Raw genomic sequence first — 57,671 nt, forward strand, 5'->3', positions numbered from 1 at the left:
GTCTTATATTTTGTCCCTAAAAATCGTTTTTTTCTCTCATATATCATTACATATTGAATATAAAGAAAATAGCAAATGATGGTAATTATCCGGCAATGCAGAAAACAGCTTTTCAGCATTGTTTGACTCGCCCGGATGTCCTATCGTTCCCTCCGGCCCGGGCCATGTTCCTCACCTTCCTGCCAGACAGGCACCCTTTTCATGGCGGCGGAGCCTTTAACAACCACCAGGCCCATCGGCATCCCCATGCAGCCCCTCCTTCATCCCGCTCCGGAGACACCCCTCGTCAGCATCATCGTTCCCGTGTACAATCTGGAAACGTGCGTTTCCGCCTGTCTGGACAGCCTGCTGGCCCAGACCTGGCCATCGCTGGAAATCATTCCGGTCAATGACGGCTCCACGGACGGAACGGCGCGCATCCTGGCCGCCTACGCGGAACGGCGCCCCGGCGTCAGGGTCATCACCCAGGATAACGCGGGGGTGGACGCCGCCCGTTATGCCGGCATGGACGCGGCCACGGGGGAATACGTCATGTTTGTGGACGGGGACGACGCCATTTTTCCGGACAGCGTGGAGGCCATGGTTCAAATGGCCATCCGGGAACGGGCGGACATCGTCATTGGAGACTACGTGCGCCACCTGGACCGCTTCGGCCTTTTCCGCCGGAAGGACGGCCATATTCCGCACAGCCGGGTGGTGGAAAGGGAAGAATTCCTCTCCTCCTACTACTCCGGCTTCTTCGGCATGGACCGCCACGGCCTCTTCTATACGTACGGGAAAATGTGCATCAAGCTTTACAGGAGGGAATTCCTGCTGGACAACCGCCCCGCCCCCAGCGGACTGAGGTACGCGGAAGACCAGCTGTTCAACCTTCAGGTTTTTCCCGCCGCGGAACGGATAGCCGTGCTGGCAAGGGAGGTGTATATCTATAAATTCGGGGGAGTGACGGGCAACCTGTCCCTCTCCCTGTTTGACGACATGCTGCTCCTTCATTCCACCAAACTGTCCATGACGGACCGGGAAGACTGGAAGAAAAGCGAGCTGGGGGCCTTCCTGAACAACGTGCGCAGTTTTCTGGCTACTCTGGCGGTTTCCGGAAAGCTGACGGCCCGCAGCATGCCGGAGGCTCTTGAAAAACTGAACGGCAGCGCCATCTGGCGCCAGGCGCTGGAAGCCCACCCCTCCCTGAATGACCCGTTTTTCTCCGCCATGCGCCGGAATGACGCCGCGGCGGCCTACGGGGAGCTCAACCGCCATACCATCCTGAAAAAAATAGCCTACCGGCTGCGCAGGGCCATCCTGAAGCTGGTGCGCTGAATCCGTTTCCGCGCCGGGAACCTGCCCCGTGCCTTCGCCGCCCTTCCATGGAGGGAAGCGGCCCCCGGAAGAGACAATTTTTTATTGCGTTCCGGGCGGGTAAATCATATACCCCACCGGTTCAGCCGCTGCTGGTTCCCCCCCCTTTACACGCCATGCCTTTCCCTCCTTTCCTGAAATACCTTGGAGTCCTGCTGACGGGCTGGCTCCTCCTGTGCTCCGGCGCGGGAGCGGCGGAAAACGGTAAAATCCTGATGGTCACGGAAGCGACCTTCCCGCCCTATGAATTCTGGGAAGGGAACACCATCATGGGCATTGACCCGGAAATCATGCGGGAAGTGGCGCGGCGCACCGGCAGGGAGCTGGTCATTGAGGACATGAGCTTTGACTCCGTGATTACGGCGGTGGTTTCCGGAAAGGCGGACGTGGCGGCCTCCGGCATCACGGTCACTCCAGAACGCCGGGGAAAGGTGGACTTTTCCATCCCCTACATGGAAGCGGCGCAGGTCATCATTGTGCCCAAAGGCTCCCCCATCCGGAGCAGGGAGGACATCCGCGGCAAAAGAATAGGCGTGCAGCACGGAGCCACCGGAGACACCTACGTTACCCGGAACATCCAGCAGCCGGAACGCTTCCCCAACGGAGCGCTGGCCGTGGCGGCCGTAGCGGCCGGCAAGGTGGATGCGGCCGTGATTGACCAGGACCCGGCCAGCATGTATGCGGCCGGCAATGACCGGCTGGAAATCCTGCCCGACCCCCTCACCTCCGAGAGCTACGCCATTGCCGTGCGCAAAGGGAATCCGGAACTTCTCCGGGACATCAACAGCGCCATAGCGGACATGAAAGCCTCCGGCAGGCTGGAGGAGATACGGGCCAGGTACGCGGCCATGCAGGTGAAATCCTCCGCGGAGGCCGGAAAACACGCTGCAGGCGGAAACTGGCTGGAAAACGCTTGGCTGGACCTGAAAAGCTCCTTTGACGTCAATTTCATGCAGGAGGGGCGCTGGAAATACCTGGCCAACGGCTTCCTGGTCACGCTGGAAGTCTCCTTCTTCTCCGTCCTGCTGGGCATCCTGATGGGCTTTGTGGTGGCCGTCATCCGCGCCACGCATGACAAGACGGGCGGCCTGCGCTTCCTGAACGCCCTCTGCAAACTGTACCTGACGGTCATCCGCGGCACCCCGGTGGTGGTGCAGCTGCTGATCATCTACTTTGTGATCTTCGGCACGGTGGACGTCAGCAAGGTGCTGGTGGCCGTGGTGGCCTTCGGCTTCAACTCCGGGGCGTACGTGGCGGAGATCATCCGGGGCGGCATCATGTCCATTGACAAGGGGCAGTTTGAAGCCGGGCGCAGCCTGGGCCTGGGATACTCCCAGACCATGGTTTTCATCATCCTGCCCCAGGCCTTCAAGAACGTGCTTCCCGCGCTGGGGAACGAGTTCATTGTGCTGCTGAAGGAAACCAGCGTCTCCGGCTACATTGCCCTTCAGGACCTGACCAAGGGCGGGGACATTATCCGCAGCCAGACTTACACCGCCTTCATGCCCCTGACGGCGGTAGCCCTGATTTACCTCTCCGTGGTCATGCTGTTCAGCTGGCTGCTCGGCAAACTGGAAAGGAGACTGAAAAACAATGAATGAACAGCCCGGGAACGCGCCCATGTTCCAGATCAGCCATCTGGTGAAGGAATTCAATGCCGTGCATGCGGTGAATGACGTCACCACGCAGATTCACCAGGGGGAAGTGGTCTTCATCGTGGGCCCCTCCGGCTCCGGAAAAAGCACCTTCCTGCGCTGCCTGAACCTGCTGGAGGAGCCTACCTCCGGGGAAATCCGCTTCAAGGGGGAACTGATTACCGCACCCCATGCGGACGTCAACAAATTCCGCCAGCACGTGGGCATGGTTTTCCAGCACTTCAACCTGTTTCCGCATCTGACCATTCTGGAAAACATTACCATAGCCCCCGTTAAAACGGGCCGCTCCACCAGGAAGGAAGCCGTGGAACAGGCGGAAGCCCTGCTCCGGCGCATCGGCCTGTACGACAAGCGGAACTCCTATCCCCTCCAGCTTTCCGGGGGGCAGAAGCAGCGCATCGCCATCGTGCGCGCGCTGGTCATGAATCCGGACGTGATCCTGTTTGACGAGCCCACATCCGCCCTGGATCCGGAAATGGTGGGGGAAGTTCTTTCCCTGATGAAGGACCTGGCGCAGGGCGGGCTGACCATGGTGGTGGTCACCCATGAAATAGGCTTCGCGCGCGAGGTGGCTTCCCGCATCCTGTTCATGGACCAGGGAAAAATCGTGGAGGAGGGGCCTCCGGCCCGGCTCATTGACCATCCCTCCAATCCCAGGCTGAAGGAATTCTTCTCCAAGGTGCTCTGATGCCCTTTTACTCCCGTACTGTTCCGTCCAGCCCCATCTTCATGTCCACCGGGAGGGGGACCGTCCCCAGGTCTTCCTTGCGGTATAGCCTGATTTTCAGCTTGCCCAGGTCCGTCCCGGCATCCACCGTCATGGACTGCCCGGTTCCGGAACGGCCGGAATCGCGGGAGACGATACCGCTGACGAAGTCCGCCTTCAATGGTTTTCCATCCCCGTCCATCAGCTCCCAGGAAGTAATCCGGTAACCCTTGTCATTCCAGAGCATGGCTTCCAGCAGCCATTTCTCCCCCATGCGGCGGGAAACCTTCACGGACAGTTCCTCCGTTCCCGCATCTCCCGCCACCGCCAGGTCTCCGGCGCATTCCTGCGGTTCTTCCTCCGGTCCGGCAAGAGTCACAGGGAATGAAACTGCCCCTTCACTGAGGGAAAAATCATAAACCGGGCTGGGCACCTCACGCGTTACGGGGAGGCGGAAGGTGCCATGCAGCCGAATCCATTCAGCCTCCGGAGAAGGAAGCTCCGGGCATTCCCCCTTGAGCATGGTTACTCTTATCTTCCCCCTTTTCCTGGTGTGCAAATTCCACACGTCAAAGGTTACAGCGCCCAGTTTCCTTCCCGTGGAGTCCTCCGCCTCCAGGCTCTGCCCGCCCGCCTGGCCATTCCCGTTCAGATCAAACGGCTCAGCCACCCCAAAGTTCAGCGCAAAAGACAATTTAACGGCCCGGGGCGCCTGCTCCTCCGCCTCCCCGGCTTCCCCGCAGCTGATTTCCATGCTCCTGAGCCCTGTTTCCACAGGAATCTTTGGGGCGCCGCCGTCACCGGCCAGGGCGCCGAGGGCGCAACACATCATCCAGCAGGCTAATCCAGCAGTTTTCATTTTTTCCCCTCCTTTTTCTCCCCACCCTTCCGGACGGGTTCCACGATGCCGCCCATGCCCGCCTTGAAGGACACGGGCACCATCACCTCCTGCAAGCCGGAGGCATATTTTACGGCCATCTTGAACCGGTCCTTGCTCTCCGTGCCCATCCAAATGTTCTGCAGCCAGTAATACTGCCCGTAACTGCCATGGAATGCCTCGTAGGATTTGGAAACGTCATCCGGACGGCCGTCCTCCGTAAAAAATTCCAGCTCCTTGATTCCGCAGGGTACGGGGGTCTTCACCCGGATAACGGCCGCAACTCCCTCCCTGCCCTTCCAGCGGTTCGGGCGGCACCATTCCACCGTGACGGAAGCACGCACGTCGCTCTCCTTCCCCAGGGCGGCGCCTTTCAATACGATGGACGTTTTTTCTCCATCTTTCAGGGAGAGCGTTACTTTTTCCGACAGTTTTTCCGTACAGGACACGGCTACAGGGATGCGGCCCCGCACGGACATCCACACGGAACGGGGGGCCGGCCTCCATTTCTCCCCCCGGATATGGAGGTTTGCCCGGAAAGCGGCAGACTTGTCACGGTTCTCCGCCGTGCAGAAAGACAGCAGAGGATTCGGCATGCGGGTGCCGCGGGAATCCGCCACTTCCGGCTTTTCCCCGTCCTGGCGCACATACGCCACCCGCCAGGGAGGGTTACACTGAAGCCTTAGATTCCACTGGACGCAGAGCCCGGGAGAAAACCCGGACTCGCCCAACTCCCCATACTGGAACTGAAGACTGTCAAACCGCGCCTGCACCCGGGGGCGGGAAAGGATTTCCGCGTGCAGCACTCCCGTCATGCAGGCTGCCGGCAGCAGCATCATTAATAAACGCAACATCGCAAAAAGGCAGAGGTTGATTCAATATAAGCCGCTTAACCGCCAATACAATCAAATAGAACAACAAACAGGCGCAGGAGCGGAATCCCCATTACTTTTTCTTGTCCCTGATCTCTCCCCTCATCCCCAGCCTGACGTCCACAGGCACGGCGACGGGTTCCAGCGGAACGTTGTAAATCATCCGGAACCGGAGCTTTTGGAGATTCTCCGGAGCTTCAAACTGAAAACGTTTTGTCCATGACCTGGAATTGGAACTCATGCTGGAGCTTCCCCCCCTCTCATCGGTCTCCAGAACTTCATCCTTCTCATTGAGAATTTCAAATTGGTCCAGGTCAAAAGAGCTTTCCACCGCCAGCCCCAGCTCCACTTCCACCATCTTCTTCCCGCCCCTCTCAAACGAACGGCATGCCTCAATGAAAAACCTTCCTGTGGGCACGCTTTCAGGGATGACGATGTCTCCCCCCGCTTCTTGCTCCCGGTCATCATTACCCGGCAGCGGGGAATGCATTTCAACCCCTTGTTGCAGAGGCAGCTCATGAACCGTACTCTTCATGGAACGGGAGACGGGCACGCGGAAGACGCCCTTCAGCCGGACCCAGGAGGCGGAGGGAGAAGGAAATTCTCCCGCGACTCCATTGACGGATGTCTTCACCACCCCCTTTTCACTCCGGGGATACATACTGCTCATCTCAAACTCCACCGGAGCCAGTTTCCTGCCTGTGGAATCCGTCGCCTCCAGATACTGGAGGCGGTCATTATACTGGCTTAAAAAGCCCAATGGCTCCCTGACGCTGAAGTTCACGGTGAATTTCAGCTTCAGCCCGGATTCCTGCGGCTGGCCATTGATCCACACTTTGTCTCTTTCCACCCCGACGGAAGTAAAAACAGCCTCCACCGGATTTTTCCCTTCCGGCTTTCCTCCGCCCCAGGCGGCCACTCCTGAAACCATGGCGGCGCACAGCAGCGCCCGGGTACACATCATGTTCCAACTCTCCATGCTAGTCCTCCCTGTTCCGGTTATCCGGTTGTTCCACTTCTCCAAACATCCCGCACCGGACATGGACGGGAACCGTGATTTTTTTTAATCCGGACGCATATTTAACGGAGACCTTCAGTTCTTCCATCTTATCCTCCTGCATCCGGAAATACCGTTCCCATTCATAATGCTTAAGGAAACTTCCGTAGCTGGAACCGTAATTCTCCGCCAGCAGCGGAGCGCCATCCATCGAGTATAGTTCAAAGTCCAGAAAGCCGAGCGGTGCAGAAGAAGTCATGCTTATCCTTAGCGTACGGGCTTCCCCTCCGGCTTCACCCTCCTCATAATAGCCTTTCAATTCCACCTTCACGTCCTTTCCGTCCACTCCGGCATTCCTGAGAACCAGCGGAACGGAAAAATCCTTTACCGCCACCTTGAGCGCAACACTTTCCGAGACGGCGGAATCACTGGACATGATGAAGGGAATCTCCCCCCTGGCTTCCACCCATCCGGCGCCTTCCGCAGGGAGCCAGGAATCCGTTTGCAGGGAAACCGTTCCGGCCCTGCGGGCCTGTTCCGATGAATGGGATGCGCTGTAGCTGAAACGGCGGATGGCGCAGGAACTTCCTTCCGAATCCGCCAGAGTCAGCCTGGCGCCGGACTCTTCACCATCAACCACTTTCCATGAAGGAGACGTTTCCGCTATCTTCAATTTCATGGAAAACGACCAGGACGGAGTTAAAGACGGCCGCTCGTTCCGCAGATTCGTTTCCCATCCGTCCAGGGAAACGGAGACGGCAGGTTCTTCAGGACTTTCCTTTCCGGCGGCGCCGGAAAAAGCCGCCAGGCAGAGAAGAGCCAGGGTAGTCAGGCAATAATGACACATAGGCAGGGGGTTGGGACTTTCCCACCATAGCAGGTTTCCCGGACAGGACAAGTTGAAAACGGCCCGCCATCAAAGAACCGTCCCCAATTCCAACAAAACGCTACGTGGCTTTCTTTTCCGCTTCCGCCCGTATTTCCCCTCCCACTCCAAACCTGGCGTCCACGGGAACGGTAACATACTCCGGTGCTGTCTTGTAAATCAGCCGGACTCTGCATTTGCCCTGATCCATCTTTTCCGGGGGAGAAAACGTAAAATCAGCGTACCAGCATTGTGACTGTTCATCAATGTCGGACCTGTTGGGACTCGTGTACTCCATCACCTCCCCCTTCCCGTCGAGAAGCTCTATTTTTTCCAGCCTAAACCGATGATTGGCGTCCAGGCAAATGCGCAGGGCGAGATGCTTTTCTCCATCGCCCCTCTTCCACTCACACTTCCCCACATAAAGCTCTCCCATGGGCAGCTCATTTGACTTTACCACATCATCCGCATTCCTGGCATAACCCTCCTCACTGCCCGGCAGCGGAATAAGGGAAGAAGCCTCCGCCTTTAAGGGGAGTTCATAGACGGGACTTTCCAGCATGCGCACCACCGGAACCCTCAGGCGCCCCTTCATCCGGACCTGCGTACAGCCGGCAGGCGGCAGGCAGACAGCCGCGCCCTGAATTTCCGCATAACTCACCCCTTTCTCCTCCCGTCCGTTCAGCCAGCCCGTATGAAACTCCACAGGAGACAACTCCCTGCCGTCCATATCCCACATCTTCACGGATTGCCTTTCCGCAACGGAGCGGGTTTCAAAGTCCCAGGGTTCAGGAATAAAAAGCACCGCCTGGCACTTCCACTGCAAATCTCCTGTTCTTTCCCCATTTTCCGAACTCCGCTCCAGGCCCGCCTTCGTAAAGGCTATTTCCACCTTTTTCTCCTCCTTTTCACTGCCGGCGCCCCGGCATGGCTGCCAAGCCGCCAGGCAGGCGCAGATGCCGCACCATAAATAACGCATCGCATTCATCATTCTTGTCCACCTGAAGTTTCTCCGGCCATTCCGGACAGGCCTATTTTCATATCCACAGGTACATCCACCTGCTCCAGCCCGGTCATATAATTCACAAAAACCTGTATTTCCCCCTGTTCACCGGGGTCCAGCCCGTAATTCCACTCCCACTCCCATGAAGAGCGGCCGCCGGAACCGGGAGATTGGCTGCTGCACCAGTTCCTTCCTATAACGGGAGTGCCGTCCGGTTTCATAAGCGTCACGCCTTTCACGCCAAGGAGGCGTGGAGAGCTCAGTTTCACACTCATGTAGATCTCCCCGGAACTCTTGTTAAGGGACCATTCCAGGGTCACGGCAGTCTTAACATCCCCCGTCCGGCCGTCATCCATCAACCCGCCGCCTTTCAGAACAAGAGGCCTTTCCTCCTTTTTCTCCTTCATGGAGAAAAGCGCCCCTTCAGACAGCATTTCTTTTTCCCCGGTGACAAGAGAAACATTTCCTTTCACGCTCACCCAGCGGGCGTCCGGGGAGGGGAGCCAATGCTCCATTTCCATCGCCAGTTCCGGATCACTGGAACTCAGAGAATCCCGGTAATCGGACGGGGCGCCGGACGCGCCGGAGGAATCACCTATCTTCAGATGAACGCCCTCCTTCCGGCAGCCTATGATTTTACCGGGGGCAGGAACGGAAAAGCCCAAAACCACCATGAATTTTTTCCGCGTTTTTTTGTTCCCCGGCTCCCATGGGGTTTCACTTGCAGCCGACAAAAGAGACGCGGAAACCATCTTTTCCGGCGGAACTTCATCACTCCGCGCGGGAACGTTTGCCGACAGGCAAACCGCGGAGAAGACGGGAATAAGTTTCATCAGGGCAGTTTTCACAACACTTCACGCTAGCATTTCTTTTTCAAGGAGCAAGGGCAAAATGAAGACGGCAGGAATTCACCGCCGTTTCATACCTCCGGCAACAGCGGAACCGTGATCTCCGCCATCTTTTACAGCGCAATATCCACGCGATAGGCCCCGTCGATCAGCACATAATCACACCCGTGCCGCCTGCACTGTTCCAGGTTATCCCGGTTTTCCCGCAGCAGCTTTTCCCGTGTGCAGGAAGCGTCTTCCAGCCGCCGCTCCATCACGTTTGCGTGGTTCATGATGTCATGGTAATGCCGGCGAATATAGTCCTCTGAAAAAATCAGGCACACATACCGAATCTGCTTCAGGCTGGCGGAGTCAAAATCCTTTTTCCAGTCAAACGGGATGTAGCAGCCTTCCACCACCAGATTCTGCCTGTTCTCGACCGCAGTTTTTACGATTTCCCGGATGATGTTCCAGAGGAAGGGCGTCAGCTCTTCATCGGAACTTTCAGGCGCGAGGGAGCACATTCCGCTGCGTATCAGCCCCATTTTTAAATGGTCAATGGACAAATAGGGACAGGAGTACTTTTCCAGCACCCGCTGCGCCGCAAGCGTTTTTCCCGTATGCGAACCGCCGCCAATCAGTAAAACCATCGGAAATCCCTCCATGACGGGCGTCCGGGACGCCTAAAATTCCAGTTGCTCCGCAAGCTTGACCTCGGCAAACATGCCGTTCAATCCGGCCATATAGGCATCATGCACGACGTTCGCCGGGATGGAATTCCCCATGATCTCCAGGTCCCTGGCGGCACAGGCGTCATAAAGCAGCGTCACCGGAATGCCGTAATCCTTCGCGGCGCGCACCGTGGTATCAATGCACATATGGGTCATCATTCCGCAAACCACCAGTTCATCCACTCCCGCCGCCTGTAAAAGCTCCTGAAGATTCGTCTGGAAAAAGCTGTTGGGGGCGTGCTTGACCACAACCGCCTCCCCTTCCATGGGGGCAATATCCGGATGGATTTCAGAGCCGAAGGTGCCCGGAAGGAAAAAGGCGGCTCCAGGGCGGGTGTTGATATGCCGGACAAAGATAACCGGGCATTCCTTTTCCCGGAACCGGTTTAACACGGCCCTGACCCGTTCAAGGGCTTGAACGGAACCAGCCAGTTCACAACGCCCTCCGGGAAAGTAATCATTTTGAACGTCAATAATCAGTAATGCACGCATAAGTTTCTGCCTCCGCCATAATTTTTACCGCCGGGATTTTTCCAGTGTATTACTGAACCCCTCCGTTGTCAAATACGGGCGGGCGCGACCACACGCTCTCGGGCCGCCCCGTGCCCCGGCTGATGCCGGAAGGAAAAAACACCGCGCCACAGACTCATTTGACGCATTCCCGGCCTTCAGGGCAACGGCTTCAGGACTGTTTCCATTCAGAGGAGCATCCACAGGGTACCGGATATTGCCAGCAAGCCTCCGCCGTTTCCGGCGGAGGCTTGCTGGATGGCGCCCTTGCGGGCAAAGCATGCGGGAAGGCCCTACTTGTTGTAGGAGGATTCCACGCGCGCCGCTACGTCACGGTAGCCATATTCGGCGTCATAAATCTGCTGGAAGGCCGCCAGGGATTCCTCCTTCCGGCCCAGCTTTTCATCAAGCAGGCCGATCATGTAAAGGATTTCCTTCTTGGTGTCATTCATTTCAATCAGCTCCTTGTTGGCTTCCTCCAACTGGCGCAGGGCCATGTCATGCATGTTCTTGGCGTCATAGCACTTGCCAAGCAGCAGCATGGCGCGGATGCGGATATGGGGGTTGTTGCGCGCGCGCTGGAGCTCCGGAATGGCTTCCGTATAGCTGCCGCAGTCAAAGAGGGCCTGGCCGAGCTCGAAACGCGTCTGCGGGTCCGTGGGGTTGTTTTCCACGCGCTGGCGGTACAGGGCCACCTGCTGTTCAGCGGCGTCCTTGCTGAACTGGGCCAGCTGTTCCTGAAGTTCCTTGTTGTCAGGTTCCGCGGCGGCGCGCTTGCGGATTTCCTCCACCTGGGCCTTGCGGTAGCGCTCGTTCATTTCCGAAGCCTTGTTTTCCAGGGAAATGTCATTGTTGCTGAGGCTGAACGCATAGTTGTAGAAGGAATAGGCGTTTGCCCAGTCTTCCATTTGTTCATAGACGCCGGCGATGTCGCGCACGACGGCCAGATCCTGCTGGTTCTGCGCATAACGGGCGGAAAGGAGTCCCAGGCGTTCTTCCAGTTCAGCGCGGGTGAGGCCCTTCTTGTCGCTCTTGTCCAGGGCGTTCGTTTCCGCGGAGTTCTTCATCACGTCCTTGAAGCTCTTGGCTTCCTCCCACTTCTGCTGCTGCATCGTGGCGCGCGCCATGCAGTCCTTTTCACTCTTCACGGCCAGGCTGTCCGTGGGGTCCAGCTTCACGATGTCATGGTACACCTCGGCCGCTTCCGCCGGCATGTCACGGGAAACGTAATGGGAGGCCAGCATATGGAGCATTTTCTTGTTGCCGGGATGGCCCTGGCGGACGGTTTCCAGCGCAAAGGCGGCCAGGTCCGGGAAGTCCACGTCCATGGCGGCGGTGAACAGGGCCTCGTTCACGGGGATGCTGTACGGATCATTTTCCAGTTCGTCTTCCAGGGAGGAGAGCTGGGTGGCCGCATCCTTCTTGGAGGAGGTGAGCTTGCTGGTGCTCATTTTCATGCCGCTGAACAGGCCGGCCTTCTTGGCTGACGGATTCAGCTTGATTTCACAGGCGCGCAGCGCCTTGCGGCCTTCCAGAAAGCCGGGGAGCTGCTTCACCAGGGCCTTCAGCAGGCTGACGGCGTAAGGATAATTGTTCATGTCCACCGCCTGGCGGGCGCGCACCCAAAATTCGGCCTGCTGCGGGGTCAACTGATCTTCTTTAATCGTTTCAATCATGGAACTGTTTAAGCGTAAATGGTGAGCAACGGGGGCGTTCCAAACAGGAAGCCCCCGCATGTAATAGTTTAATGTTATCAGCAGGGGAGGCATACTTCAACCTTGTTTTTTGTTCCCGTTAGGAAAAAATACGCCGCATGAGACTGGATGCTCTTTTATCCCGCTACGGGTACTGTTCCAGGCGGGAAGCGCCGGGCTGGATCAAACGCCACTCCATCACCTTCAAGGGGGAACCATGCACTTCCCCCACGGACAAGGTGCAGCCGGACGGCATTCTGCTGGACGGGGAACCGGTGGAATTCCCGGACGGCCTGTACGCGGCCCTTTACAAGCCCCTGGGGTACACATGCAGCCATGACGGAGAGGAGGGGGACGTGATTTACGACCTGCTGCCCTTCCAGTGGCGGCACAGGAACCCCGCGGTTTCTTCCGTAGGGCGGCTGGATAAGGAGACGTCCGGCCTGCTTCTCATCACGGACGACGGGAAGTTCATCCACCGGATGACATCCCCCAAACACCACGTTCCCAAGGTTTATGAAGCCGTCACGGAGGAGGACATTCCGGCGGAGGCCGTGGAGCTGTTCGCCTCCGGCGCCTTCACGCTGGCCGGGGAGGACCGCCCCTGCGCCCCCGCCGCCCTGGAAATCCTGGAACCGCGCCGCGCCCGGCTGACGCTGACGGAAGGGAAGTACCACCAGGTGCGCCGCATGCTGGCCGCCGTGGGCGCTCCCGTGGCTTCCCTGTGCCGCATTTCCATCGGCTCCCTGCGCCTGGACGGGCTTAATCTGGAACCGGGGGAATGGACGCCCATCCGCCCGGACGCGCTGTAAGCCCCTGCCCGCGCCATGTGGATACCCATTTCCGACGCTCCGATCGCCTGCTTTCCGCACTTTGAGGTAGCGGCGGAGTCCGGGGACTGGATCGTGGCGGACAAGGGGGCCCCTCTCATCGTCCATCCCTCCAACGGGAAGAAGGAACCCAATCTGCTGGAAGGCGTGGAAGCCCTGCTCATCTATGAAACCACCAATGGAGCCGTGCTTTCCCTGATCAACAGGCTGGACCGGGAAACCAGCGGCCTGACGCTGATTGCCAAGAACAAGGCGGCGGCGCGCCAACTGGGCAGGGCCATGCAGCGGCGCCTGATGCACAAGGAATACCTGGCCATCGTCCGGGGACGGCCGGAATGGACGGAAACAGCCTGCGACGCCCCCATCCTGCGGCAGGGAGACGTGGCGGAAAGCCGCATCTGGGTCAAGCAAGCCGTGCACCCCGCCGGGAAGGAATGCTCCACCGTCTTCCGGGTGGAGCGGGCATGGAATACTTCCCACGGCCCGCTGGCGCTGGTCCGGTGCATTCCGGTAACGGGCCGCATGCACCAGATACGCGTGCATCTGGCGCACCTGGGCCACCCCATCCTGGGAGACAAGATTTACGGCCCTTCCGAGGAGTGCTACCTGAACTACATCCAGCACGGCTGGAGCCGGGAGCTGGAAGAAAAACTCATTCTGCCGCGCCATGCGCTACACGCCTGCCGGCTGGAGTTCCCCTTTGACGAACAAATGTTCACCGTGGAAGCGCCCCTGCCGGAAGACATGCGCAGGCTGCTTGAGGCCGGAACCCAGGAAGATTCCGTCAAACGACCGGAATGACCTCGTCCCGGTCAAAGCGGACCTTCGCCAGACGGGCGTACTTGTCCGCCTCTTCATCCCGGTAGCCCAGGGCCAGGGCGCAGAGCGCGTAATACGGGGAGTCTTCCAGCTTCAGAATGCGGTCATACGCCGCGGGGTCCATTCCTTCCAGAGCACAGGTATCCACCCGGAGATCAGCGGCGCAGCTCATCATGAAGCCCAGGGCGATGTATACCTGCCGTTCCAGCCAGGCTTTCAGCACTTCCGGGGACTTGGAGTCCACCAGTTCAAAAATGCGGGCGCGGTACTGGTCCAGGGATTCCATGGTGACGCCGCGCACTTCCACAATGCGCTCCAGATAACGCTGCACGTCTTCCGGCTTGAAGTCCCTGCGGGCGCAGAAAACCACTAAATGGGAGGCGTCCGTGACCTGGGACTGGTTCCAGGAAGCCTTGCGGAGCTCCGCACGCACGGCGGGATCCTGCACGTCAAGGAACTTCCACATCTGAAGCCCGAGGGAGGAGGGGCTTAAGTGAAGGGATTCCAGAAGGGCCTCCCAGTCATCCGCCGGAATGCGGCGGTCCGGGTTGAATATCTTGGTGGCGTACCGCCATTCCAGCGTCTTGATTAATTCCTGAGCGTTCATCTTTGTTATAAGGCTTATTGGTGCAGGGCTTCCTGCGGGTACCCGGCGCCGGACGACGCTCTCATGATGGCACCCACCATGGTTGGTCCCGTATCATTGCATCTTCCTTCTTTCCCCTCCGGAATGCAAGCCAAGGTTCTGGCACAACCGCGGCGGCTCCCCTCTCATGGAAAAACTCTTTTCCTGCCGATGAAGCAAAAGGAGCGCCCGCTCTTCCGCCCGGCCACGCAATTTCTCTGTGGCAACAGGACAGGCAACAGAAAATTTCCCTCCGCTGCGCTCCAGCAGGAATCCAGCTATAAGACCGGGAAACCGCGCTGCGGTCGGACGGAAAGAGAAGCTTGAAGCCCGCAGGGTGAGTGAATCTGAAAGAGGCACGAACCAAACCTTCGTTCCCGGTTGGAGGTTCCCGTTCAAACCATAGCGTATTGTCCTTCTACCGCGCCTTTTGATGGCCGTGCTGCTGGGGCAACGCCCTCGGAGCCCTTGTAAGCAAAGCCCCTCGCTTTGCTCCGGAAGAGATTTAAATGCGAAGGCCGGGAGGCCTCCGCTCCCAGCTGGCGGCTCCTTGCCAACCACGGTATATTTCCCTTCCACCGTGTTTCCTGATGGCCGCGCTGGCGGGAACAAGAGCTTGCAAAGCCTGTAATCCCGGAGAAATCCCCCCTGCCCCACTTAGGAAAACTTCACATGGCCTCCCCCGCGAAGTACAGGGGAAACACCCTCTTCCGGAAATCAGAGGAACTTGACCGGCATGTAGTCCCCGGTCTGCTGGATCGTGAAGCTGATGCCCAGGCCGAATTCACTTTTATTCCCGTTTTTGCGCACGAACGCGCCCACGCCCAGGTACCAGGAACCCATATTGTGGTACACGTTGTATTCCTGGATGTCCAGCTTGCCGTCCAACAGGGAGAAGCGCCACTTGCCGCTGAAGGCCCAGGCTTCCGAAAAGCGCTGAAGGAGGCGCAAATCCAGCTGGCTGCTGTCTTCCAGCAGGGAGTGCTGGTTCAGATAACGGTGCCCAACCACGATTTCCGTGGAACGCCACGGCATGAAGCGCAGGGAGTTGTTATATTCATGGCAGCCGGAAATCTTATCCTTCCCCAGGATGGGTGCCTGCATTTCCGACCGGTATTCCATCCACGGGACGGGATTCCAGCGCATGAAGGAAAAGAGGTTGGAAAAGTCCCGCTGGTTAACCGGGTCATACAGGTACGCATCCATGAACACGTCCCAGGAGAACCAGCGATGGGAGTTGGCGTCACGGCTGGTCATCAGCATATTGCGCAGGCCGTAGCGGAATACCAGGCCCGTGGGCAGGGAATCAATTTCCGTGTACCGGCCCAGGCTCAGGGACGGCGGGTTGGTGGTGGGGGTGTCCCCGTCTATCTGGGGGTAAAGCTCATTCAGGCGGTTGGTCTTCACGTATGCCAGCGTAAAGTGGGGCTGCACGATGTGGTTCATGCCGTTCAGCCCCATGGAATCACTGTACACGGAGGAATAACGGCGGGAAAATTTGAAATCCGCATCCGTGCCCGCATAAAAAATTCCCTGGTTGAGCGGCTTGTAGTCATCCACGCCGTAATACCCCGTGTACCCCCCGCCCAGCTTGGGCGTCACGTTCAGGAAGCCCATGATTTTCTGGGAAGCGGAAATCTCATGGTAGGAGTGGAACCGGCTGAAACTGTCCGTCATCAGCATGCGGGCCCAGTAATCATAAGAGGTGGTTCCGGGCTCCATATAGTCCAGCATGTCCCGGATTTCCGTCCTCATGAAGGGGGGGACGTACTGCTTGAGGAAAGCGAAGCTGGTGCGGCTTTCATACATGACGGGGGAACGGAAAACGGGGGACTTGATGCGTTCATAACTGAACTCCGTCCGCTGGTCCGCCATGTAAAAGTTGTTGGGAACGAAACGCTGCAGCAGGGAAAAATCATTGGTGTCATCCGTGCGGGAGAGAAGCACCGTGTTATCCGGAGAAGAGTTGCGCTGGTAGATTTCCGGATAGAAGTCACGGAGCATGTACTCGTCGCTCAGCATGTTGACGTTGGCCTTCAGCCGCCAGTCCGTGCGTCCGTTTACCCGGTGGGACCACATCTGCTGGAGCGCGAACCGCCAGCGGTCCGGATCCAGCCCTTCCCGGGATTCATCGTCCCCGGCGTTAATCTTCACCCCCTTGTCATGGGTCTTGTAAAAGGAGAGCCCCGTCATGTCCGGACAATCCTTTTCCAGCAGCACGTCGCGGATGTCCAGTCCGTAGGCAAAGCCGCGCCGGGTACGGTAATCCAGATGCAGGGTGCCCAGGTAGTCCGCAGAGGGCATGCCGTTGTCCGACCATTTTTTGCCCATCAGGAACCCGTATTCATTCAGAAGGTAAGGCCCCCAGATGGACCGCATGCCGGGCAACGGAAGGTAGCCCACTTCCGGATTCAGGGAATGGCTGAGGTAGGGAAAGTAAAAGAAGGGCACGCCCCCGTAATACAGGGTCAGGTTCTTGAAGGAAAACCTGTCTTCCGGATAAACGCGTATCCTGTCCGCGGAAATCCAGGTGAGGGGGTCGCTGACGTCCTCCGCCGTAACGGATGCGTCCAGGGCTTCCAGATAGGTATTGCCCGCGGCGTCCTTCCGGGATTCAAACTTCCCGCTGCGCAGGATCAGGCCTTCCATCTTCGCCTTGATGGCATCCGTGAGAAGCACCTCGTTCTTCCAGTCAAATTCCGCGGTATTGGCGCGGATCAGGCTGTTGGTCCGCGTTCTGCTGTCACTCTGGTAAATGGCCAGGTTGCCTTTCAGAAAGACCTTGTTCTGGTCCAGGTCCGCCTGGGCGTAATCCGCAAACACTTCCACTCCCGTATCCGCGACCATGTGCACGCGCGGGCCTTCAAAAATGACCTTCCTGGATTTCTCCACCCTGATGGGGCCGTCATTGGTGATGGAGATATTGGAAGGGATCTGCGGCATGAGCGTGCCGGAAAGCAGATTTCCCGCCATCTCCTCCCGCGGGGTTTCCTCCCCGGTCTTGGCGGGTGAGGGAGCGGGGGACTGCCCCGCGGGCGTTTCTGCAAACAGGGGAGCTCCGGCAATCAGAGCCGCCGCACCCCATAGCTTTGCATTCATCCCAATCATGGCTAGTCCACAGAACACTATGAGAAAGGACAAAAGACAAGCCTAATGTCACATTTCTCCGCCAGTGGAGCAGAAATTTACCGAGTCAGAACGCCGTTGGCGATGATGCCCCAGTCAGCGGCATTGCCGTCTCCGGCGTCATCCACGCGGATTTCCAGCTTCTTGCCGCCCTCCACAGCCACCTTCACGGGAATGGAGGAACCGTCCTTGAGCACGGGGGATTCAACAAGCTTTTTACCGTCCAGATACACGCCGAACCTGACGCTGCCGTGGGAGCCGAAGGGCAGCCCCACATCAGCGCGGAATTCCTTCCAGCGGCCATCCAGGTCATAGGAAAAGACGGCCGGGGCGTGCGCCAGGATGAAGTGGTCCGGCTTCCCGATCGTCCGGAAAAAGGGCACAGGCCCCAGATCAGACGGGAAGAGGGCGTCCCACAGGGGAACGGCCCAGCCCACCTGCGCCACGGAGGGCTTGCAGTCATTCAGGCTGACGCTGGCGGTCTCTGCCGGAATCTGGGCCGGGGTAGCCTCCAGGGAAGGGTCCTGACGCTCCAGGGCACGCTTCCAGATGGGGAGCCATTCCTTCACCTCCGGACGGGAGCCATGCTTGCGCTCCACCTCTGCGAGGGCTTTCCCGGCCTCATTCATGTTGCCGCGTATCCACAGGTTCTGCACGTCTCCGAAGTAAACGGCCTGGGCCAGGGACGGGGCCTTGGCGCCCTGCGCATCCATCCACACGGGCAGTGTAATCATGCTGCGGGTGCTGTCGCAATTCAGCACCGCCACCCGCATCTCAATAAAGCCGCCCTTATAGCCGGGCCGGCAGATGGTGAGGTCAAATTCTCCCTTTTCATTCAGGGAAGCCCCCACGGCATTGGAATCATAATCCGAACCGCCGGGAGGGTCCAGATGAACCACAATGCCGTAAGCGGGCCGCGTCAGGCGTACCCGGCCCTTCAGCCGCAGGCCGTCCTTGACGGGAATGGCCTCCAGCCGCTCATAGGACCCCGGAACGTACTTGCCGATCATGCGCCCGTAGGAGGCGTCAGCGGGAAGCTCCGTCTCCACCCCGTTGAACAGCGGCACGCTGGCCAGCTTCAGGGCGTCCGTAGGGGCCAGATAAGCGCCCTTCCCCTCGTTACGCAGTTCATTGCCGTACGAGGAATTGCCGTGCCCCATCAGGGAATCCCCCGCATCGGGGTAATCCCATCCGTTGCCCGTATGGGGAAGGCCGAAAGAGTGCCCCAGTTCGTGGGCCGTGCCGCCGATGTAAATGGTGGCGTTCTTTCCTTTGGTCACCTTGAAGCGGCCGCCCTGCATCATCTCCGTATCCAGGAAGCTGGCGGGGTCCAGCCCCTCCTGGTCACAGGTCCAGCCCGTTCCCTGGTGGCTGAAGCCGCCCCCGTAATAAGGCCCTACGCCGTCCGGAAGCTGGCAAACGATCAGCACGTGCTCCTTTTCCATGTCAATCCCCTTGGACGCCAGCACTTTCTTGGCGGCTTCACGGGAGACGGGGCCGGAGCTCTGCACGTTCATCTCGCTCATGGGCTTGTCCACATAGGCATCATGGATGACCAGCTTGCCCCGGTCATCCAGGTCAAGCTGGAACGTAAGCGGGGGAAAACCGTTGGCCTTCATCTGGTCCGCGTAATAAGCCTGGATGTTTTTCAGGATGTGGTCATACCGTTCCCGGTATCCGTCCAGCGCGGGTCTGTCCTTAAACGTTACGTAAACCACGTGCAATTTTCTGGAGGACCTGGGCTTGCCCTGATGGAAGGCTTCCAGCGCCTTCCACCCGGCGCGGGCCGTGGCGGCATCCCGGGGATTCACGGTCCAGCTCACGGGCAGTCGGGTAAAACCCGCCCCCTCCGCGGGAGCGGAGGCCGGAGGCTGTGAGGCGGCTGCCTCCTCCTTCTCCCGGGCAGGAGCGTTCCACACGCCGGCCCCCAGGGCCAGCAACAAGACAAAAAGGCGTTTTGACATAAGATCCATGAACCGATGTCAGGATATACGGGTAAAGCGCAGGTGTTTTATCACCATATCATTCACCAGGCGGTTCATATTCTTGGAAAAAGCGTCGTACACCACCTCCACGCGGCAGGGGCCCGGCGTCATCACCGCCTCCACCGCCGTGGAATAAATGAAATACTCCCAGTTGCCGGAGCGGGACGTATGGGGGAAAGCCAGCGTTCCGGCGCGCCGTCCGTTCAGGTACAGGCTGCGCAGGGCGCAGGTATTCCCGTCTGAAACGTCATACGTGCCGTTGGCAAAAAAGGCGTCCACCCGGTACACGCCGGGCCGGTCTATGTTCACGTTATAGCACAGGGCGTCCGGAGACTCCGTAACGCGGGAAAACCAGACCTCATCCCCGCTCAGCCCGCAGGGGCGCGTCTCCATGCGGGAATCCGCGGAAGGATAATCATTGGGTTCATTAAGGTAGGACTCCCTGCCGTCCAGCGCAACCGCCATCACCTGGAAATACACGTCCCCCCGGCTGGGAGAAGGCATGTAATGGCAATGCTCCGTCTGGGACACCGGAATGCCGTTCCGGTAAACGCGGTAGTAATCCGCGCCGTTCACGGCCTCCCATGCGATGCCGTGGCGGCTGGCCTTCCATTCCGGAGCCGCCAGGCTGCCGCCCATGTGGGCCAGGTTCACCTGCCCCGCCCTTTCCTCTCCCGGAACCAGTTCCAGCTCCACCAGCACACGGCCCTTCATGTCTGCGGAAAGCACCGGGCGCCCCTCCTGCCCGTTCACCAGGCAGCGCGCTATCCGGCGCCCGCGGCCCTTCAGGCGCACGTCTACCGTCATGCCGCGGTATTCCAGCCCGGACAACTCATGGACTCCCTCAAAGGACTCCGGAACGCAGGGACGGAATTCCAGGGAATTCGGCAGGAGGCGGATGCCGAACAGCCCCTTGTAAAAACCGCCCAGCATCCCGGCAATGCTCCAGAGCTGGCTGTCCGAACTGAGCAGCAGGCCTTCATCCAGCCCCGTTTCCAGAAGAATATTCTCCTTGTTGGTACCGCACAGCAGGGCGGCGCGCACCATGCAGGCGAACGCCAGGGCCAGGGCGGACTCATTCTCCACCGCGGCGGCGGCCTGCGCATAATACCCCTCCAGGAACGGCCACATGGCGCGGTTATGGTAGGGGGGCACGCCGTCCGGCATCTGGGGGTGGAAACAGGGAATGCCGTAAACGCAGTGGGGGAGGGCGGCCACCATGCCGGCGGCATGGGAACCGTGCGCCTGCCCCAGAAGCACGCAGAGCAAATTGCCCAGGGAGTCCACCTTTTCCGAAAGCACGGGATACCCGCGCCCATACAGGTACTGCCCGTACAGGGCATGCTCCGGAATCCGGAAAAACCGCTCAATCACGGCGGAGAGGGCCGCGCTTTTTTCCTCCCACTCCCGCGCCTTTTCTTCCTGCCCCAGCTCCCGGAACATGCGGGACAGCGTCCGCCGGGCCTCCGCATGGAGAACCATGGTGGAAAGGCTGCATGAATCCCCGATGTCCGCGGAAGTCATCCACGCGGGATAGCTCTGTTCCCGCCAGTCCAGGAAGGAAGACTCCCCCTTCACCAGCCCCCCTGTGGCCGCAAGCACCTCTTCATCCCGCAGGCATGTCTTTTCCAGCACGCGGCAGGAACGGGACAGCCAGCCGGCATCCCCCGTGAGGCAGTAAACCTCCCACGCGGCCATTCCCCACACCACGCGGTCTGAGGAAATGGGCCAGGAGCCGCCCGTTCCGGTGTCCTGCTCCACCTCCCCGTTCCGCACCCGTGCATTCAGGCTCTTCATGCAGGCATGAACGTTCCACAGGCCCAGCCCCAGGTGGGTGGCATAGGAAATATCCCGCGTCCACACGGTGGGCCAGTTGGCGCCTGTACGGAACGTCCCCTCCCCGTTGAGCAGGGAGGAGGCCTCATTCAGCGCCAGGCTGTAAGCCTTGTTAAGCACTTCAAAGCTTCCCCGGTAATGCGGGGCATTTCCGGCCTCCGGCAGGATGCGCCATTCTGAATAACGGCCGTTTTTCATCGTCTTCACCTGCCCGTCCGGCTGCACTTCCGCCCAGTGCGCGGCATCCTGGCGCACGGAATTCCCGGTCAGCGTGAACGCCTCCCCCCGGTATAATATACGGTCTTGATCCATAAATAAACGGACGCTGCGTCCATCCTCCTTCTTAACATGGCGGGAAACTTCTGTCCCGCAGAAAATGAGGCTTACGGAGGTTCCCGGGCACAAAAAAACCGGGCTTCCCGGAAAAGGGAAGCCCGGCGCAAGAGCAAATCAACTTTAATGCTTCAACAGAGAGGAAACGGCGTCACGTTCTTCCTTCAGTTCATTGACGGTGGCGTCAATCTTTTCCTGGGAGAACGCGTCGATCGGGAGGCCCTGCACGATTTCCCAGCCGCCGTCCTTGGTGGTGCGGACCGGGAAGGAGCAGATGAGGCCCTTTTCAATGCCATAGGAGCCATCGGAACAGACGGCCACGGAGTACCAGTCGCCTTCCGGGGTCTGGGTAGCCAGGCTGCGGACGGTGTCTACGGCGGCGGAGGCCGCGGAGGCGGCGGAGGAAGCGCCGCGGGCCTTGATGATGGCGGCGCCGCGCTGCTGCACGGTGGTGATGAAGTCACCCTTGAGCCATTCCGTATCCTTGATGACTTCCGTCACGGGCTTGCCGCCGATCTTGGCGTTGGTGAAGTCCGGATACTGGGTGGAGGAGTGGTTGCCCCAGATGGTCATGTTGGTCACTTCCGTTACATGGACGCCGGCCTTCTCGGCAAGCTGGCTCTTGGCGCGGTTTTCATCCAGGCGGGTCATGGCGAAGAAACGGTCGGCGGGAACGCCGGTGGCGTTGTGCATGGCGATCAGGGCATTCGTATTGCAGGGGTTGCCGACGACCAGCACGCGCACGTCCTTGGCGGCGCTGCGGGCGATGGCCTGCCCCTGGCCGATGAACACCTTGCCGTTGATGTCCAGCAGGTCCTTGCGTTCCATGCCTGCCTTGCGGGGAACGGAACCTACCAGGAGGCACCAGTCCGCGCCAGCGAAGGCTTCATCCGGATCGGAAGTGGGAACGATTTCATTGACCAGCGGGAACGCGGCATCACGCAGTTCCATTACCACCCCTTCCAGTGCATTCATGGCCGGGGGAATTTCCAGCAGGCGCAGGTTGATCGGCTGGTCCGGTCCCAGCATGCTGCCGGAAGCAATGCGGAACAGCAGGGAATAGGCGATTTGGCCGGCGGCTCCTGTAACGGTAACGGTGATAGGTGTTTTCATAACGTTCAAATTAAAAATAAACAGATCTTTTCTGTCTGGTCGTGGTTATATCACACGGAAGAGAGGCGCTCAATCAGGAACTTTTTATTTTGACAGAAAAAATCCTCTCCCCATTATGCTTGAACATCAGCCTCGCAGCCCCTATCCTTTAAGGCAACCGATTTTTTACCATATATTTGCACTGACACCATGAATTTAACGATCATCGGCAGTGGCTACGTGGGGCTTACCACGGGCACCTGTTTTGCGGAAATGGGCCACCACGTCATCTGCGTGGACAATAATACAGAAAAAATACGCACCCTCCAATCCGGGTCCATTCCCATTTACGAGCCCAAGCTGGAAGAACTCGTGAAAAAAAACGTGGCCGTGGGACGGCTGGAATTTTCCCCCTCCATTGCGGATTCCATCGCGGAAAGTGAAGTCATCTTCATTGCCGTGCCCACCCCTCCCAATACGGACGGCTCCGTGGACCTGACCTACATTGAAAAAGTGGCGCGGGAAATAGCCCAGGTGCTGAAACCGGAAATGGGTTACAAGGTCATTGTGGACAAATCCACCGTTCCGGTTAAAACCGGGGAAAAAGTGCGCCAGACCATCAAGCGCTATGCAGGCCCCGGCGTGGAATTCGACATCGTCTCCAACCCGGAATTCCTGAGGGAAGGCTGCGCGGTGGATGACCTGCTGCACCCGGACCGCATCGTCATCGGCGCCAACTCGGAACGCGCCATGAACGTCATCAAACGCGTTTACCAGCCCATCCTGGCCCCCATTCTGGAAACGGACGTCAACTCCGCGGAACTCATCAAGCACGCGGCCAACTCCTTCCTGGCCCTGAAAATCTCCTACATCAACGCCGTCGCCAAAGTCTGTGAAAAAACGGGCGCGGACGTGGAGCTGGTGGCGGAAGGCATCGGCATGGACAAGCGCATTTCCCGCCACTTCCTCAATGCGGGCCTGGGATACGGCGGCTCCTGCTTCCCGAAGGACGTCAAGGCTTTCATCAACATCAGCCGCACGCTGGGCATCCCCTTCACCCTGCTGGAGGAGGTGGAACACATCAACAACACCCAGCACATCCACTTCCTGGACCAGATACGGGAACGCCTGTGGGTGCTCAAGGATAAAAAAATTGCCGTCTGGGGCCTGGCGTTCAAGCAGAACACGGACGACATCCGGGAATCCATTGCCCTGAAACTCTGTGAAAAACTCCGCAAGGAGGGAGCGGTAGTCACCGCCACGGACCCCAAAGCCATGCACACCGCCGCCCCCATCCTGGAACCGCTGGGCGTCACACTGGTGGAAGACATGTATGAATGCGCCCGGGACGCGGAAGTGCTGATCATCGCCACGGAATGGAGCGAATACGCCAATGCGGACCTCCAGAAGCTGGCGGACGTCATGCGCAACCGCATCATCTTTGACGGAAGGAACATCCTTTCCCCGGCCAACATCAAAGCCATGGGCTTTGAATACCACTCCGTGGGGCGCCCCTCCATTGAAGAGGCATAATAACGCCGCCCGGGCATGATCCCGGTTCTACGCAGCATCCTTGCAAAAAGGCCCCCGGAGCGCTGAATGCTCCGGGAGCCTTTGTCATGTATTCGCTAATCCTGTTGGCCGATCAAAAATCAAACTGCAATCCCGCCCGCAGGTAAAAACCGGGATCGTAATGGTACTTCTCCAGTTCATGGCTCCCGTTGCTGGTCTTGATGGTGCCGGAGTTCCCGAAGGAAAAGCCCACGTCCGTCACGATGCGGGGATGCACGCTCCCCCAGCGGCCCAGCCCTATCTCCGCGCCTACGCCGGCCACGCCGGAAATCCACTCAAACTGGCGGACGCGGCGGTCATGGTGAATCGTCCAGGTACCGGAAACCACGGAAACGAACGGCCCCCACGTCAGGCCTTCGCTCACTTTATTGATGTAGGAAAGGCGTGCGCCTTCCAGCTGGAGTATCCAGTTGCGCGTTGCTTTCCACTCGAACTGGATAAGAGGCAGGAGCGGGTAATCCCCCAGCTGCGGATAACACCCGATGCCGATACCGTAACTGAACCGGTCGTTCAGAGGCCCCGCAAGGAGAGCATGCCCGCCAAAGAAGATATTATGGCTTGTCCAGGTATCGAAATCCGTGGAAATCTGCGGCGTCACGCCGAAAACCAGGCGGGTCTTCCCCGTAAGCTTGTAGGAGGCAGTCGCATTCAGCCAGACCGTGTACAGCTGGTCCACATCCATCACATCCGCGCCCTTTCCGTTGAACCAGCTCAGGCGCAGGGCCGTCGTGGCGGAAAAGCCCCAGGAACCGCTGGACATCCGGCAAAGATTCAGGTCCGTCATCCAGTTCTGCACGTTCACGCTCCCATGACCGTTTCTGGAATCCATGGGGCCGAGCAGTTCAAAATAGGACTGCGTGGGAAAAATGGGCTTGGAAGCGGTCTCCCCTACCGGAGCGGGAGAGCTGTTGTACCCTCCGGAATAGGCTTCCGCATAATAGCCGGTATCATAACCGTCTGAGGAATCGGAATCCGGATAAGGCTGGGTATTCGCTTGGGCGATCACGGCCACACCGGCCGCAAGAGAGAGACTCGACAAAAATCGAAGGGACATGCCGGGAAAGTATACATACGCTCACACGCGGTCAATCAAAAGATATACAGATGACCAATTAATTGCTACCGCGCCCGAACAGAACCGCAACCAACATCATCACGAGTACAAGAAGCAAGTACCACCGGGCCGCCTTGCTGCTCCGCACGCACGCACCCGCACAAACAAGAGACACGACAAAACAAACCGCCGCCGCCAAAAGCACCACCCGCGCCAGCATGGGAAAATCCAGCGCCCCTGCCCCCGCCGCAAGAAGCGTCCCTACCACATACCCGCCAAACGACCACCTCAACCCCGCCAGCCAGGAAAAAGCTGATGTCTTCTGCCGACTCTCACTCACGCATCTACTGTGCCCTGCATCCCTCGAATTTCAAGCTGAAAGGCCACCCCGCATACTTCAAACTTTTCAACTTATTCTCCCATAATAAATTAAAACAATTCTTCCATTCATTTCCTGTTGATTAGGAATAGAGAACATTTCCGCATGCAATCCTCAAAAAATCCAATAATTTTTGAGTCTCCAAGCTTTATTAATGGTCGGGAAGACAGGATTCGAACCTGCGACATCCTGCTCCCAAAGCAGGCGCTCCACCAGGCTGAGCTACTTCCCGTATAAAAAGGAGGGGGGTTAAAAAATTGGGAGAAAAAAATGGTGGCTCGGGACGGGATCGAACCGCCGACACGGGGATTTTCAATCCCCTGCTCTACCGACTGAGCTACCGAGCCACTTGCTTGCACGCAGAACGTGGTTGCGGGGCAGAATCTAGCACCGCCTTTCCGGTATTGCAACCACAAAATATCATTTTTCCAATTTTCCTGCGTTTTACCGTGGCCGGCAGCAGGAAGTTCTTCCCGGTCAATCAGGAGGAAGCCTGGGCCAGAATGCCGCTCAGCACCAGCGGGAAGATCAGCGCCACCCAGGAGAGGGTGTACAGCATGAGGGGAGGCATGTTTCTCTTCAACCTGTCCAGCACGAACATGAATACTCCCGCCATGGCCAGGCCGTAATAGATCCACGCATCCCCGGTGTATTCCCGCGCGGCCGCGGCCAGGCAGAAGACCACGTAAATGACAATCACTCCCATCCAGACCAGGGATACCATGTCCCGGGCGGCGGATTCCTGCTCCTCTTCATCATCTTCTTCTATCCACCTCCTCCGGCTGAACATGCTCAGCATGACCAGGGCCACCAGATACCAGGTGGGCGTGGATAACTGGCCGCTCCACCCTCCGCCCATGGTGCCGTAAAAGTAGGCAGGGATTCCGGCGCCGGTGGCAAAGGAGACGGAGGCAAAGAATGACCCCATGACAAACGCGGAAGACAGGATTCCCTTTTTGTGCGGATTAGTGGAGAAGTACAGGAACAGCAAACTGCAAATACCCGGCAGCAGGGCGAATTGGAAGATGACCACGCCCAGCTGGAAGAACATGATCCACAGTCCCGTGATGGCGGCCACCACAATGAGGAGGGAGATGACGAAACAGTGTTTTTTGGCAAACAGCAGGCATTCGTCAGAGTACACCGCGGGTCCTCCCCGGAATACCTTCATGACCCGGTCCAGCATGTTGACGCACCAGACGGCCACAAATAGAAACTGGTACAGCCAGGGAGAGGAGACTACCACCAGATGGGACTGGCTGACGGCAAAAGCCCACGCAATGGCTGCAGAAGGAATCTCCAGTCCCATCAGGGAAAACCACGCCCACCAGGGGGGTCTCTTCAGCACCTGCTCCATTTTCCGTTCCATCATCCCCATAACCGCTCTCCGGGCAAGTCCGTCCACCGTCATTCACAGACTTCCGCATTTTTATGCGGGGATGCTTGACATGCAATAAAACGCGCCTATACTGGTGCTCCCCTTGCGTCGGAAACGCAATACATCACCATGAAGAAAGATATTCATCCCCAGTACAATCCGGTGGTCTTCGTTGACATTACCACCGGACGCCGCTTCATCACCCATTCCACGGTTCGTTCCCCCAAGACGGAAGTTATTGACGGGGTTGAACATTTTGTGGTTTCCTGCGGTATCACCTCCGATTCCCACCCGTTCTTCACCGGCAAGAACCAGTTTGTGGACACTGAAGGCCGCATTGACAAGTTCCAGAAGCGCTTCGGCTCCGTCCGGCGCAGCGGCGGCAAGCCCAAGCTCAACAAGTAAGGCTTGTTCCAACAGTTTTCCAACCCCGTTTCCTTTCCGGAAAACGGGGTTTTTTATTTGCAGGCTTCTCTTTATTCCTTTTTCCTGCTTCACTGGCGGCGGCATGATGTTGACACCGGACCATTTTGACAGCCAGTCTGCGGAGCTTCTGCGTTCCGGGCGCCCCGTCCTCGCCGGCATCAGCGGCGGGCGGGATTCCATGGCTCTTCTTTCCCTCTTGTCCGGCATGCAGGGGTGCAATTTGATTGCCTGCCACGTGCACCACGGCTTGCGTCCGGAGGCGGAGGAGGAGGCGCAGTTCGTGCGCCAGTATGCTTCCTCCCTGGGGATTCCCTGCGTGTGGGAGCGGGCGGACGTCCGCGCCATGGCCCGCGCCGGGGGCATGTCCGTTGAAGAAGCGGCCCGCCACGCACGGCAGGCACTGTTCCTGAAGTGGTCCGCAGCCCATCCGGGCGCGCTCGTAGCGCTGGCCCACCACCGGAACGACCAGCAGGAGACAGCCCTCCTTCACCTGTGCCGCGGCGCTTCCGGCATTCACGGCATGTCTCCCGTTTCCACGTGGGCCAACGGGCTGACCGTCGTCCGGCCCTTGCTGGGTGTTTCCCGGGAGGAGATCACCGCGTACCTGGCCCATCACCGCATTCCGTGGAGGGAGGACGCCAGCAACCAGTCCACGGAGTACACCAGGAATGCCCTGCGCCATGAGATCATCCCCAGGCTGGATACCCTGTTCCGGCGGGATACCAGCCTTTCCTTTTCACGCGCCTGCCGGGTGGAGAACCAAATCCGCACGGCGCTTTCCCAGGCCCTGGATTCCATGAACCTGACGGACCCGCAGGGACGCCTGTTCCTGCCTAAGGTGAACCGGCTCCCCGCGGAGCTGAGGCAATGCGCCGTCCATGATTACCTGCGCCGCCGGAATGTTCCCAATCTGACGGAGGATGCGGTGCTCCGGGTGATGAATATCCTGGATACGGACGGCCCTTCCCGCACTTCCCTGCCCGGAGGCAAGCTGGCCGTGCGCAAGGAGAAACGCCTGCTGGTGAAGGACGCGCCGCGCCCCATCAATAAAGGGGAGCAACCCCCTGCGGATACAGCAGGTGGAATTTGATGGCTTCATTCCCCACTACCAGCGCGGTGCCGAACATCCGGTCTTCATCCGTCAACCGCGGAAGCTGGGCGATCGGGAAGAGCAGCCCGCCCAGAATGAGGCCGTAGTTGTACACGGAGGGCATCATGCAGATCAGTTTTTTGGAGATGTCCGCCGCATCCAGGGTCGGGAAGACCCACACGTCACTGGGCTGGAGCATGGAGTTGCGGTGCACGCGCACGCTGTAGGAGTCCGGCGACAGGGCGGCGTCAATCTGGATTTCCCCTTCCACGGAGATTTCATTGTTCAGGCATTCTTTCTGCACCATGCTCCGGGCCAGCGCGGTAGCGGCCCTGGTGCGGTCCGCGGCCAGTTCCGGCACGGAGCCGTCCGTGGACGCGCTCAGCATGGCGACACGGACGCTTTTGCCGAGCATGTGCCGGGCCATTTTAGCCGTTTCCACGGCAAAGTAGGCCATGTTTTCCACCGTGGGGTCAGGCGTCACGCCCGTATCCGCCAGGAAATAGATGCCGCGGCCGCCGAATTTTCTGGCAAATTCGGGAACCAGCACAATGGAGATGGCAAAGAGGGGCTTGGTGGGAACGGGGTCCTGCCGGTATTTGTTCACGGCGCGGAAGACGGAGGCCACCCTTTTCATGTTCCCGGCCACAATGGCGTCCGCCTGGCCGTAAAGGACCATCATGGCGGCGAAGTGGACCGGCTCGGCGACGATTTCACGCGTGTTCATGGGCAGCCCGTTGCCGAACATTTGCTCCGCGCGTTCATAGCGGTCGCAGAACATTTGAAGGTCGGAGCTTTTTTCCGGTTCAATGATGCGGACGAATTTCAGGGAAATTCCGTTCATTTCCGCCATTCTGCGGATGACTTCCTTGCGGCCCAGCAGAATGGGCACGCCGGCCTTTTCCGCCACGAAGCGCTCAGACACGCGCAGCACGCGCACGTCCTCCCCTTCCGGAAAAACAATGCGCTTGGGATGACGCTTCAGGTTGTCCAGGAGCGGTCCTGTGAAATCATTCAGCGGGGAAAAGCCTTGCCAGTCACTCATATGTCACGTGTCCTATTCAACGCGACTCTAAAAAATCCTGTCCATAAAATCAACCCATAAAGTCAAAGACGGCAAATAATCGGCAAATACGTCCTCCGGATTGAACCGGCCGCCCCGCCGTGCTAACATGGGCTTTCCCCCATGTACTGCGATTACCATACCCATACCCCCCTGTGCCTGCACGCCTCCGGCACCCCGCAGGAATATGTGCAGTCAGCCGTGCGCGCCGGACTGCGGGAGTACGGCATTTCAGACCACGCCCCCATGCCCAGCGAGCCTTTTGACGACTGGCGCATGAAGCAGGCGGACATGCCGGCTTACCTGGACTGGCTTGCGGAGGCCCGGGAACTCGCCGCACCGCACGGCCTGACGGTCCGCACCGCGCTGGAATGCGACTGGTTCCCCGGCATTGAGCCATGGATAGAGCATTTGCGGAGCCTGCACGGGTGGGATTACCTGATCGGCTCCGTCCATTACCTGGGGGAGAAGGAGGAGTTTGACAATCCCTACAAGATGGATTTCTGGAACCGGACGGCCGTGGAGGACGCCTGGACGCAGTACTGGGAACGCTACCGGGACATGGCAGCCTCCGGCCTGTTCCAGATCATGGGCCATGCGGACCTGATCAAGAAATTCGGGTTCCGTCCTGCCGGAGACCTGCGCCCTTATTATGAACCTGCGCTGGAAGCCATCCGGGAATCCGGCGCATGCCTGGAACTTAATACCGCCGGCTGGCGCAACAAGTGCGCCGAGCAGTATCCGGACGCGCAGTTCCTGAACATGGCGGCGGAGATGGGCATTCCCCTTACCATCAGTTCAGATGCCCACAAGCCGGAGGATGTGGGCCGGGATTTTGAGCAGGCCGCGGAACTGGCCCGCCAGGCCGGATTCCGCCACCTGGCCACCTTTAACGCAGGCCGCATGGAGCTGTTCCCCCTGCCTGGGGCCTGACCTTCCCCGTTGCAGGAAAGAAGGCTTTTCCGCAGTCCGCCGCATCACCTCCCGGAACAGCCGCAGGCTTGCCGCCCGTGCCGGAAACCGCCCGCAGGCTGCCGGAAGAAAAGAGGAGGAGTCCCGGCAAACAGCCACTACCCCACGCGCATGTTGGGCTTGGTGGGGATGGGAACGGGACGCGGCGGAACGGGGTAAGGCCTGGGCGGACGGGGAGGAAGGGGCCGGATAATCACGGGAGGGGGAGGATAGTTCCACGTCCTGATGATCGGGGGGACGATGATGCGCTCCGTTCTCGGCTGGCTGGCTACGTCCCGCACTTCCCCCTGCAGCTGGGAGACCTGCTTGTTCAGGTCCGCAATTTTTTTCTGGGTTCCGTCTTTCAGGGCCAGGTACTTCTTTTCCAGGTCCTGCCAGTATTGTTCCGCGGTTTCCCTTTTTTTGCGGATGGCGCTTACCTGGTCCTGATACGCTCCGGCCCTTGCGCGGAAGACGCGGGATTCCTCCGGCAGCCCCACACGGTCCGCTTCCAGGGCATTCCATTGCAGGGCCATGACTTCCGCTTCCACCTTGGTGAGTTCACCCATCAGTAAAAACATGCGGGCGATGTCCTCCCCTTCCAGATAGCGGGGGTGGCGTTCCGCCTCAGACAGGGATTCCCGGATTTTCCTGGCTTCCTCATCTGCCGCCTTCCTGGCCTCTTCCGCCTTCTTTTTCCGCGCCGCATCCTCCAGGCGCCGCTGGCCCAGCCTGGCCTCCACCTCTTCCGGCGTCATCTTATAGTCCTTTTGCTGGTCGTCCGTCAGTTCCTTGTACGGGACCTTGGCTACGCCGTCCGTGTACTGGACGCTGACAAAGTCATCCCCGGAGGATACCACGCTGGCATCCTTAAGCACCCTTCCGGACCTCAGGGTCATGTCTTCCGCCAGAGCGGCGGGCAACAGGACGCACAACAGTAAAAAACAGGTTCCATGCTTCATTTGATTCTCCCCTTCTACGTTGGTAAGAGGCGCAGGGGAAGGAATTTATTCAAAAAAAATAGGACCAGAGGTTAATTCTGGCGCAGCGGCCCGCTTTTCGTTAGCATTACGCGAATCCTTTATATTCGTATGAGTCTTTATTCTTCATCCTGGAGCCCCCTACCCTCTCTTCCCGATCCGGAAGGTTTCGCCGGCATGTATGCAGGAACCCACGGAGAAACAATGATTTGTGCCGGAGGCACCAATTTTCCGGATAAACCCATGCTTGAAGGCGGCTCCAAAACGTGGACGGACCGCATTTTTACGCTGGCGCCAGGGGCCGCAGCCTGGACGGAGGCCGGAACGCTCCCCTTTCCCTATGCTTACGGAGCCTCCGCCAGCATGGAAGAGGGGCTGCTCTGCATCGGCGGGTGTGACAAGTCACGCCACCGGAAAGACGTTTACCTGCTGCGCGCGGCAAACAGCGCGGTGACCGCAACTTCCTTCCCCTCCCTCCCCATTGCCCTGGCTTATACGGCCGCCGCCGTTCTGGACGGAAAGGTTTACCTGACGGGAGGCTGTGAACGCCCGGGGGAACAGGACTGCACCAACCGGCTGTTCATGCTGGACGCGCGCCAACCGGACCGGGGCTGGCAGGAGCTGGCCCCCCTGCCGGGCCGCGGCCGCTTCCTGCACCAGATGGCCGCAGTGGACGGAGTTCTTTACGTGCTGGGCGGCATCGGCCTGAAGGAGCAGGACGGCAAACAGGCCAGGGAACTGCTGGCGGAAGCCTGGAGCTTCACCCCGGAACACGGCTGGTCCCGCCTGCCGGAGATGCCTTACGCCATTGCAGCAGCCCCCACTCCGGCCCCGGCTTCCCGGTCCGGGGTGATTTACCTGCTTGGCGGGGACGACGGCTCCGGGAAAAAGTACACCCCGCAAACCAATCCCGGTTTCAACAACCAGTCCCTGTGCTTGGATACGGCTTCCATGACCTGGCACGACGGCGGTCCCATCGCGGCTCCCAGGGCGGTACTTCCGTGCTGTGCGTGGCAGGGCGGTTTTGCCGCCGTAAACGGGGAACTTAAACCCGGCAGGCGTTCCCATGAAGTGTGGGGAATCACCCTTTCCTGATTTTTCCTCCCATCCCAAACAATATTTCCCAGCATATGCACCTCTCACGTCACCTTACCCGATTCTCCAGGGCCTGGGGCTCCGCTCTCGCCGCCCTGGTGCTGATTGCCGCCCCCGCCGCGAATGCCTCTTTTTCCGTGGAAGTCCAGCCCGCCGGAACCATTCCGGACCTGCCGGACCCGGTAGGCCGCGCCGGCATGGTTGCAGGAACCGTTACGGAGGATGACGGCACCCAGTCCATCATTGCCGCGGGCGGGGCCAACTTCCCCCATGCCGCGCCGGGCGCCGCCACTCCGGAGGAACGCGGCCCCAAGGTATATTACCAGGATATTTTCAAACTCCGCAACGGCCAATGGAGCAAGGCCGGAACACTCCCTGTTCCGCTGGGTTATGCCGCCTTCGGCAGTATTGGCAAGGGGCTGGCGGCAGCCGGCGGCCATAACGCGGAAGGCATCCTGACGGACGCCCTGCTGATCAAGGCGGACGGTTCCGTGGAGAAGCTGCCTCCCCTCCCCGTTCCCATCACGGAAGCCGCCTGCGCCTTCCACGGGAACAAGCTGTTCGTCATCGGCGGACGGGACGCGGAACAGCCGGAAGCGGCGCTCAACACCATTTACATGCTGGATACCACGCCGGATACGGCCAAAATGAAGTGGCAGCAGCTGCCGCCCTTCCACGGACCGGGCCGCATTCTTTCCACCGCCGCCATTTGTGACGGCACGCTGTTCATCGCGGGCGGCTGCACCCTTTCCAAAGACGCCTCCGGAGAAATCGCCAGAACGTACCTTTCCGACCTGATTGATTACAACATGACGTCCAACAATTCCTCCGAGTGGGGCGCCATGAGCAAGCAGCCGCTCGCCGGGCCGGGAACGCCCGTGGCCGCCGCCGCAGGACCGGCCCCGGTGCGTGAAAACGCCATCCTCCTGATCGGCGGGGACAAGCGCGGCAACGCGCCGGACGCGTCCAAACCCGTGGTCCAGTCCAGGGACATCCTGGCCTATGACGTCATCAAGAACACCTGGACGCATGAGGGGGAATGGCCCGTCGGCATCGCCACGGCGCCCGCCATCGTCAAGGGGACAGAAATCATGACCATCAGCGGGGAGACCGCTCCGGGGGTGCGGACCGCCGTGAACGCCTCCGCCACTGCGGGCTACCATTTTGAAATGAGCATGGTGGATTACGCCGTCCTCATCCTGACCGTGATCGTGATGGCCATCATCATCGTCTCCGCCATGCGCCACGGCGTTAAAAACGTCTCCGCCGTCACGGACCCGAACACCAGGCCCGGCCTGTGGGCCTGGGTGGCCGTGATCGTCCTGTGGTTCGTGGTGATGCTGAATTACTTTGACCGCCAGCTTCTCTCCGCCCTGCATGAACCCATCGTCCGGGACATCCCGCAGACGGAGGCCCAGTTCGGCATGGTTACCTCCGTCTTCCTGCTGATTTACGCCCTGCTCAGCCCCGTGGGGGGCTTTCTGGCGGACCGTTACAGCCGCCGCCTGATGATCCTGTGCTCCCTTGTGGTCTGGTCCGTGGTCACGTGGTGGACCGGCCACGCGGAGGATTACACGTCCCTGCTCATTGCGCGCGGCGCCATGGGCATCAGTGAGGCCTTTTACATTCCCGCCGCCCTGGCCCTGATTACGGACTACCACCGGGGCAGCACGCGCTCCATCGCCACGGGCCTGCACATGAGCGGCATTTACGTGGGCATGGCCGTAGCGGGCTTCGGCGCCACCATGGCGTCATGGACGGGCTGGCGCATGACCTTCGCCCTGTTCGGCCTGATCGGCGTGGCGTACGCCATCGTCCTCATCCTGTTCCTGAAAGACCCCGGCAGGGCCCCGGCGGATACGGCCCTGGCGCGGAAGCCCTCCAAGCCGGAGGAAAAGACCGTGCTGATCAATGTGGACAATGACGAGCAGGCCATCAAGGAACCCGCCTCCAGTCTTTCCACCGGAGCCGTCCTCTCCAGCCTGTTGAGCGGCCGCCCCATGTGGATGCTCCTGGCCGTGGTGGCGTTTGCAGGCGCCGGCAACTGGTTCCTGCTCACCTGGTACCCCACCCTGCTGCAGGATAAATACCAGCTTTCCTCCGCGGAGGCCGGCCCCGCCGCCACCCTGTGGAGCTCCGTAGCCAAGTACGTGGCCGTGCTGGGCGGCGCCATCCTGGCGGACATGTGGTACAAGCGCAACAAGCGCGCCCGCGCCCTGGTGCCCGGCATCACCTTCACCATCTCCGGCCCGCTGGTGGTGCTGGCGCTGCTGCCCGGCATCTTCGGCTGGGACATTGCGGTACCCCTCGTGCTCATGCTGGGGCTGGTCGCTACGCAGGGGCTGGCGCAAGGATCGCTGGACGCCACCCTCATGCCTGTGCTACGCTCCCATATTGACGAGCGGTATTCCGCAACCGGCTACGGCCTCCTGAACCTCACGTCCGCGGGTGTGGGCGCCCTCATCTCCTTCTTCGGGGGATGGTTCAAGGACCAGGGCGTTCCGCTGACCACCACGCTGGCGGCGTCAGGCTGCCTGATGCTGTTCTGCGGCCTGCTGCTCCTGACGCTTCCGCGCCCCCAGCGCTGACAGCTTCAATTCTCCCTACCCCCCACCCCGCCTGATGAAGAATACCGCACGCCTCTGCCTGGTGACGGGAGCCCTGTGCTCCCTCTCCCTCCTTTCCACGGCCCAGGGCCGCACCTGGACCAGCGTCCAGGGAAAAAGCCTGGAAGCCGAGTTCGTCAAGCTGGACGGCCAGAAAGCCGTGCTGAAACGTTCCGGCGGCCAGACCGTCTCCATCCCCCTGGCCCAGCTTTCCCAAGGAGACCGGGATTTCATTGCGGAACAGGGAAAGGGAAGCTCCTCCGCCAATCCCGCGGACAATTACCACCTGCCGTGGCCCCGGACCGTCAAATGCCCGGACAATTTCAAGGTGGAAACCATCAAGGAGGAAAAAGGGGAGTATATTTATGAAACGCCCCATTTCCGCTTTATTTGCGACGCCCGGCTGGGCGCGGGCATGATCAAGCGGCTGGGGCTTCTGTTTGAAGCCACCCACTTGGCGAACAAGTCCCTGCCCATCGGCAACATTCCTCCGCACGACGATTCCGCCAAATTCCCCGCCTACCTGTACGAGAAATTCAGCACGTACCTGGAGAACGGCGGGCGTGAAGGCACGGCAGGCATTTTCCTGGGGACCACGCGCCCCGGAGACCGCGGCAAAATCCTGGTTCCGTTTGATTCCCTGGGCGTCAAGACCATGGGGAGCACGTACATCATTGACCGTGACAAGGATTCCTCCACCCTCATCCATGAACTGACGCACCAGCTCATGTCCCCGCAGGCCAAGCAGGCAAGCTGGTTCTGTGAAGGTTCCGCGGAATACATGGGGATGACCCCGTATTCCGGAGGCCGTTTCAACTTCGGGGCCAACCGCTCCCACATCGTCGCCCGCGTGACGGAATACGGCAAGAAAAACACCGGGGGCCGCGCCCTGGGGGACGATTTTGAAGCGCCCGGCCTGGAGGCGTACATGAACATGCCTTATGACCAGTTCACGGGGGAGAACGCCAACCTGCATTACGGGCTGGCCGCCCTGATGGCGTATTATTTTTACCACATGGACGGCAAGGGGGACGGCCAGCGCATCAAGAATTACATGAAGGCCATCCAGTCCGGCGCCAGGGAGAAGGAAGCGCAGAAACTCCTCCTGGACGGCCGCAGCTATGCGGAGCTGGCCAAGGAGATTGAACAGAAATGGCGCAAGGCGGGCATTAAAATCCGCTTCCGCATCTCTTCCTGAGCCGCGCTCCGTGTGCCCCGTCCGGAATGATGCGGACAGTCTGTGCCCTGAAAAACCGTTGACATGGCAGGGAAAGGCGGCACACTCCCTGACAGCAGGGGTTATCAGACAAGCATGGCAGAAGACGCTTCCATATCCGCCCTGATGGACAGGGTGGCCCGGACCGCACCCTTCCACCGGGAGCTGGCCAAACTGGGCACGGAGGAACAGGCGGTTTTCGACCACACTTCCCTGCCGGGCGTCCCGTTTGTGGCGGCCCTGTGCATCCGCGCCATTCCGGAAACCGCCCGCGCCTGGGTGGTAACGCCCCATCTGAGGGCGCAGGAATCCATCGCTGCGCAGTTGGAAACCTGGGGAGTCAGGAACATCCTGTTCGTCCCGGAAAAAGAAGTGGCGCTTGGGGAGGAAGTAGGCGATCCGGAACTTGCCGCAGAACGTCTGAATGTCCTTCACCGCATTGCTTCCGGAAGCCTGGGCAAGCAGACCATCGTGGTGGCGGAAGGCAGCCTGAATGACGAGGTTCCCTCCGTCAACGGCATGCAGAACCAGGGGATGACCCTGAAAACGGGAGAAACTCATGCCCCCGACGAGTTGATCAAGCTGTTTACGGAGGCAGGCTTTGAAGGAGTTCCGCAGGTCATTTCCCGCGGGCAGTGGTCGCGCCGCGGCGGCATTCTGGACATTTTTCCGCTCCAGTCCTCCCACCCCGTGCGCCTGGAGTTTTTTGACGACGAGATTGAATCCATCCGGGAATTCGACGTAGATTCCCAGATTTCCTTCCGGAAGGTGGAGCACGTCAACCTGGTGCTGACGGAGGCGGCGGGCGTGGAAACCCTCCGGGACTGGATCAAACCGGGAGACGTAGTAATCACCGCCCCCTTCTGCAAGGAGCGCGGGAACGCCTGCATCCTCACTGCCCCGCCGGAGAACGCGGAGGGGGAGGAGGATTTTTCCCTGGCCATCCATGAGAACCCCCTGGGCAGCTTTGACGCCGGGGACTTCGTGATGCAGGAGATGCGCCGGGAGCTGGCGGAACGCCAGATCCGCGAGTGGCTGGACCGGAAGTGGAACGTCAGCATGTTCTTTCCCAATGAAGGGGAGGAGGAGCGCTTCCGGGACATCTGCGCCGGAACGCCCGCGCTGCTTTCCATCACGGCCCTGCGCGGGGACCTGCCCGCGGGCTTCAGCATTCCGGGTGCAAAAACGGCCGTGCTTTCTTCCTCGGAATTGTTCGGCAGGTACCAGTCCGCCACCGCGCGCCGCCGCGCCAGCCGGGAAGACAAGGCGCGCAAGGCCCGTGCGCAGGCCTCCCTGAAGGACATCAACCCCGGGGACCTGGTGGTACACACCAGCTACGGCATCGGCAAGTTCATCAATATTTCCACCTCCCCGGATTCCGGAGACGAGGAAATGAACATCCTCTACCGGGATAATACCATCCTGCACGTTCCCCTCAGCCAGGCGCACCTGGTTTCACGTTACATCGGCCTGGGGAGCAAGACGCCGGAACTCAACAAGCTGGGGGACGCCAAATGGCAGCGCGCCAAAAAGTCCGCGGAACGCTCCGTGGCGGATTACGCCGCCCAGCTCCTGAACGTGCAGGCGGAACGCCAGACGGGGAAAGGCTACAGCCACCCGCCGGACAGCAAATGGATGTGGGAGTTTGAAAGCTCCTTCCCCTTCCGGGAGACGCAGGACCAGCTCCGCGCCATCGCCCAGACGAAGGCGGACATGGAAGGCCCGCGCCCCATGGACCGCCTGATCTGCGGGGACGTGGGCTTCGGCAAGACGGAGGTGGCCATCCGCGCCGCCTTCAAGTGCGTGACGGGCGGACGCCAGGTGGCCGTGCTGGTGCCCACCACCGTGCTGGCGGAACAGCATTTCCGGACGTTCAAGTCACGCATGAGCGAATATCCCGTGCGGATTGAAATGCTCAGCCGCTTCAGCAGCGCGGCGGACGTCCGCTCCACGCTGGAAGGGCTGAGGACGGGGGCCGTGGACATCGTCATCGGCACGCACCGCCTTATTTCGGACGACGTCTCCATCAAGAACCTGGGCCTGGTGGTGATTGACGAGGAACAGCGCTTCGGCGTCAGGCACAAGGAAAAGTTCAAGGAACGCTTCAAGGGGATAGACGTGCTTACGCTTTCCGCCACGCCCATTCCACGCACACTGTACATTGCCCTGATGGGCGCGCGGGACATGAGTTCCATTGAGACGCCGCCCGTCAACCGCCAGCCCGTGCAGACGAGCGTATGCCCCTATGACGAGCGCATCATGAAGAAGGCCATGGAGCGTGAACTGGAACGCGGCGGCCAGATTTTCCTGCTGCACAACCGGGTCAAGACCATCGAACTGTTCCGGGACCGCATCCAGGCCCTGGTTCCCAAGGCCCGCATTGTCATCGGCCACGGGCAGATGCCCAAGGACGAGCTGGAAAAGGTCATGCGCACCTTTGTGAACGGTGATGCGGACATCCTGCTGGCGACCACCATCATTGAATCCGGCATCGACATCCCGAACGCCAACACCATCATCATTGACCGCGCGGACCGCTTCGGCCTGGCGGACCTGTACCAGCTCCGCGGCCGCGTGGGCCGCGCCGGGCACCGCGCCTACGCGTACCTCATGCTCCCCCGGTCCGCCGCCACCACGGGAGACGCCCGCAAGCGCGTCTCCGCCATCAAGCAGTACACGGAGCTGGGTTCCGGCTTCAAGATAGCCATGCGGGACCTGGAAATCCGCGGCGCGGGCAACCTGCTGGGCACCCAGCAGAGCGGCCACATCGCCGCCATCGGCTTTGACCTGTACTGCCAGCTTCTCCAGCAGTCCATCTCCCACATGCAGGGCAAGCACATGGCCCCGCGGCCGGATGCGGCCCTGAGAACGGATTTCATCGTGAACAGCGAGACGCAGTTCGCCGCCAAATCCCGCAAGGATTATCTGGGAGCCTTCCTGCCCCGGGAGTATATCAGCGACGCCGCCCTGCGCATCGCCGCGTACAAGGACCTGGCGGCCGTCCGCACCCTGAAAGAAGCGGACGCCCTGCTCCGCGCGTGGGAAGACCGCTTCGGGCCTGCACCGGAAACGGTGCATCATCTGCTGGATTCCCACAAAATCAAGATACTGGCCTCCAAGGCCAACATCTCCATGGTGGAGATCAGCGGCCAGCGCCTGATGCTGACCAGGAACGGGGATTTCATCCTGCTGTCCAACAAGTTCCCGCGGCTGGCAAGCGCCAGTCCCGCAGACAAGCTCCGGGAGGCGCTGGAAATGCTGAAGAACATTTAACAGGGGTCCGCTTTTTCCTCCGGACGCTTTCCTTGTAATGAACCGGCGTGCCGGGACGTATTCCATGAAAGGAGACGTTATGAAGAACCTGATCATCCTCAGCAGCATTGCCGTACTGGCCGCATCCGGAACCGTGCGGGCGGGGGAACCCTCCGCCGCCATGGCATCCCCGGACGGCCTGCTCACCTGGAACCTGGCGGCCCGGGACGGAAAGGCCGGACATTCCCTGAATAAAAAGGGCCGGGTTGTTCTGGAGCCTTCCGCGCTCGGCATCGTGGTGGACGGCGCCGGCGTTGCGGACGGCATCACTGGATGGAGCGTGGAAAAGGTGCGGGAAAACGTTCGCGAGACCTTTGAAACGCGCGGCAAGTATCCGACCGCCTCCGTCAATTTTAACGAGTACGTGGCTTCCGGGGACAATTCCGCCCTGCGCCTCCGCGCCCGCGTCTTCAATAACGGGGTGGCCTTCCGCTATGAATGGACGGAGGACATGAAGAAAAAGCCCTCGCTCCACATCGGGGAGGAAAAAACTTCCTTCACGCTCCCGGAGCAGGCCGTCCTGTGGACCCAGGACGCCTCCTCCGCCCTGGGCCCCTGCGAGGGGGTATGGTCCCCGGCCAGAATAGCAGATTTCAAGAAAGACCCCGGCAATCCCCGCAGCCATATCCGCACCATGCCGGTTACGGCGGAACTGCCGGGCGGAGGATTCGCCCTGGTCCAGGAAGCCGCCAACTTCAACAGGCAGTGGAGCGGCATTAAATTCTCCCTTGAGGACGGCTCCTGCCGGGCCGTGCATTTCCAGAACCCGAGCGGCTTTGCCGTCCCTTCTTCCGTGGAGATGCCCTGGCGGGTCATTCTGGTGAATGACGATCTCAACGGCTTGGTCCGGAACGACATTATCCCCTCCCTGGCTCCGGAACCGGACAAAAATCTTTTCCCGGAAGGGGCCAAAACGTCCTGGATCAAGCCGGGCCGCTCCACCTGGACCTGGTGGGACCGGGGAAAAGTCCTTGAAGACGACCAGTACGCGTTTGTGGATATGGCCTCCGGCTTCGGCTGGGAATACCACCTGGTGGATGAAGGATGGAAGAAATGGGGAAAGACCCTCCCGGAAAGCATGGAGAAGATCGCCCGGCTGGTCCGCTACGCCGCGGATAAGAAGGTAGGCATCTGGGTATGGGTGCGCTGGTCCGACGTCAACGATCCCGCCAACAACTGGGAAAGCATGCGCAGCTTTTTCAGCGCCCTTGCCAAAACGGGCATCAGGGGAATCAAGATAGACTTTATGGATTCCGCCTCACAGGAACGCCTGGCTTTTTATGACGCCGTGGCGGAAAACCTGGCGAAGAACAAGCTCATGGTCAACTTCCACGGAGCCAATACCCCCACCGGGGAGGAACGCTCCTGGCCGCATGAAATGAGCCGGGAGGGCATTTACGGAGGGGAACAGAACATCTGGGCGGCCATCGGCGGCCGGCACTACTGCGCGCTGCCCTTCACGCGCCTCGTTTCCGGGCATGCCGACTTCACGGGCGGCTACTTCGGCCACGGGGAAAAATTGCGCGGCTCCTCCTGGCCCCTCCAGATAGCGGCCAACATCATATACACGTCCCCCATTCTGCACTGGGTTTCCAGCCCAGAGGACATGGAAGCGGCCTTTCCGCAGGGCTCCCCGGAACGCGAGGCCGTTCGGAATATTCCCTCCGTGTGGGATGAAACCATCGTCCTGCCGCCGTCCGCCATCGGGGAATGCGCCGCCTTCGCCCGGCGCTCCGGGGACCAGTGGTACATCGCCCTGATGAACGGGGACGGACAGGAACGCACGGTCTCCATCCCCCTGAAGTTCCTGGACAGGAATACGGCGTACCGGGCCACCATCCTCCGCGACCTGCCTGAAAGGAACGACGGCTGGAAGGTGGAAACAGGGGAATTTTCTTCCAAAGACACCCTCCCCTTCACCATGCGAGTGAAGGGCGGCGGCATGGCGCGCCTGGTTCCCGCAGGCAGGTAATATTCCCTGCCGCCGGAACGGCAACTCCCGTCATCCGTAAACCACGTGGAAGCGGAAAAAGGTCAGCTCCTGACGGGTTCCCCGGCTGCTTCCTCCCTGGTGCTCCACGCCGGGAGCCACTGAACGTCCCGGAGGCGGTAGCCGCGCTTCACCAGTTCCCGGTGCAGGCCGGGGAGGTGGGCCGCCCCGTAGAAAATGCCTATTTTGTGCACGTCCCCGCCGCCCCACTGGTCAAACACTTCCATGCACTTGGCATTCCGCCCTTCCAGAATCACGGTATTCTCCAGGTCATCCGGGGCATTGGCAAAAATGCGCATCAGTTCATTTTTCAGCCCCTTTTTATTTCCGGAAAGCAAATCCAGCATCATGCCGAATTGGTTAGGCTGGTAGGCGCCGGGCTTCTCCACCAGGGAAGACAAAAAGGATTTAAACATCAGCCCGGCAAAGCTTTCCCCCCTCCTGGCCTGCGCCAGCCGGAATTCCTCCAGCGTCATGTCCGCATGGACAAAACGGGGCGCGGAATAGTCAATGCCCTGGTACTGGGTCTGCAAGCCCACCGCGTCACTCAATTTTTGATAGGCGCTGCCCAGCAATCCCAGCAGGAAGGATTTTTCCTCCTCAGCGCTTTTTCTCCTCCATTCCACAATCCGGTTCCATTCACGCGCCTCTTCCAGCGTCAGGCCGCCCAGCGGCTTGCTGCGGTCCAGCTTGCTGCGCAGTTCCTGTTCCCGCTGGAGCCCCTCCCCGCCGATCATTTCAAACAGCACCACATCATACCCACTGAACAGCTTGTTCAGGCGCGCATAGTAGGCCGCCTCCGCCACATGGATGGCTCCGATGAGCGCCACTTCCCTGCCTTCCCCATTCACATAGGAAGCTACGGGCGTGGACAGGCTCTGCCGGTCGCGGGAGGATGTTTCCAGAAGCATGTACTTTCCGGGGTACGCTCCCTGCTCCTCTTTCTCCGCAACGGGGGAGTGCGCCGCAGGCACGGGAGAGCACCACAGAAAAACAGCCGGAAGGCAACACAGCATCTTCATACATGTTCAGCCTAGCCGGAGCCGCCCGCAGAGCAAGCCCAAAAAGGGACTGCCGCACCTTTCCCCCCGGCAGCCGGAAGGCAAAAATTCCCCGCACCCGGAAACGGGAACGGGGAATGAAGGGATTGATTCAAGGCTGCCGGGCGGAAAAACGCCCCGGAGCCGTGAACGGCTACTTCTGGCAGCAGCAGCCGCACTTGTCCGTCAGGGCGCCCACGCCAGGGAGCACCTTGCCTTCCAGCAGTTCCAGGGAGGCGCCGCCGCCCGTGGAACAGAAGGAAAGCTTGTCCTGGACCTTGAATTTCTTGGCCGCCGTCACGGAGTCGCCGCCGCCTACGATGGAGATGGCGGAGGAATCCGCCAGGGCTTCCGCGATTTCCTTGGTGCCCTTGGCGAAGCAGTCCATTTCAAACACGCCCATCGGGCCGTTCCACAGAACGGTCTTGGCGCCCTTGATGATGGCAGAGAATTCTTCAATGGCCTTGTCGCCAATGTCAATGGCCATGCCGCCTTCCGGCACCTTGCCGCCTTCCGCGAAGGGAGCCGTGCAGAAGGTTTCCGCGCCGTCTTCAAACTTCATGGCTACGCGCACGTCAGCCGGAAGCAGGAACTTCACGCCCTTGGCCTTGGCTTCCGCCAGGATTTCACGGGCCAGGTCCAGCTTGTCGCCTTCAATCTTGGAAGCGCCCAGGTCGTACCCTTCAGCCGCCAGGAACGTGTTGGCCATGGCTCCGCCGATGAGGAAGGTATCAGCCTTTTCCATCAGCTTGGAAAGCACTTCAATCTTGTCTGACACCTTGGCGCCGCCCATGATGACCACGAAGGGTTTTTCCGGGTGTTCCAGCTTGCCTTCCAGGTATTCCAGTTCGCGTTCGATCAGGAAGCCCATGGCGCTCTTTTCCGCAAAATGCGTCACGCCTTCCGTGGAAGCGTGGGCGCGGTGCGCGGTGCCGAACGCATCATTCACGAACAGCGTGGCGTTGCCCAGGAGAGCTTTGGCGAATTCCGGATCGTTTTTCTTTTCACCGGGGTAGAAGCGGACGTTTTCCAGCAGGACCACGTCACCGTCCTTCATGGCGGCGCGGGCGGCTTCCGCTTCCGGGCCGATGGCGGCGGGAACGAATTTCACTTCCTTGCCGAGCAGTTCGGAAAGGCGGGCCGCAACGGGCTTCAGGGAGAAAGCGGCATCAGGTTCGTTTTTGGGACGGCCCAGATGGGAGGTCAGGACAACGCGTGCGCCCTGGTCCAGCAGGAACTTGATGGTGGGAAGAGCCGCCACGATGCGGGCGTCATTGGTGATTTCCCCATCCTTGAGGGGAACGTTGAAGTCAACGCGCATCAGGACTTCCTTGCCCTTGGCATCAAGGTCACGTACAGTAAGTTTAGCCATATCGGTCTATTTTGTTTGGTTCAATGGAATAAAAAAGGGAGGGCATTTCTGCCCTCCCGGATAAATCCCCGGCCGCCTGGACAAATCCGGTTCATGAACCGGAGGGTTGGTGCAGGCAACCGGCAAGACTTGTCGTGCAACTGAAGAGCAAGCGTTGTTCCGGAGAACTTACTTGCCGCAGGAGCAGCCGCAGCCCAGGCTGTCGCCCAGCTTCTTCATGGCTTCAGCGGCGCGGTTGGAGTAACCCCATTCGTTGTCGTACCAGCCGCAGACCTTCACCAGGTTGCCGCCGACCACATACGTAAAGCCGGAGTCAAAGATGCAGGAGTGGGGATCGGAAACGATGTCCTGGAGAACCAGGGCTTCCTCAGAGTAGTCCATAATGCCCTTCAGCGGGCCTTCAGCGGCTTCCTTCATGGCGGCGTTCACTTCTTCCACGGTCACGTTCTTCTTGAGAACGGCCACGAAGTCGGTCAGGGAACCGGTCGGGGTCGGCACGCGGAAGGAGGCGCCGTTCAGGGAGCCCTTCAGGTTCGGCATCACTTCACCGATGGCCTTGGCGGCGCCGGTGGTGGTGGGGATGATGTTGATCGCGGCGGCGCGGGCGCGGCGGGGATCGGAGTGCGGAAGGTCCAGGATGCGCTGGTCATTCGTGTAGGAGTGAATGGTGCTCATCATGCCCTTTTCAATGCCGAACTTGTCGTCCAGCACCTTCACCATCGGAGCAAGGCAGTTGGTGGTGCAGGAAGCGTTGGAAACGATGTCGTGCTTGGCAGGATCGTATTCGCTGTCGTTGATGCCCAGAACGAAGGTCAGGTCCGGATCCGGAGAGGGAGCGGAAATGAGCACCTTCTTGGCGCCGGCGGCCAGGTGCTTCTTGGCGGCGTCACGCTTGGTGAACAGGCCGGTGGATTCCAGAACGACGTCCACGCCCAGGTCCTTCCAGGGAAGGTTGGCGGGGTCGCGTTCCACGGTGATGAGGATCTTGTGACCGTCAACAACCAGATATTCGCCGTCGATGGAGATTTCGCCGTCAAACTTGCCCTGCGTGGAGTCATACTTGAGCAGGTGGGCGATCATTTCAATGGGGGTCAAGTCATTGATGGCAACAACCTTGTTGCGTTCTTCCTTGGACATGGCGCGCAGTACGTTGCGACCAATACGTCCAAAACCGTTAATAGCATATTTGGCCATAAGATTGAGGGCTTCAGATTTGATTAATTATTAGTCCAGGGCTTATTTAAGCACCATGGACGCCGTAAGTTTAAAAACGATTCAACCAGCCGTCAACACTATTGTTCCCCCATCATGGCAGTATGTGCCCGCACCCATGCAGGCACGGGAGCCTCTCCGGGCGTACAATGCTCCCCCATGGAAGTCAAATGCTTGCGGAAGCGCCCCTCCGCCGGGACGGTCAGTTCATGGAACGCAGGGCGGCGCGGATCAGCTCGTCCGCATCCGCGTCCGGATGGTCCTTCAAATGGGCGGCAATCGCCTTGCGGGACTCCACCTGCTTGAACCCCAGGGCAATCAGCGCCAGCTCCGCGTCCCCGGCAGCCTGGGAGGTGGCCCCCTGGGCCTGGGCCTCCCACGTGGCGGCCAGCCCTACCTTGTCCTTCAGTTCCAGAACGATGCGCTCCGCCGTTTTCTTCCCCACGCCCTTGGCCCGGGCAATGCCGGAGACGTCCCCGCTGACGACCGCCTGCTTGAACTGCTCCACGGACAGGGAGCCCAGGATGGCGATGGCCGTGGCCGGGCCGATGCCTGAAACGCGGTCAATCAGCAGCAGGAAAATATCCCGCTCCGCATCCGTGGCGAAGCCGTACAGCACCTGCATGTTCTCGCGGACATGCAGGTAGGTTTTCAGCGTCAGCTCCCTGCCGGGCAGAGGATTCAGCCTGTCAAAGGTGGACAGGGGCACAATCACCTCATACCCCACGCCGTGAACATCCAGAATCAGCCGCTGGGGGTAGGATTCCGCCACCGTGCCGCGCAGAAAAGCTATCATGCCCATAACGTGACACAATCCCGCCCGCGCTCAAGCCAAAAACGCATCTGTCCGGCATCCGCCGCCATCATCTTTTCCGGAGCACGTGCAGCCGGATATGCTCCAGGTCCTCCCGGTTATAAAAACAGCGCACGCGGAATCCGCGGGTAGTCTTCATCCGGCACCTGTATTCCCGCAGCAGGCCCTTTTTCACGAGCCTGTAAATATAACTCCGCACCACTCCCAGCATGCTGACGGCCGTAGCCATGTCCACATGGCACGGAGGAACGCGGCGGCGCACAGGCTCCCGCCTGGCGAGAATACGGTCCACATCCAGCCTGCGCCAGTATAGCGCCAGGGACCCCGTGCCCTTCCGGACCACGCGGAAACGGGCGCCGTGGCGGTGCAGGTACTGGCGCGCGGCGGATGCGCTGCAGCAGAGCTGTGACGCAATGGCGGAAGTTTCCACAAACGCGCCGCCGCATTCCGCGTAGGGCAGTCCGGATTTGGGATTCGTTCCCTTGCGGCGCGTTTTCACATGCGCCGGGAAGCTCAGTTTGGGGTTGTTAATGTATTCGCGGCCTCCTACTCCGATGAATGTTTTCTTAAAATGGTATATCATGGTTTATGGGATTTCACATTGGAAATACAAAGCTCCACGCAGACAGTCCGCATGAAACTCTAACATTTTTGGAAGATTCCAAAAATGCATTGAGCGCACGAATGTTCAACATTTTTCTTTGTTTTTCTGTTTTTCACATTCATACTGAACTCATTTCATCGCAATATATGCCCGGAAGCCGGATGATCCAACCACTTGAAAAGGGCCTACGCCTCTGGCGGAAAGCATATGGCCGTCAACTCTTTCCGCTCGGCAACCCGTTCATTCCGGTGAATGCGGAGCCCCCAGGCACGGAAAAATTCTTTCCACCGGCGTTTCACTGACGCCGTCCAGTTACATGGGAAATTTTTTTCCAGCTATGATTTTACCATATCCCGCCTGCCATGCACGGTCCATTTCACGGCAGGGTGCGGAAAAACCCATGAAAAACAGCCTCCCCCCCACCAGCCCTCTACACGCAGGGGCTTTTCCGCCCACGCCCACGCCGCATTTTTCCAGAAGTTCAACAGGATTTTCCGGAATCAGGGCAATAAAAAACCCGGCTTCCTTACGGGAAACCGGGCCTGGAAAAATGATTCAGGGCAGGAGTTTGGCGGGCCGTCCTTCAAAAATCCCGCGCTGGGGAACGAAAATACGGTCATTGGGCTGGATGGGGATACCCCTGTCCCGGATGGAGAAGTAGTCATACGTCACGGTTTTTCCCCCGCGCGTCACCTGAATGTAGCGGGAGCCGAAGTCCGTAATGTCCCCCGCGCCTACAATCGCTTCCAGCAAAGTCATGCCGCGCCGCCACAGAACGTTTTTCTTCATGGCCACGCCACCGCTCACCAGCACGATGTGCTCCGTCAGGTGCATGTCGGAACTCTGCACTTTCACCAAGAAAGTGGGGGCCGTATACAATTCCGCCTTTTTATAGGCAGCCATCAGCATGTCTTCTATCTGGCGGGCCGTCTTGCCCACCACGCGCAACACATCCTGCCCCGCCGGAAGCTGGGGCATGCGTATCGTCCCGTTGCCGTCCAGCAGATACTGTCCGGAGATGGCGGTAGCGTCATCATTGGGAATGCCGCGCACCTGGATTTCAATGGTCCCGTGCGCAGGCACGGCATCCGGAGACTGGGCGGAGGCCAGCCCCGCCGCACCCAGCAGGAGACAGAGGATGGAACAGATAATTTTTTTCATGGAGCGATGGAGTTAGTACAAATCTTCACTATCATGGGACTGGTTGGCGGCCAGCTCCTTGGCCTTGCCGGAACGTTCCGCCTTCTTCATGGAAGAGGCGTCCACGTTCCCGCCGGAGGAACCGCCATCCGCGGAATAATAGGAATAGTAAGTAGTGTAGTATTGATACTGATGATCGGACGTAATGTCCACATTATTCATCACCACCCCGGCCAGGTTGCCGCCTACGGACTCAATCACCTGCTTCTGCCTCAGCAGGGCTTTCAACGGCAGCTTGCGCGGCTGCACCACCATGAGGGTCATGTCCACCTCGCTTACGATGACGGCGGAGTCACTGACGCCCAGGATGGGCGGGGAGTCCACCAGTACCATGTCAAAGCGCTGTTTCACTTCCTGGAGAAGCTCGCTGAATTTGCGGGAGTTCAGCGTTCCGGACGGGTCAAAGGGCGTGGGGCCCGCAGGCATCACATACAGGTTCTCAATGGGCGTCTGGAAAATCACTTCCTCCAGCGGGTAGTCTTCCAGCAGGTAGGAGGTCAGCCCCACTTCATTATCTAGTTCATAGTACCGGTGAAGTTTTGAGCGGCGCAGGTCCGCGTCAATCATCAGGGTGGCATACCCGCCCTGCGCGCAGATGTAGGCCAGGTTGCACAGGGTGGTGGTCTTGCCTTCCCCGGCGCTGCCGGAAACGAACGTCAGGGAAATTTCCTCCAGTCCCTTCTTATTGAATTCTATGTTTGTCCGCAGGATCCGGTAGGCTTCCGCATCCGGCCCCATCACGTCGGAAGAATGGAGAATGGGAACATTCTTGGGAATGATGCCCAGCACGGGAACCTGAAGAGCCCGTTCCACATCCTCCATGGTCTTGACGGACGTGTCCATGAATTCCAGAAAGAGGGCCAGGCCGATGCCCAGCAGCAGCCCTACGCTCGCGCCCACCGCCAGATTGATGGTGATGCTCGGCTTATAGGCCACGGCGGGATATTCCGGCAGATCATACATTTCAACCGCATCACGGGGAACGCGCATCCGGGCAATTTCATCCGTATACCGGGAAGACAGGTCCTTGAGCTGGTCCAGGGCGGCGTCATAATCACGGCTGGCCTGCTCATACATGGGCACTTTCAAAACATGATCCTGAAGGGCTTTTTCCTTAAGCGCCACGGTTTCCTCCCAGTGCTTCCGGCTTGCGGAAACCATTTCCAGCTTGCTTTTAAGCGAAGAGCGCAGCCCGATCAGCTCCTTGTTCAGTTTCTCGGACAGAATTCTTTCCGTTTCCACCAGCGCCAGCATCTTGGGGTGCCTGGGACCGATGTTCTGGGCTTTCAGGTTTTCCTTCTCCTTGAGCTTTTCGGAAAATTCCGCATAGGTTTCACGCAGAGCCTTGGCGCCCACGGATTCGGCATTCAGCAGGTCGGAGCTGATCACGTAATCCAGCAGCTTGTCATCAGGCAGGCGCTGCAACTCCTGTACGTAGGAAGCCAGTTCCTTTTCATCCTTTTCAAAGGCCATGGCCTGGGATTTGGCGTTCCGGAAGTCTTCCTCTTCCATCCCGGCCGTCAATGTGTTCCGGTTTTCACCGTTCCTCCAGGTAGTGGGCAGGTAGGAGCTCTCTGCAATCAGCTTCTTGAGAGCCATCATTTTTTCATTAACGGTGTCTTCCTGTTCCCGGAGGACGTCCTTCAAACTTTTAATAGCGGTTTCAACCAGACGGTTTTCACGCATTTCACGATCCTGCTTGTAGGCTTCCGGAACCGTTTTGGCGATGTTCTGCACCAGTTTGGGATCCGGACCGGAGACAATCACATCCACCAGGTCCGTCGCGCGCACGGGAGCCACCTTGATCATGTTGGCCAGGTTGGAGGCGGCCTTTTCATCCGTCATTCCCCACTCCGCGGCAAGGTTCAGTTTTTTGGATACTATCTTCAGTACTTCGGTTGAAGTCAGCACAGAGTACTGCATGGGAATGTAGTTGGCCGTGACGTTGGAGGTGGCGACCACGTCCCCTCCCTGGCCGATTTCCATGACGGGCTTGGGCAGCTTGATCTGGAACTGGCACCTCGTCTGGTAAGCCGGGGGCATCAGGAAAGTAACCACCACGGAAATGACCAAAACCAGAAGGAAAACCAGGAAGACCTCCTTCCAGCGATTTTTTAAAACCTGCAAATAATCAATATTGCGTACAATCCGATCGCCGTTCTGCTGATCCTGGGAATTCATGAAAGATAGATAGGTAGTAAGATAAAAACTCCTCTAATTGTGAACGCAAATTCGCAATTAGAGGAGTGTAAGCATTAATCGTCGGTCAAGACTTAGAAGCTGTAATTCATTCCGAAGGAGAACACGTTACGGTTGTAGGCGGGCATGGGATAGTTGTAGCCGCTGTAGGAGCCGTTGGTGTAGGAATACTGGGCCGTAAGGGCCAGGGCATTGGTCAGCATCAGCTTGATGCCGGCCGTAGCGTTGAAGGTCAGCGTCGTCGTGTCACTGTTGCCGCTGGAGCTCGGGTTCGTGTAGTCGCTGGAAATCAGGTTCACGCCGGCATCCAGGCTGACGCGGTGCGTCAGTTTCAGGGTGCTGTTTACACCGAAGCGCCACGTTTCATTGGAGTAGTAGCTGGCGCCGCTGTTGGGGATGTACGTATTCGTCGCTTCGTTGGAGTAACGGACGAACATGCCGATCATGAAACGATCGCTCATGCGGTGGTTCAAACCGAATTCAGCGGAAGGATACGTCTTGGTGCCGTAGCCGTCCACATACTTGAACTGGGGGCCTACGCGCAGCGTGGCGGACGTGTTTTCAGCCACGGCGTATTCAGCGCCGGCCATGACGAAGTTGGAGAATTCATTGTTGCCGTATTCACGGTGGCAGTAGGAACCGTTCCAGCTCAGGGAGAGAGCCAGGCGTTCCGTCCACTTGTAACGGTTGGTGAAATCCATGCCCACATAGTCACGGTTGTCTGTCTTGGCGGAATCCTCCTGATACTCAATCATGGAGAAGTTGGCGCCCAGCGTCGTGGAGTAGCGGGAAGTCCATGCCTTGCTCACGGAGCTGGAGACGTACACGTAAATGTAGTCGCCGTCCCGGCGGGAGTTGGCAATGCCATTGGCGTAGTTCGGTTCCGGCTGCCACGCAAAGGACACGCTGCCGTTGTAGCGGAGGGTCTGGTCAAAGCTGTGGGAAAGATTGGCCGACAGCGTGGAGTTGGAGAGGGATTCGTTCGTGTCCCCCTGAAGATCCTTCAGGTAGAAAATGCCGCCAAGCTTGGCAGAGAAGGAGTACTGCGTCACGGAGTCGTAATTGGCCAGGGAGGCGCCGATGTCCGTGCTGATGAAAGCGGATTCCTGCTGGTCGTAGTTGGAGGCGTTGACGTTGTCGTCATAACCGCCGGCCAGGTTGAACGACCATTTCAGAGGAATGGATTCTTCCAGGCCAACCGGCCCTGCCAGCGTGTACAGGGACTGCCCGTTGGCGTGAACGGCAAGCATGCCGGCAGCCATCAGGGAGAGGTAAAAAAGACTCTTCATGCGATTGATAAATGATCGGGTTAATTTCCAGCAGGATTGGATACAGGGGACGGGCTCGTAGGAGTGCCGCCCACGGGAAGGCCACCCGGCAGCACCAGGGCGCCGCCGGAAGCTTCTTCACCAGGCTTCACCAGGCCGTTGGCCTGAGTGGTTACGCCCTGAAGGGGATTGTCAGGAGTGGCGGCCGCCACGCTCACCGCAATGGAGGGAACGGTATTGGCCACCATGGAGTTGCCCAGAGCCTTCGTCACCGCTTCACAAATGGGGGAGACGGACGCATAAGGATGGGGCTGGACGGCAACAGCGGAAGCCACGATGTTGCGCACCTGCGCTTCCGTGACCTGCGTTCCGTAGCTCCGGACGGCGGAAGAGGCGATAGCCGGGGAATCTGCCGGGAAAGCGCCTGCGGCCATGGATACCATGGAGCCCATGGCGGAGTCGGACACGCCTGCCTTGACGGCGGCGTTCAGCACTTCGGCCACGGCCTTCATATCCAGAGCTCCGGCCTTCAGACCAGCCTGGACGACACCTGCCATTTTCTTCATAAAAGCCTTGTCGGAAGCAGAGGCTTTAACCTTGTTAACAGCCGGAGCGGCTGCCGGAGAAGCAGCTTGCTGAGCCACACCGGGGAGGGTGCCCGCAAACGCAAGTGCCAGCGCACTGAGCGCCGTCTTTGTCATGAACCTGGCTTTCATAAGGAAACTATCTAGCAGGTGAATTTAATAAAAAATGGAGCGGGTAACGGGAATCGAACCCGTGTGATCAGCTTGGAAGGCTGGAGCTTTACCATTAAGCTATACCCGCACAACGGAGGCATTATGTTCAAGCCTTGGGAATAAGACAAGTTTTTTTTCATTACCGCGTCAAAATAACAAAAAAGAAGACACGATTTTTCTGTGGTCTTGACATACCGGGTTTCTACCGCTAAATAAGCACCCGCATTCCATGCGGGCGTCGTTCAATGGTAGGACGCGAGCTTCCCAAGCTTGAGACGTGGGTTCGATCCCCATCGCCCGTACCAGTTTTATACCGCAGGCAGTTGTCCTTCAACGCCTGCGGTTTTTATTTACCCTTCCGTTCTGCGGGTGCCGCCGCCCCCTGCCTTCTGGAAAAAGCCCAGCTCCTTTCCGTTTCCCGCTCCTCCGGGAAAGGCTTCCGGAGAACAGGGCATGGCCTTGCTTTTCCGCCCCGCCGGGAGCATGCACGCTTCCGGCGGAGTCTCCAAATACAGGCGTTTACCAGCCAAGCACAAATTTCCGCTGAATTTTCGCCAGCAGAAGCACCTTGCGGATCATTGTGCGGGTTTCATTAAGCAGGTTGAGGTAAAGAAGAGCCCGCCGCATGTCGGACACGTCTTCCGCCCGCAGGATGATCTGCTGCTTGACCGCCTCCGCGAATTCCTCATCCAGGGCGTCCATGCCGGCCAGGCATTCGTCCAGCCCGGCATAGTCATTGCTTTCCATCATGTCCCGGAAGCGCGGGTACAGGGAGGAGACGCGGTTGTTCATTCCCCGCAGGTGTTCTATCCTGCCCAGGTCCAGGCCTTCATGGTTGTTGTCAATGTAGGCGTAGCTGGCCGTAGTAATGTTGGAGAGGGATTCAAAGACGGAGGTGGCGTATTCCACCATCTGCACGTAGCGCTTTCCGCGGTCCGCCTCCTCATCCGGGAGTTCCCGTACCACGGGCATGACTTCCATCGCCATCCTGTCGCCCAGGGAGCGGCGGATGCCGCGAGCCTCCTTCCGGAGCTTTTTCAGCCGCTTACGGTCCTCCACGTTCAGGGCTTCCAGGTTCATTTCATAGATTTCCGCCATGCGCTTCATCAGCTCAATGATTTCTTCATTGTAGCGGGCGGCGGCGGCGGGATCCCGGTAATTGGCGCCCTGAGCCAGAGCCGCGGCCTGGGTTCTCTTTTTGTGAAGCCTGGCGCTTTTCAGCAGCAGGAAGGCCGCCAGCCCGCACATGGCAATGATGCCGAAGAGGCCGCCGTATACAATGCACGCCGCCACGATGCAGCACATGGTGAATGCGGCAAAGGCCGTAAAGAACCATCCGGAGATTACCGTAATCACCCCCGTGATGCGGTACACCGCGCTGTCACGCCCCCAGGCCTTGTCCGCCAAGGAGGAACCCATCGCCACCATGAACGTCACATACGTGGTGGAGAGGGGGAGCCGCAGGGAGGTAGCCAGGGAGATGAGCAGCGCCGCCACCGTCAGATTCACGGAGGCGCGGATCAGGTCAAAGGAGGCCCCGTCATCCGGCCCTTCCGCCACGGGCCGGAAGCGTTTTTCAATGAATCTTCCCACGCAGGCAGGCATGATTTTTTCCACCGCGCGGGAGGCATGCAGCGCATAACGCACGGCCATGCGGGCCGGGGGAACGGAGCCGAACCGTTCCACTCCCCCGCCCTGCCTCGCCAGATTGACCTCCGTGTCCGTCACGGTCCGCGCCTTTTTGGAGAACATGAGGGCAAGCACCATGATGGCGCCCGCGCCCAGCAGGTAGCGCCAGTCCGCCGTGACGGGGGCCATCAGGCCGCCCATGGTCAGCGTGGAGAGGTCCGCGCCCCGCGCCGCGGCGGCGGAGGCTATCTCCATGGAGGACTGGCCCGCCATGAAAACGCCGATGAAGTTGACCAGGTCATTCCCGGCAAAGGAAAGGGCCAGCGCCATGGTGCCCGCCAGAACGGCTATTTTCAGGATGTTCACCTTGCAGAGGTTCTGGAGCACGGCCATCAGGACGGTCCAGAATACCAGGCTGTAGCACACGTACAGCCAGATGTGGGCGTCCAGGTGCCGGACCATGTCCTTGGTGACCAGCGTACTGCCTTTCAGCCCCTTGAAGATGGCGAAGTACGTGATGGCCGTCAGGGCCGCGCCGCACCAGGCGGCCCCCAGGTATTTGAAGGATTTCCTGTAGTTGAAGGAGAAGATGAGGCGGGATATCCACATGACCGTTATCCCGCAGATGAAGGCGACGAAGACGGAGGAAAAGATGCCGGAGATGATGGCCAGCGCCTTAGAGGAGTTGATGTAGCTGGACAGTTCCTGCGCCGCCCCCGGCTCCCCGGACCAGATTTTAAACAGGGCCACCGCCACAGCGCCCCCCAGCAGTTCAAAGACGATGGAAACCGTGGTGGAGGTGGGCAGGCCGAAGGTGTTGAAGACGTCCAGCAGAATCACGTCCGTCAGCATTACCGCCAGGAAGATCAGCATGATGTCGTGAAAGGTGAACTGGGCCGGCATGAATACGCCGCTCCGGGCAATTTCCATCATGCCGCTGGAGAACAGGGAACCGATGATGATGCCCAGCGCCGCTACCAGCAGGATTGTCCTGCGCGGCGCGGCCTTGGAGCCGACGGCGGAGTTCAGGAAGTTGGCCGCGTCATTGGAGACCCCTACCACGAGGTCAAAGCAGGAGAGTACCAGAATCAGTCCTATGATGAAGTAATAGATTGGGTCCATATGCGTAATAAACGGCCCTCTATTACAGGAGGCCGCTTCCGCACACCCGTTTTAAAACGTGACTATTCCGTCACATTAACGCAACAATATGATGTTGAATAAAATATCACATTACTACGCATGATGCCCGCAAGCCTTTCCGTTTCTTGCAGGCCAACTCCGGAGCCTGATTTTCCGCAGATTCTCCGGCAGTCAGGGCCATCTTCCTGAAACCCCTCCAAACAAAAAGGCTCCCCGGAAAACCGGGGAGCCTTGAAGTCGATTGCTGTGTCTCGCAGAAACGGACGGGGCTTACATCATGCCCATGCCGCCCATTCCTCCCATGCCGCCCATGTCGGGAGCGCCGGAGCCGCATCCGCAGCCCTTCTTCTCGGGCTTGTCGGCAATGACGCATTCCGTGGTGAGCAGCAGGCCGGCGATGGAGGCCGCGTTCTGCAGGGCGGAACGGGTCACCTTGGTGGGGTCCACCACACCGGCGGTAAGCAGGTCTTCATACTTGTCCGTGGCTACGTTGTAGCCGTCCGCCGCCTTCTTCATGCCTTTTACCTTGGCAACGATGAGGGCGCCTTCACGGCCGGCATTGCTGGCCAGCTGGCGGAGCGGGGCTTCCACCGCACGGTAGACGATCTGGGCGCCAGTTTCTTCGTCGCCTTCCAGCTTGAGGGTGTCAATGGACTTCTGGGCGCGGATGAGGGCCACGCCGCCGCCGGGAACAATGCCTTCTTCCACCGCAGCGCGGGTGGCGTGCAGGGCGTCGTCCACACGGGCCTTCTTTTCCTTCATTTCCGTTTCCGTAGCGGCACCCACATGGATGACGGCCACGCCGCCGGCCAGCTTCGCCAGGCGTTCCTGGAGCTTTTCACGGTCGTAGTCGGACGTGGTGTCCTTGATCTGGTGGCGGATCTGGGAAATGCGGGCTTCAATGTCGGCAGACTTGCCGGCGCCTTCCACGATGACGGTTTCATCCTTGGAGACAACCACGCGCTTGGCCTGGCCGAGGTCTTCAATGCCCACGTTTTCCAGCTTGATGCCCAGGTCTTCCGTGATGCACTTGCCGCCGGTGAGGATGGCGATGTCTTCCATCATGGCCTTGCGCCGGTCGCCGAAGCCGGGGGCCTTCACCGCGCAGATGTTCAGCACGCCGCGCAGGCGGTTGACCACCAGGGTGGCGAGGGCTTCGCCTTCAATGTCTTCCGCAATAACCAGGAAGGGACGGCCCGTCTTGGCCACTTTTTCAAGCAGCGGAAGGAAGTCCTTCAGGTTGTTGATCTTCTTTTCGTGAATCAGGATGTACGGGTTTTCCAGCACCGCTTCCATCGTTTCCGCGTTGGTCACGAAGTAGGGGGACAGGTAGCCCTTGTCAAACTGCATGCCTTCCACCACGTCCAGCGTGGTTTCAATGCCCTTGGCTTCTTCCACGGTGATGGTGCCGTCCTTGCCGACCTTGTCCATGGCTTCCGCGATGATGTGGCCGATTTCCGCGTCCCAGTTGGCGGAAACGGTGGCAACCTGGGCCACTTCCTTGCTGGAGTCAACGGGCTTGCTGATCTTCTTGAGTTCCGCAACCACGGCGTCCGCGGCCTTCATGATGCCCCTCTGCAGGGAGATGGGGTTGGCTCCGGCGGTGACGTTGCGCAGGCCTTCGCGGTAAATGCTTTCAGCCAGCACGGTGGCGGTGGTGGTGCCGTCCCCGGCCACGTCGTTGGTCTTGGAGGAGACTTCACGGACAAGCTGGGCGCCCATGTTTTCAAACGGGTCTTCCAGTTCGATTTCCTTGGCGACGGTTACGCCGTCCTTGGTGATGAGGGGGGAACCAAATTTCTTGTCGATCACCACGTTGCGACCGGCAGGGCCCAGCGTGCTCTTGACAGCCTTGGCAATCTGTTCCACGCCGCGGAGGAGAGCCTGGCGGGCGGTTTCGTCAAATTGGATTTGTTTAGCCATAATATCAGATATTTAAAAATGGTGTTGAGTGAGTGTTGTGCAAGTTAGCCAATGATGGCCAGAATGTCGTTTTCAGACAGGATGAGGTAGTCTTCTCCGTCCAGCTTGATTTCCGTACCGCCGTATTTGGAAATGAGAACGCGGTCGCCCGGCTTCACGGTAAATTCAATCAAGGCGCCCTTGTCGTCCCGGCCGCCGGTGCCTACGGAGATTACTTCGGCTTCCTGGGGTTTTTCCTTGGCGGTATCCGGCAGGAACAGGCCGCCGGCCGTCTTGGTTTCAGCTTCAATGCGCTTGACCAGCACACGTTGTCCTAGGGGTTTGATGTTTGCCATAGTATGTTGTTTTTGTGTTGTTATAGATGAATATATGGATGTAATGTTCCGGAGGAGGGGAATTGCTTCCCCTCCTCCGGGAAGGGGTTATTTCTCGTCGTCGACGATTTCGGCGTCCACCACGCGGCCCTTGGCCTTGCGGGGGCCGTCGGAAGGTTCTTCCTCAGGAGCGGCGCCCGGCATGGGACCGGCTGCGCCGGCGGACTGCTGCTGGGCGGCTTCCGCTGCCTTGTACAGGGCTTCCAGGCGGGATTCAAGGTCTTCCTTGCCTGCCTTGATGGCCGTGTATTCCTTCTTGGAGATGGCTTCCTTCAGGTGCATCACCTTGTCTTCAATTTCACGCT

45 protein-coding genes and 4 tRNA genes (1 of these 49 running past the window's edge) are annotated in these 57,671 nt (G+C 59.4%); 15 read left to right on the plus strand and 34 right to left on the minus strand.

What is annotated here, in order from left to right:
* The first annotated feature begins 201 nt into the window (after window positions 1-201).
* From HHJ06_RS09360 to HHJ06_RS09370, 3 genes are all read left to right on the plus strand, one after another.
* Window positions 202-1,317 (plus strand): glycosyltransferase, encoded by a 1,116-nt coding sequence (locus tag HHJ06_RS09360; RefSeq protein WP_215429071.1) that lies wholly within the window; start codon window positions 202-204, stop codon window positions 1,315-1,317.
* Between the two features lie 155 nt (window positions 1,318-1,472).
* Window positions 1,473-2,957: an ABC transporter substrate-binding protein/permease gene (locus HHJ06_RS11990; protein ID WP_215429072.1), complete on the plus strand. Its 1,485-nt coding sequence runs from the start codon at window positions 1,473-1,475 to the stop codon at window positions 2,955-2,957.
* Complete coding sequence (locus tag HHJ06_RS09370) at window positions 2,950-3,699, plus strand: amino acid ABC transporter ATP-binding protein (protein ID WP_286010601.1); 750 nt, start codon at window positions 2,950-2,952, stop codon at window positions 3,697-3,699. The genes HHJ06_RS11990 and HHJ06_RS09370 overlap by 8 nt, the downstream gene beginning before the upstream one ends.
* Before the next feature lie 7 nt (window positions 3,700-3,706).
* Here HHJ06_RS09370 and HHJ06_RS09375 read toward each other — a convergent pair whose 3' ends face one another.
* The 9 genes from HHJ06_RS09375 to HHJ06_RS09415 form a co-directional block, all read right to left on the minus strand.
* Complete coding sequence (locus HHJ06_RS09375; RefSeq protein WP_215429073.1) at window positions 3,707-4,549, minus strand: hypothetical protein; 843 nt, start codon at window positions 4,547-4,549, stop codon at window positions 3,707-3,709.
* 23 nt (window positions 4,550-4,572) lie between these two features.
* Window positions 4,573-5,433, minus strand: a complete 861-nt coding sequence (locus HHJ06_RS09380; protein ID WP_215429074.1) for a hypothetical protein — start codon at window positions 5,431-5,433, stop codon at window positions 4,573-4,575.
* Between the two features lie 106 nt (window positions 5,434-5,539).
* The gene (locus tag HHJ06_RS09385) at window positions 5,540-6,430 is read right to left on the minus strand and encodes a hypothetical protein (protein ID WP_215429075.1); all 891 of its coding nucleotides are present in this window, start codon (window positions 6,428-6,430) and stop codon (window positions 5,540-5,542) included.
* Window positions 6,431-6,446: 16 nt separating this feature from the next.
* Window positions 6,447-7,310 (minus strand): hypothetical protein, encoded by an 864-nt coding sequence (locus HHJ06_RS09390; protein ID WP_215429076.1) that lies wholly within the window; start codon window positions 7,308-7,310, stop codon window positions 6,447-6,449.
* A gap of 100 nt (window positions 7,311-7,410) precedes the next feature.
* Complete coding sequence (locus tag HHJ06_RS09395) at window positions 7,411-8,319, minus strand: hypothetical protein (protein WP_215429077.1); 909 nt, start codon at window positions 8,317-8,319, stop codon at window positions 7,411-7,413.
* Window positions 8,316-9,005, minus strand: coding sequence for a hypothetical protein (locus tag HHJ06_RS09400; RefSeq protein ID WP_215429078.1), 690 nt, complete (start codon window positions 9,003-9,005; stop codon window positions 8,316-8,318). Before HHJ06_RS09400 ends, HHJ06_RS09395 begins: the two co-directional genes overlap by 4 nt.
* A gap of 287 nt (window positions 9,006-9,292) precedes the next feature.
* Window positions 9,293-9,808: an adenylate kinase gene (locus tag HHJ06_RS09405; protein WP_215429079.1), complete on the minus strand. Its 516-nt coding sequence runs from the start codon at window positions 9,806-9,808 to the stop codon at window positions 9,293-9,295.
* Window positions 9,809-9,841: 33 nt separating this feature from the next.
* On the minus strand, window positions 9,842-10,381 hold the full coding sequence (locus HHJ06_RS09410) for a cysteine hydrolase family protein (RefSeq protein WP_215429080.1): 540 nt from the start codon (window positions 10,379-10,381) through the stop codon (window positions 9,842-9,844).
* 311 nt (window positions 10,382-10,692) lie between these two features.
* Window positions 10,693-12,075: a tetratricopeptide repeat protein gene (locus HHJ06_RS09415; RefSeq protein WP_215429081.1), complete on the minus strand. Its 1,383-nt coding sequence runs from the start codon at window positions 12,073-12,075 to the stop codon at window positions 10,693-10,695.
* 137 nt (window positions 12,076-12,212) lie between these two features.
* Here HHJ06_RS09415 and HHJ06_RS09420 point away from each other — a divergent pair, with 137 nt between their 5' ends.
* Together HHJ06_RS09420 and HHJ06_RS09425 are read left to right on the plus strand one after the other, a co-directional pair.
* Complete coding sequence (locus tag HHJ06_RS09420; RefSeq protein WP_215429082.1) at window positions 12,213-12,905, plus strand: pseudouridine synthase; 693 nt, start codon at window positions 12,213-12,215, stop codon at window positions 12,903-12,905.
* Window positions 12,906-12,920: 15 nt separating this feature from the next.
* The gene (locus tag HHJ06_RS09425; protein ID WP_215429083.1) at window positions 12,921-13,724 is read left to right on the plus strand and encodes an RluA family pseudouridine synthase; all 804 of its coding nucleotides are present in this window, start codon (window positions 12,921-12,923) and stop codon (window positions 13,722-13,724) included.
* Here HHJ06_RS09425 and HHJ06_RS09430 read toward each other — a convergent pair.
* The 5 genes from HHJ06_RS09430 to HHJ06_RS09450 form a co-directional block, all read right to left on the minus strand.
* Window positions 13,708-14,349, minus strand: coding sequence for an NAD(P)H-dependent oxidoreductase (locus HHJ06_RS09430; protein WP_215429084.1), 642 nt, complete (start codon window positions 14,347-14,349; stop codon window positions 13,708-13,710). The two genes, HHJ06_RS09425 and HHJ06_RS09430, sit on opposite strands and share 17 nt — an antisense overlap.
* 735 nt (window positions 14,350-15,084) lie before the next feature.
* Entirely contained in the window at window positions 15,085-17,466 is a 2,382-nt protein-coding gene (locus HHJ06_RS09435; RefSeq protein WP_215429085.1) for a hypothetical protein, read from the minus strand.
* Between the two features lie 86 nt (window positions 17,467-17,552).
* Window positions 17,553-19,457, minus strand: a complete 1,905-nt coding sequence (locus tag HHJ06_RS09440; protein WP_215429086.1) for an NPCBM/NEW2 domain-containing protein — start codon at window positions 19,455-19,457, stop codon at window positions 17,553-17,555.
* An 18-nt stretch (window positions 19,458-19,475) separates the two neighbouring features.
* A complete protein-coding gene (locus HHJ06_RS09445; protein WP_215429087.1) occupies window positions 19,476-21,626 on the minus strand; it encodes a hypothetical protein in 2,151 nt (716 codons plus the stop codon).
* Window positions 21,627-21,770: 144 nt separating this feature from the next.
* Window positions 21,771-22,760 carry a malate dehydrogenase gene (locus tag HHJ06_RS09450; RefSeq protein ID WP_215429088.1) on the minus strand — a complete coding sequence of 330 codons (990 nt, stop codon included), beginning with the start codon at window positions 22,758-22,760 and terminating at the stop codon, window positions 21,771-21,773.
* A 189-nt stretch (window positions 22,761-22,949) separates the two neighbouring features.
* Between HHJ06_RS09450 and HHJ06_RS09455 the strand changes: the two genes are divergently transcribed.
* Window positions 22,950-24,272 carry a UDP-glucose dehydrogenase family protein gene (locus HHJ06_RS09455; RefSeq protein ID WP_215429089.1) on the plus strand — a complete coding sequence of 441 codons (1,323 nt, stop codon included), beginning with the start codon at window positions 22,950-22,952 and terminating at the stop codon, window positions 24,270-24,272.
* A 112-nt stretch (window positions 24,273-24,384) separates the two neighbouring features.
* Here the strand turns inward: HHJ06_RS09455 and HHJ06_RS09460 are convergent, their stop codons facing one another.
* The 4 genes from HHJ06_RS09460 to HHJ06_RS09475 all read right to left on the minus strand — a co-directional run bounded on the left by HHJ06_RS09460 (window position 24,385) and on the right by HHJ06_RS09475 (window position 27,116).
* Window positions 24,385-25,365 (minus strand): Amuc_1434 family mucin 2-degrading aspartic protease, encoded by a 981-nt coding sequence (locus HHJ06_RS09460; RefSeq protein ID WP_215429090.1) that lies wholly within the window; start codon window positions 25,363-25,365, stop codon window positions 24,385-24,387.
* 534 nt (window positions 25,366-25,899) lie between these two features.
* Window positions 25,900-25,976: transfer RNA gene (locus tag HHJ06_RS09465), tRNA-Pro, on the minus strand.
* A gap of 39 nt (window positions 25,977-26,015) precedes the next feature.
* Window positions 26,016-26,091: transfer RNA gene (locus HHJ06_RS09470), tRNA-Phe, on the minus strand.
* Between the two features lie 134 nt (window positions 26,092-26,225).
* Entirely contained in the window at window positions 26,226-27,116 is an 891-nt protein-coding gene (locus HHJ06_RS09475; RefSeq protein ID WP_215429091.1) for a hypothetical protein, read from the minus strand.
* A 135-nt stretch (window positions 27,117-27,251) separates the two neighbouring features.
* On the opposite strand from HHJ06_RS09475, the gene HHJ06_RS09480 reads away from it, so the two are divergent.
* Window positions 27,252-27,527 (plus strand): type B 50S ribosomal protein L31, encoded by a 276-nt coding sequence (locus HHJ06_RS09480; protein WP_102714660.1) that lies wholly within the window; start codon window positions 27,252-27,254, stop codon window positions 27,525-27,527.
* A gap of 103 nt (window positions 27,528-27,630) precedes the next feature.
* The gene (gene tilS / locus HHJ06_RS09485) at window positions 27,631-28,638 is read left to right on the plus strand and encodes a tRNA lysidine(34) synthetase TilS (RefSeq protein WP_215429093.1); all 1,008 of its coding nucleotides are present in this window, start codon (window positions 27,631-27,633) and stop codon (window positions 28,636-28,638) included.
* Here tilS and HHJ06_RS09490 read toward each other — a convergent pair.
* Complete coding sequence (locus HHJ06_RS09490) at window positions 28,592-29,683, minus strand: phosphate acyltransferase (protein WP_215429095.1); 1,092 nt, start codon at window positions 29,681-29,683, stop codon at window positions 28,592-28,594. The two genes, tilS and HHJ06_RS09490, sit on opposite strands and share 47 nt — an antisense overlap.
* A gap of 141 nt (window positions 29,684-29,824) precedes the next feature.
* Here HHJ06_RS09490 and HHJ06_RS09495 point away from each other — a divergent pair, with 141 nt between their 5' ends.
* Entirely contained in the window at window positions 29,825-30,634 is an 810-nt protein-coding gene (locus tag HHJ06_RS09495; RefSeq protein ID WP_215429097.1) for a histidinol-phosphatase, read from the plus strand.
* Window positions 30,635-30,771: 137 nt separating this feature from the next.
* Here the strand turns inward: HHJ06_RS09495 and HHJ06_RS09500 are convergent, their stop codons facing one another.
* Entirely contained in the window at window positions 30,772-31,551 is a 780-nt protein-coding gene (locus HHJ06_RS09500; RefSeq protein ID WP_215429099.1) for a hypothetical protein, read from the minus strand.
* A gap of 285 nt (window positions 31,552-31,836) precedes the next feature.
* On the opposite strand from HHJ06_RS09500, the gene HHJ06_RS09505 reads away from it, so the two are divergent.
* The 5 genes from HHJ06_RS09505 to HHJ06_RS09525 all read left to right on the plus strand — a co-directional run bounded on the left by HHJ06_RS09505 (window position 31,837) and on the right by HHJ06_RS09525 (window position 41,833).
* A complete protein-coding gene (locus HHJ06_RS09505; protein WP_215429101.1) occupies window positions 31,837-32,727 on the plus strand; it encodes a hypothetical protein in 891 nt (296 codons plus the stop codon).
* A gap of 35 nt (window positions 32,728-32,762) precedes the next feature.
* Complete coding sequence (locus tag HHJ06_RS09510; RefSeq protein WP_215429103.1) at window positions 32,763-35,315, plus strand: MFS transporter; 2,553 nt, start codon at window positions 32,763-32,765, stop codon at window positions 35,313-35,315.
* 34 nt (window positions 35,316-35,349) lie between these two features.
* Window positions 35,350-36,531 (plus strand): hypothetical protein, encoded by a 1,182-nt coding sequence (locus HHJ06_RS09515; protein WP_215429105.1) that lies wholly within the window; start codon window positions 35,350-35,352, stop codon window positions 36,529-36,531.
* Between the two features lie 114 nt (window positions 36,532-36,645).
* Entirely contained in the window at window positions 36,646-39,822 is a 3,177-nt protein-coding gene (gene mfd, locus HHJ06_RS09520) for a transcription-repair coupling factor (protein WP_215429107.1), read from the plus strand.
* 64 nt (window positions 39,823-39,886) lie between these two features.
* Window positions 39,887-41,833, plus strand: coding sequence for a glycoside hydrolase family 97 protein (locus HHJ06_RS09525; RefSeq protein ID WP_215429109.1), 1,947 nt, complete (start codon window positions 39,887-39,889; stop codon window positions 41,831-41,833).
* 62 nt (window positions 41,834-41,895) lie between these two features.
* On the opposite strand, the gene HHJ06_RS09530 is transcribed toward HHJ06_RS09525, so the two are convergent.
* The 10 genes from HHJ06_RS09530 to HHJ06_RS09575 all read right to left on the minus strand — a co-directional run bounded on the left by HHJ06_RS09530 (window position 41,896) and on the right by HHJ06_RS09575 (window position 52,385).
* Entirely contained in the window at window positions 41,896-42,873 is a 978-nt protein-coding gene (locus HHJ06_RS09530) for a hypothetical protein (protein WP_215429111.1), read from the minus strand.
* A 172-nt stretch (window positions 42,874-43,045) separates the two neighbouring features.
* Window positions 43,046-44,263, minus strand: coding sequence for a phosphoglycerate kinase (locus HHJ06_RS09535; protein WP_215429113.1), 1,218 nt, complete (start codon window positions 44,261-44,263; stop codon window positions 43,046-43,048).
* 168 nt (window positions 44,264-44,431) lie between these two features.
* Complete coding sequence (gene gap, locus HHJ06_RS09540; protein ID WP_215429115.1) at window positions 44,432-45,457, minus strand: type I glyceraldehyde-3-phosphate dehydrogenase; 1,026 nt, start codon at window positions 45,455-45,457, stop codon at window positions 44,432-44,434.
* Window positions 45,458-45,677: 220 nt separating this feature from the next.
* Window positions 45,678-46,271: a Holliday junction branch migration protein RuvA gene (gene ruvA, locus HHJ06_RS09545; protein WP_102714792.1), complete on the minus strand. Its 594-nt coding sequence runs from the start codon at window positions 46,269-46,271 to the stop codon at window positions 45,678-45,680.
* A gap of 67 nt (window positions 46,272-46,338) precedes the next feature.
* Window positions 46,339-46,872, minus strand: coding sequence for a hypothetical protein (locus tag HHJ06_RS09550; RefSeq protein ID WP_102714686.1), 534 nt, complete (start codon window positions 46,870-46,872; stop codon window positions 46,339-46,341).
* 576 nt (window positions 46,873-47,448) lie between these two features.
* A complete protein-coding gene (locus HHJ06_RS09555; protein ID WP_215429118.1) occupies window positions 47,449-48,054 on the minus strand; it encodes a polysaccharide biosynthesis/export family protein in 606 nt (201 codons plus the stop codon).
* Window positions 48,055-48,066: 12 nt separating this feature from the next.
* The gene (locus HHJ06_RS09560; RefSeq protein ID WP_215429125.1) at window positions 48,067-50,274 is read right to left on the minus strand and encodes a polysaccharide biosynthesis tyrosine autokinase; all 2,208 of its coding nucleotides are present in this window, start codon (window positions 50,272-50,274) and stop codon (window positions 48,067-48,069) included.
* Between the two features lie 92 nt (window positions 50,275-50,366).
* The gene (locus HHJ06_RS09565) at window positions 50,367-51,581 is read right to left on the minus strand and encodes an outer membrane beta-barrel protein (protein ID WP_215429127.1); all 1,215 of its coding nucleotides are present in this window, start codon (window positions 51,579-51,581) and stop codon (window positions 50,367-50,369) included.
* Between the two features lie 20 nt (window positions 51,582-51,601).
* Window positions 51,602-52,117 carry a hypothetical protein gene (locus HHJ06_RS09570; protein WP_215429129.1) on the minus strand — a complete coding sequence of 172 codons (516 nt, stop codon included), beginning with the start codon at window positions 52,115-52,117 and terminating at the stop codon, window positions 51,602-51,604.
* A gap of 194 nt (window positions 52,118-52,311) precedes the next feature.
* Window positions 52,312-52,385 (minus strand) — tRNA-Gly (locus tag HHJ06_RS09575).
* A gap of 143 nt (window positions 52,386-52,528) precedes the next feature.
* Here HHJ06_RS09575 and HHJ06_RS09580 point away from each other — a divergent pair.
* Window positions 52,529-52,602: transfer RNA gene (locus HHJ06_RS09580), tRNA-Gly, on the plus strand.
* 214 nt (window positions 52,603-52,816) lie between these two features.
* On the opposite strand, the gene HHJ06_RS09585 is transcribed toward HHJ06_RS09580, so the two are convergent.
* From HHJ06_RS09585 to dnaK, 4 genes are all read right to left on the minus strand, one after another.
* A complete protein-coding gene (locus tag HHJ06_RS09585) occupies window positions 52,817-55,048 on the minus strand; it encodes an inorganic phosphate transporter (protein WP_215429131.1) in 2,232 nt (743 codons plus the stop codon).
* Window positions 55,049-55,339: 291 nt separating this feature from the next.
* On the minus strand, window positions 55,340-56,995 hold the full coding sequence (gene groL / locus HHJ06_RS09590) for a chaperonin GroEL (protein WP_102714698.1): 1,656 nt from the start codon (window positions 56,993-56,995) through the stop codon (window positions 55,340-55,342).
* A gap of 41 nt (window positions 56,996-57,036) precedes the next feature.
* Complete coding sequence (gene groES, locus HHJ06_RS09595) at window positions 57,037-57,327, minus strand: co-chaperone GroES (protein ID WP_067571201.1); 291 nt, start codon at window positions 57,325-57,327, stop codon at window positions 57,037-57,039.
* A gap of 87 nt (window positions 57,328-57,414) precedes the next feature.
* A protein-coding gene (dnaK, locus tag HHJ06_RS09600) for a molecular chaperone DnaK (RefSeq protein ID WP_215429133.1) crosses the window boundary here: on the minus strand, window positions 57,415-57,671 show its 3' portion. Its footprint extends 1,675 nt past the window's final position; 257 of the gene's 1,932 nt are visible here — the last part of the coding sequence; its start codon lies off the right edge, out of view — the gene reads right to left on this strand; the stop codon is at window positions 57,415-57,417.

The sequence above is a fragment of the Akkermansia muciniphila genome, from assembly GCF_018709685.1.
Taxonomy (GTDB): domain Bacteria; phylum Verrucomicrobiota; class Verrucomicrobiia; order Verrucomicrobiales; family Akkermansiaceae; genus Akkermansia; species Akkermansia muciniphila_E.

Excerpts from the sequence above, each read along its gene's own strand:
- HHJ06_RS09460 (WP_215429090.1), bottom strand. The coding sequence starts at position 25,365 with ATGTCCCTTCGATTTTTGTCGAGTCTCTCTCTTGCGGCCGGTGTGGCC.
- HHJ06_RS09535 (WP_215429113.1), bottom strand. The coding sequence starts at position 44,263 with ATGGCTAAACTTACTGTACGTGACCTTGATGCCAAGGGCAAGGAAGTC.
- HHJ06_RS09385 (WP_215429075.1), bottom strand. The coding sequence starts at position 6,430 with ATGATGTGTACCCGGGCGCTGCTGTGCGCCGCCATGGTTTCAGGAGTG.
- ruvA (WP_102714792.1), bottom strand. The coding sequence starts at position 46,271 with ATGATAGCTTTTCTGCGCGGCACGGTGGCGGAATCCTACCCCCAGCGG.
- HHJ06_RS09505 (WP_215429101.1), top strand. The coding sequence starts at position 31,837 with ATGATTTGTGCCGGAGGCACCAATTTTCCGGATAAACCCATGCTTGAA.
- HHJ06_RS09455 (WP_215429089.1), top strand. The coding sequence starts at position 22,950 with ATGAATTTAACGATCATCGGCAGTGGCTACGTGGGGCTTACCACGGGC.
- HHJ06_RS09550 (WP_102714686.1), bottom strand. The coding sequence starts at position 46,872 with ATGATATACCATTTTAAGAAAACATTCATCGGAGTAGGAGGCCGCGAA.
- groES (WP_067571201.1), bottom strand. The coding sequence starts at position 57,327 with ATGGCAAACATCAAACCCCTAGGACAACGTGTGCTGGTCAAGCGCATT.
- HHJ06_RS09405 (WP_215429079.1), bottom strand. The coding sequence starts at position 9,808 with ATGGTTTTACTGATTGGCGGCGGTTCGCATACGGGAAAAACGCTTGCG.
- tilS (WP_215429093.1), top strand. The coding sequence starts at position 27,631 with ATGATGTTGACACCGGACCATTTTGACAGCCAGTCTGCGGAGCTTCTG.
- mfd (WP_215429107.1), top strand. The coding sequence starts at position 36,646 with ATGGCAGAAGACGCTTCCATATCCGCCCTGATGGACAGGGTGGCCCGG.
- gap (WP_215429115.1), bottom strand. The coding sequence starts at position 45,457 with ATGGCCAAATATGCTATTAACGGTTTTGGACGTATTGGTCGCAACGTA.
- HHJ06_RS09425 (WP_215429083.1), top strand. The coding sequence starts at position 12,921 with ATGTGGATACCCATTTCCGACGCTCCGATCGCCTGCTTTCCGCACTTT.
- HHJ06_RS09565 (WP_215429127.1), bottom strand. The coding sequence starts at position 51,581 with ATGAAGAGTCTTTTTTACCTCTCCCTGATGGCTGCCGGCATGCTTGCC.
- HHJ06_RS09375 (WP_215429073.1), bottom strand. The coding sequence starts at position 4,549 with ATGATGTGTTGCGCCCTCGGCGCCCTGGCCGGTGACGGCGGCGCCCCA.
- HHJ06_RS09500 (WP_215429099.1), bottom strand. The coding sequence starts at position 31,551 with ATGACCCTGAGGTCCGGAAGGGTGCTTAAGGATGCCAGCGTGGTATCC.
- HHJ06_RS09480 (WP_102714660.1), top strand. The coding sequence starts at position 27,252 with ATGAAGAAAGATATTCATCCCCAGTACAATCCGGTGGTCTTCGTTGAC.
- HHJ06_RS09360 (WP_215429071.1), top strand. The coding sequence starts at position 202 with ATGGCGGCGGAGCCTTTAACAACCACCAGGCCCATCGGCATCCCCATG.
- HHJ06_RS09495 (WP_215429097.1), top strand. The coding sequence starts at position 29,825 with ATGTACTGCGATTACCATACCCATACCCCCCTGTGCCTGCACGCCTCC.
- HHJ06_RS09515 (WP_215429105.1), top strand. The coding sequence starts at position 35,350 with ATGAAGAATACCGCACGCCTCTGCCTGGTGACGGGAGCCCTGTGCTCC.
- HHJ06_RS09530 (WP_215429111.1), bottom strand. The coding sequence starts at position 42,873 with ATGAAGATGCTGTGTTGCCTTCCGGCTGTTTTTCTGTGGTGCTCTCCC.
- HHJ06_RS09395 (WP_215429077.1), bottom strand. The coding sequence starts at position 8,319 with ATGATGAATGCGATGCGTTATTTATGGTGCGGCATCTGCGCCTGCCTG.
- HHJ06_RS09430 (WP_215429084.1), bottom strand. The coding sequence starts at position 14,349 with ATGAACGCTCAGGAATTAATCAAGACGCTGGAATGGCGGTACGCCACC.
- HHJ06_RS09560 (WP_215429125.1), bottom strand. The coding sequence starts at position 50,274 with ATGAATTCCCAGGATCAGCAGAACGGCGATCGGATTGTACGCAATATT.
- HHJ06_RS09450 (WP_215429088.1), bottom strand. The coding sequence starts at position 22,760 with ATGAAAACACCTATCACCGTTACCGTTACAGGAGCCGCCGGCCAAATC.
- HHJ06_RS09440 (WP_215429086.1), bottom strand. The coding sequence starts at position 19,457 with ATGTCAAAACGCCTTTTTGTCTTGTTGCTGGCCCTGGGGGCCGGCGTG.
- HHJ06_RS09490 (WP_215429095.1), bottom strand. The coding sequence starts at position 29,683 with ATGAGTGACTGGCAAGGCTTTTCCCCGCTGAATGATTTCACAGGACCG.
- HHJ06_RS09410 (WP_215429080.1), bottom strand. The coding sequence starts at position 10,381 with ATGCGTGCATTACTGATTATTGACGTTCAAAATGATTACTTTCCCGGA.
- HHJ06_RS09390 (WP_215429076.1), bottom strand. The coding sequence starts at position 7,310 with ATGTGTCATTATTGCCTGACTACCCTGGCTCTTCTCTGCCTGGCGGCT.
- HHJ06_RS09370 (WP_286010601.1), top strand. The coding sequence starts at position 2,950 with ATGAATGAACAGCCCGGGAACGCGCCCATGTTCCAGATCAGCCATCTG.
- HHJ06_RS09420 (WP_215429082.1), top strand. The coding sequence starts at position 12,213 with ATGAGACTGGATGCTCTTTTATCCCGCTACGGGTACTGTTCCAGGCGG.
- HHJ06_RS09570 (WP_215429129.1), bottom strand. The coding sequence starts at position 52,117 with ATGGCAGGTGTCGTCCAGGCTGGTCTGAAGGCCGGAGCTCTGGATATG.
- HHJ06_RS09585 (WP_215429131.1), bottom strand. The coding sequence starts at position 55,048 with ATGGACCCAATCTATTACTTCATCATAGGACTGATTCTGGTACTCTCC.
- HHJ06_RS09445 (WP_215429087.1), bottom strand. The coding sequence starts at position 21,626 with ATGGATCAAGACCGTATATTATACCGGGGGGAGGCGTTCACGCTGACC.
- HHJ06_RS09415 (WP_215429081.1), bottom strand. The coding sequence starts at position 12,075 with ATGATTGAAACGATTAAAGAAGATCAGTTGACCCCGCAGCAGGCCGAA.
- HHJ06_RS09555 (WP_215429118.1), bottom strand. The coding sequence starts at position 48,054 with ATGAAAAAAATTATCTGTTCCATCCTCTGTCTCCTGCTGGGTGCGGCG.
- HHJ06_RS11990 (WP_215429072.1), top strand. The coding sequence starts at position 1,473 with ATGCCTTTCCCTCCTTTCCTGAAATACCTTGGAGTCCTGCTGACGGGC.
- HHJ06_RS09435 (WP_215429085.1), bottom strand. The coding sequence starts at position 17,466 with ATGAATGCAAAGCTATGGGGTGCGGCGGCTCTGATTGCCGGAGCTCCC.
- HHJ06_RS09475 (WP_215429091.1), bottom strand. The coding sequence starts at position 27,116 with ATGATGGAACGGAAAATGGAGCAGGTGCTGAAGAGACCCCCCTGGTGG.
- HHJ06_RS09380 (WP_215429074.1), bottom strand. The coding sequence starts at position 5,433 with ATGATGCTGCTGCCGGCAGCCTGCATGACGGGAGTGCTGCACGCGGAA.
- HHJ06_RS09525 (WP_215429109.1), top strand. The coding sequence starts at position 39,887 with ATGAAAGGAGACGTTATGAAGAACCTGATCATCCTCAGCAGCATTGCC.
- HHJ06_RS09400 (WP_215429078.1), bottom strand. The coding sequence starts at position 9,005 with ATGGTGGTTTTGGGCTTTTCCGTTCCTGCCCCCGGTAAAATCATAGGC.
- HHJ06_RS09510 (WP_215429103.1), top strand. The coding sequence starts at position 32,763 with ATGCACCTCTCACGTCACCTTACCCGATTCTCCAGGGCCTGGGGCTCC.